General features: G+C 39.3%; 46 protein-coding genes (1 of these 46 only partly in view). 24 read left to right on the top strand and 22 right to left on the bottom strand.

Going from position 1 to position 57,671, the window contains the following annotated elements:
• The 11 genes from H6G74_RS11400 to H6G74_RS11350 all read left to right on the top strand — a co-directional run.
• Positions 1–590: the 3' portion of a polysaccharide pyruvyl transferase family protein gene (locus H6G74_RS11400; protein ID WP_190967782.1), read on the top strand. The gene continues 640 nt to the left of window position 1, outside the view; 590 of the gene's 1,230 nt are visible here — the last part of the coding sequence; its start codon lies beyond the left edge, outside the window; it ends in the stop codon at positions 588–590.
• A gap of 23 nt (positions 591–613) precedes the next feature.
• Positions 614–1,747 (top strand): glycosyltransferase family 4 protein, encoded by a 1,134-nt coding sequence (locus H6G74_RS11395; protein ID WP_190967781.1) that lies wholly within the window; start codon positions 614–616, stop codon positions 1,745–1,747.
• A 55-nt stretch (positions 1,748–1,802) separates the two neighbouring features.
• Entirely contained in the window at positions 1,803–2,876 is a 1,074-nt protein-coding gene (locus H6G74_RS11390; protein WP_190967780.1) for a glycosyltransferase family 4 protein, read from the top strand.
• Between the two features lie 52 nt (positions 2,877–2,928).
• Entirely contained in the window at positions 2,929–3,918 is a 990-nt protein-coding gene (locus tag H6G74_RS11385; RefSeq protein ID WP_190967779.1) for a glycosyltransferase family 2 protein, read from the top strand.
• A 24-nt stretch (positions 3,919–3,942) separates the two neighbouring features.
• Positions 3,943–5,082 (top strand): glycosyltransferase, encoded by a 1,140-nt coding sequence (locus tag H6G74_RS11380; RefSeq protein WP_190967778.1) that lies wholly within the window; start codon positions 3,943–3,945, stop codon positions 5,080–5,082.
• Between the two features lie 101 nt (positions 5,083–5,183).
• Positions 5,184–5,993: a hypothetical protein gene (locus H6G74_RS11375; RefSeq protein WP_190967777.1), complete on the top strand. Its 810-nt coding sequence runs from the start codon at positions 5,184–5,186 to the stop codon at positions 5,991–5,993.
• Positions 5,994–6,024: 31 nt separating this feature from the next.
• Entirely contained in the window at positions 6,025–7,290 is a 1,266-nt protein-coding gene (locus tag H6G74_RS11370; protein ID WP_190967776.1) for a glycosyltransferase family 4 protein, read from the top strand.
• A gap of 54 nt (positions 7,291–7,344) precedes the next feature.
• Entirely contained in the window at positions 7,345–8,523 is a 1,179-nt protein-coding gene (locus tag H6G74_RS11365; protein ID WP_190967775.1) for a glycosyltransferase family 4 protein, read from the top strand.
• 141 nt (positions 8,524–8,664) lie between these two features.
• Entirely contained in the window at positions 8,665–9,969 is a 1,305-nt protein-coding gene (locus H6G74_RS11360) for an O-antigen ligase family protein (RefSeq protein WP_190967774.1), read from the top strand.
• Between the two features lie 23 nt (positions 9,970–9,992).
• Complete coding sequence (locus H6G74_RS11355; RefSeq protein ID WP_190967773.1) at positions 9,993–11,246, top strand: glycosyltransferase; 1,254 nt, start codon at positions 9,993–9,995, stop codon at positions 11,244–11,246.
• A gap of 134 nt (positions 11,247–11,380) precedes the next feature.
• A complete protein-coding gene (locus H6G74_RS11350) occupies positions 11,381–12,562 on the top strand; it encodes a glycosyltransferase family 4 protein (RefSeq protein ID WP_190967772.1) in 1,182 nt (393 codons plus the stop codon).
• Between the two features lie 17 nt (positions 12,563–12,579).
• Here the strand turns inward: H6G74_RS11350 and H6G74_RS11345 are convergent, their stop codons facing one another.
• The 4 genes from H6G74_RS11345 to H6G74_RS11330 all read right to left on the bottom strand — a co-directional run bounded on the left by H6G74_RS11345 (position 12,580) and on the right by H6G74_RS11330 (position 17,638).
• The gene (locus tag H6G74_RS11345) at positions 12,580–13,794 is read right to left on the bottom strand and encodes a nucleotidyltransferase domain-containing protein (RefSeq protein ID WP_190967771.1); all 1,215 of its coding nucleotides are present in this window, start codon (positions 13,792–13,794) and stop codon (positions 12,580–12,582) included.
• 201 nt (positions 13,795–13,995) lie between these two features.
• Positions 13,996–15,453, bottom strand: coding sequence for a hypothetical protein (locus H6G74_RS11340; RefSeq protein WP_190967770.1), 1,458 nt, complete (start codon positions 15,451–15,453; stop codon positions 13,996–13,998).
• Between the two features lie 758 nt (positions 15,454–16,211).
• Positions 16,212–17,135: an N-acetylmuramic acid 6-phosphate etherase gene (murQ, locus tag H6G74_RS11335; protein WP_190967806.1), complete on the bottom strand. Its 924-nt coding sequence runs from the start codon at positions 17,133–17,135 to the stop codon at positions 16,212–16,214.
• A gap of 86 nt (positions 17,136–17,221) precedes the next feature.
• Positions 17,222–17,638: a DUF3110 domain-containing protein gene (locus H6G74_RS11330; RefSeq protein WP_190967769.1), complete on the bottom strand. Its 417-nt coding sequence runs from the start codon at positions 17,636–17,638 to the stop codon at positions 17,222–17,224.
• Between the two features lie 108 nt (positions 17,639–17,746).
• On the opposite strand from H6G74_RS11330, the gene H6G74_RS11325 reads away from it, so the two are divergent.
• Positions 17,747–20,386, top strand: a complete 2,640-nt coding sequence (locus tag H6G74_RS11325) for a CHAT domain-containing protein (RefSeq protein WP_190967768.1) — start codon at positions 17,747–17,749, stop codon at positions 20,384–20,386.
• A gap of 141 nt (positions 20,387–20,527) precedes the next feature.
• On the opposite strand, the gene H6G74_RS11320 is transcribed toward H6G74_RS11325, so the two are convergent.
• The 6 genes from H6G74_RS11320 to H6G74_RS11295 all read right to left on the bottom strand — a co-directional run bounded on the left by H6G74_RS11320 (position 20,528) and on the right by H6G74_RS11295 (position 27,618).
• Complete coding sequence (locus H6G74_RS11320; RefSeq protein ID WP_190967767.1) at positions 20,528–21,463, bottom strand: hypothetical protein; 936 nt, start codon at positions 21,461–21,463, stop codon at positions 20,528–20,530.
• Between the two features lie 187 nt (positions 21,464–21,650).
• The gene (locus H6G74_RS11315; protein WP_190967766.1) at positions 21,651–22,193 is read right to left on the bottom strand and encodes an REP-associated tyrosine transposase; all 543 of its coding nucleotides are present in this window, start codon (positions 22,191–22,193) and stop codon (positions 21,651–21,653) included.
• A gap of 146 nt (positions 22,194–22,339) precedes the next feature.
• Positions 22,340–22,546: a phycobilisome linker polypeptide gene (locus tag H6G74_RS11310; RefSeq protein WP_015114200.1), complete on the bottom strand. Its 207-nt coding sequence runs from the start codon at positions 22,544–22,546 to the stop codon at positions 22,340–22,342.
• A 241-nt stretch (positions 22,547–22,787) separates the two neighbouring features.
• Positions 22,788–23,273, bottom strand: coding sequence for an allophycocyanin subunit beta (apcB, locus tag H6G74_RS11305; protein ID WP_062295329.1), 486 nt, complete (start codon positions 23,271–23,273; stop codon positions 22,788–22,790).
• Between the two features lie 65 nt (positions 23,274–23,338).
• Positions 23,339–23,824 (bottom strand): allophycocyanin subunit alpha, encoded by a 486-nt coding sequence (gene apcA / locus H6G74_RS11300; RefSeq protein ID WP_062295328.1) that lies wholly within the window; start codon positions 23,822–23,824, stop codon positions 23,339–23,341.
• 383 nt (positions 23,825–24,207) lie between these two features.
• Positions 24,208–27,618, bottom strand: coding sequence for a phycobilisome rod-core linker polypeptide (locus H6G74_RS11295; RefSeq protein ID WP_190967765.1), 3,411 nt, complete (start codon positions 27,616–27,618; stop codon positions 24,208–24,210).
• Between the two features lie 522 nt (positions 27,619–28,140).
• On the opposite strand from H6G74_RS11295, the gene H6G74_RS11290 reads away from it, so the two are divergent.
• Positions 28,141–28,671 (top strand): hypothetical protein, encoded by a 531-nt coding sequence (locus H6G74_RS11290; protein ID WP_190967764.1) that lies wholly within the window; start codon positions 28,141–28,143, stop codon positions 28,669–28,671.
• A 524-nt stretch (positions 28,672–29,195) separates the two neighbouring features.
• Here the strand turns inward: H6G74_RS11290 and H6G74_RS11285 are convergent.
• Positions 29,196–30,914, bottom strand: coding sequence for an ankyrin repeat domain-containing protein (locus H6G74_RS11285; protein WP_190967763.1), 1,719 nt, complete (start codon positions 30,912–30,914; stop codon positions 29,196–29,198).
• A gap of 193 nt (positions 30,915–31,107) precedes the next feature.
• Here H6G74_RS11285 and H6G74_RS11280 point away from each other — a divergent pair, with 193 nt between their 5' ends.
• Both H6G74_RS11280 and H6G74_RS11275 read left to right on the top strand, forming a co-directional pair.
• The gene (locus H6G74_RS11280) at positions 31,108–31,446 is read left to right on the top strand and encodes a hypothetical protein (RefSeq protein WP_190967762.1); all 339 of its coding nucleotides are present in this window, start codon (positions 31,108–31,110) and stop codon (positions 31,444–31,446) included.
• 678 nt (positions 31,447–32,124) lie between these two features.
• The gene (locus H6G74_RS11275; protein ID WP_190967761.1) at positions 32,125–33,312 is read left to right on the top strand and encodes an AbrB family transcriptional regulator; all 1,188 of its coding nucleotides are present in this window, start codon (positions 32,125–32,127) and stop codon (positions 33,310–33,312) included.
• A 605-nt stretch (positions 33,313–33,917) separates the two neighbouring features.
• On the opposite strand, the gene H6G74_RS11270 is transcribed toward H6G74_RS11275, so the two are convergent.
• On the bottom strand, positions 33,918–35,567 hold the full coding sequence (locus H6G74_RS11270) for an alpha/beta hydrolase (protein WP_190967760.1): 1,650 nt from the start codon (positions 35,565–35,567) through the stop codon (positions 33,918–33,920).
• Positions 35,568–35,843: 276 nt separating this feature from the next.
• On the opposite strand from H6G74_RS11270, the gene H6G74_RS11265 reads away from it, so the two are divergent.
• The gene (locus tag H6G74_RS11265; protein WP_190967759.1) at positions 35,844–36,278 is read left to right on the top strand and encodes a hypothetical protein; all 435 of its coding nucleotides are present in this window, start codon (positions 35,844–35,846) and stop codon (positions 36,276–36,278) included.
• Between the two features lie 260 nt (positions 36,279–36,538).
• On the opposite strand, the gene H6G74_RS11260 is transcribed toward H6G74_RS11265, so the two are convergent.
• A complete protein-coding gene (locus H6G74_RS11260) occupies positions 36,539–37,567 on the bottom strand; it encodes a M20/M25/M40 family metallo-hydrolase (protein ID WP_190967758.1) in 1,029 nt (342 codons plus the stop codon).
• A gap of 119 nt (positions 37,568–37,686) precedes the next feature.
• Here H6G74_RS11260 and H6G74_RS11255 point away from each other — a divergent pair, with 119 nt between their 5' ends.
• From H6G74_RS11255 to H6G74_RS11245, 3 genes are all read left to right on the top strand, one after another.
• Entirely contained in the window at positions 37,687–38,904 is a 1,218-nt protein-coding gene (locus tag H6G74_RS11255) for an urease accessory protein UreH domain-containing protein (RefSeq protein WP_190967757.1), read from the top strand.
• Between the two features lie 125 nt (positions 38,905–39,029).
• Positions 39,030–39,635: a hypothetical protein gene (locus tag H6G74_RS11250; protein WP_190967756.1), complete on the top strand. Its 606-nt coding sequence runs from the start codon at positions 39,030–39,032 to the stop codon at positions 39,633–39,635.
• A 139-nt stretch (positions 39,636–39,774) separates the two neighbouring features.
• The gene (locus tag H6G74_RS11245; protein WP_190967755.1) at positions 39,775–39,987 is read left to right on the top strand and encodes a DUF6887 family protein; all 213 of its coding nucleotides are present in this window, start codon (positions 39,775–39,777) and stop codon (positions 39,985–39,987) included.
• Between the two features lie 97 nt (positions 39,988–40,084).
• On the opposite strand, the gene galE is transcribed toward H6G74_RS11245, so the two are convergent.
• Positions 40,085–41,083 carry a UDP-glucose 4-epimerase GalE gene (gene galE / locus H6G74_RS11240; RefSeq protein ID WP_190967754.1) on the bottom strand — a complete coding sequence of 333 codons (999 nt, stop codon included), beginning with the start codon at positions 41,081–41,083 and terminating at the stop codon, positions 40,085–40,087.
• Between the two features lie 276 nt (positions 41,084–41,359).
• Between galE and H6G74_RS11235 the strand changes: the two genes are divergently transcribed.
• Positions 41,360–42,037, top strand: coding sequence for a hypothetical protein (locus H6G74_RS11235; protein WP_190967753.1), 678 nt, complete (start codon positions 41,360–41,362; stop codon positions 42,035–42,037).
• Positions 42,038–42,404: 367 nt separating this feature from the next.
• Entirely contained in the window at positions 42,405–44,156 is a 1,752-nt protein-coding gene (locus tag H6G74_RS11230) for an ABC transporter ATP-binding protein (protein ID WP_190967752.1), read from the top strand.
• A gap of 45 nt (positions 44,157–44,201) precedes the next feature.
• Here the strand turns inward: H6G74_RS11230 and H6G74_RS11225 are convergent, their stop codons facing one another.
• From H6G74_RS11225 to H6G74_RS11200, 6 genes are all read right to left on the bottom strand, one after another.
• Positions 44,202–44,534: a type II toxin-antitoxin system RelE/ParE family toxin gene (locus H6G74_RS11225; protein ID WP_190967751.1), complete on the bottom strand. Its 333-nt coding sequence runs from the start codon at positions 44,532–44,534 to the stop codon at positions 44,202–44,204.
• The gene (locus tag H6G74_RS11220) at positions 44,531–44,791 is read right to left on the bottom strand and encodes a ribbon-helix-helix domain-containing protein (RefSeq protein ID WP_190967750.1); all 261 of its coding nucleotides are present in this window, start codon (positions 44,789–44,791) and stop codon (positions 44,531–44,533) included. Before H6G74_RS11220 ends, H6G74_RS11225 begins: the two co-directional genes overlap by 4 nt.
• A gap of 127 nt (positions 44,792–44,918) precedes the next feature.
• A complete protein-coding gene (locus H6G74_RS11215) occupies positions 44,919–48,686 on the bottom strand; it encodes an nSTAND1 domain-containing NTPase (RefSeq protein ID WP_190967749.1) in 3,768 nt (1,255 codons plus the stop codon).
• A 95-nt stretch (positions 48,687–48,781) separates the two neighbouring features.
• Entirely contained in the window at positions 48,782–49,954 is a 1,173-nt protein-coding gene (locus H6G74_RS11210) for a DUF1822 family protein (RefSeq protein WP_190967748.1), read from the bottom strand.
• A 7-nt stretch (positions 49,955–49,961) separates the two neighbouring features.
• Positions 49,962–50,123, bottom strand: a complete 162-nt coding sequence (locus H6G74_RS11205) for a hypothetical protein (RefSeq protein WP_190967747.1) — start codon at positions 50,121–50,123, stop codon at positions 49,962–49,964.
• A gap of 85 nt (positions 50,124–50,208) precedes the next feature.
• Entirely contained in the window at positions 50,209–51,396 is a 1,188-nt protein-coding gene (locus H6G74_RS11200; protein ID WP_190967746.1) for a sigma-70 family RNA polymerase sigma factor, read from the bottom strand.
• A 138-nt stretch (positions 51,397–51,534) separates the two neighbouring features.
• Here H6G74_RS11200 and H6G74_RS11195 point away from each other — a divergent pair, with 138 nt between their 5' ends.
• Positions 51,535–52,923, top strand: coding sequence for a hypothetical protein (locus H6G74_RS11195; RefSeq protein ID WP_190967745.1), 1,389 nt, complete (start codon positions 51,535–51,537; stop codon positions 52,921–52,923).
• A gap of 247 nt (positions 52,924–53,170) precedes the next feature.
• On the opposite strand, the gene H6G74_RS11190 is transcribed toward H6G74_RS11195, so the two are convergent.
• Positions 53,171–55,114 carry a M48 family metallopeptidase gene (locus H6G74_RS11190; protein WP_190967744.1) on the bottom strand — a complete coding sequence of 648 codons (1,944 nt, stop codon included), beginning with the start codon at positions 55,112–55,114 and terminating at the stop codon, positions 53,171–53,173.
• A 422-nt stretch (positions 55,115–55,536) separates the two neighbouring features.
• Between H6G74_RS11190 and H6G74_RS11185 the strand changes: the two genes are divergently transcribed.
• A complete protein-coding gene (locus tag H6G74_RS11185) occupies positions 55,537–56,169 on the top strand; it encodes a HupE/UreJ family protein (RefSeq protein ID WP_190967743.1) in 633 nt (210 codons plus the stop codon).
• 5 nt (positions 56,170–56,174) lie between these two features.
• On the opposite strand, the gene H6G74_RS11180 is transcribed toward H6G74_RS11185, so the two are convergent.
• The gene (locus H6G74_RS11180; protein WP_190967742.1) at positions 56,175–56,849 is read right to left on the bottom strand and encodes a sugar transferase; all 675 of its coding nucleotides are present in this window, start codon (positions 56,847–56,849) and stop codon (positions 56,175–56,177) included.
• Positions 56,850–57,301: 452 nt separating this feature from the next.
• On the opposite strand from H6G74_RS11180, the gene H6G74_RS11175 reads away from it, so the two are divergent.
• Complete coding sequence (locus tag H6G74_RS11175) at positions 57,302–57,622, top strand: hypothetical protein (protein ID WP_190967741.1); 321 nt, start codon at positions 57,302–57,304, stop codon at positions 57,620–57,622.
• Positions 57,623–57,671: the final 49 nt, after the last annotated feature.

The following is a 57,671-nucleotide window of genomic DNA, read 5'->3' as shown; positions in this document are numbered from 1 at the left end:
AAGACCTTCCTGTTGTAGCTTTAGGAATTAGTCAAGGTATTTGCCGCTATACTCGCACAGATTATGATAAACATATCAAAGTCTGGTGTGAAACAATTGATTTGATTCTAAATGAATTTGGGGCGCAAGTACTCATTATTCCTCATGTACATGATCATCGAGCAGGAAATGATGATCGTATCCTAGCAGCTCACTTACTCAGGTTATTTAATTTTGATCCTCGTGTACATTTAGCAGGTGCAGATCATACAGCTTCCGAATTCAAAGGTTTAATTGCTGCCTGCGATTTAGTCATTGCTGAAAGAATGCACGCAGCGATCGCAGGACTTTCTAGTGGTGTTTGTACTCTTCCTATTGGTTACTCAGTCAAAGCAGAAGGAATTATGACCGATTTGTTGGGTTCGGAATTAGTTCATGAAGGACTGCTGATTTCTGTAGAGCAGTTTTTAGATAGTGAGATTGCACACAAATCAATTCGTTTTGCTTGGCAAAATCGTCACGAAGTTGCCGATAAACTCAAGCAAGTATTGCCAGAAGTGAAGCAAAAAACAGCGAATAACTTTGATTTGCTTTTATCAGTTGTGGGTTAGTGCTGTTTGTTTGAGAAAAAACCATGAAAATTGGGTATCTACACATCGGTTCTGAGCAACATGGAATTCATCGCTACAGCAAGTTTATTGCTTCAGAAGCCAGACAGCGCGGTTTCACCGTCATTGAAGCTAATGTAGTTTTAACAGAGAGTCTACATCACAATCGAGAAATCTTAGTAGAAGCTGCGAACAAGCTTTCCAGTGCGGATATTGTGCATGTACAACACAATACATTTCTTTGGGGTGAGCGATCGCAATTAAAAAATTTTCGTGTTTTTGTGCAGAACTGTTCGTCTCCTTTAGTAGTTACACTTCATGATATCTATCTGCCCAAAATCCCACTACACTGGAAGACTCTTTTGTCTTACATAAAGTCACAATACAATAGCAATTCAAGATTTATCCGTTGGATGTTTGCTAAAGTACAAAAAGTTTTAGTTTGTACTGAGCAAGAAAGGCAGAGACTTCATACTGTTGTTGGTATAAATACACTCAACGCCAGTAAAATAACACTTATACGGCATTTTGTTGAAGAAAGATTAATCACTGCTAACTCAGCGATCGCACGCAAAAAACTAAATCTCGAAGGTTTTCAAACAATTACATTATTAGGTTGGATTTTTCCACGAAAGGGTCATCGCTTAGTTGTTGAAGCAATACCTTATTTATCAACGAATATAAAAGTAATCTTTGCTGGTCAGCCCAGTGAAAGATGTGACTGGTTTCTAGAAGAATTACTCACATTAGCACAAACACTAGGAGTAAAAGATCGTCTGATAGTCACAGGCTACTTATCAGAAGAAGAACTAGAGCAATATTTAGTTGCAACAGATTTAGCTATTTGCCCTTTCCAAAAATCTTCTGCTTCTGGTTCTCTATCAACTTGGCTTTCTATTGCTCATCCAAAGATTTTATCTTTTGACCTGCCCTTAATAGATGAATACAACAATATAGAACCAGGCGCTATCAAAACTTTTTCACCTTATACTGCCAATGCTTTTGCACAAGCAGTTCAGCACATTTTATCCAACTCAGATGAGCAAGAAAATCTAGCTGTTAAAAACCTACGTCAACATCTTTGTATGTCCACCATTTTGGTACAACATTTAGACATTTACTCCCAAATTACTGAGAAAAAACAAAAATCAGAATTATAGAAAATTATCTCATCTCATTATTGAAATACTTGTATTAATAAAATCATATCTAAATATGAAAACTATATTTTTACCTCGAACCAATGATGATAATCCATACCAAAAAGAGCTAATTAATCACCTCAATAAATTAGATATTCAAGCAGATTTTCCTCATCCTTCCTCTTCAACAACTTTCTTTTTACCAGCAATATTGTTTCCCCAGAAAGCAGATATAGTACATTTACATTGGCTCCATCCATTTTTTGCAGGTTCCAATGTTTTAGAAAAATTTCTTAAGTTATCATTTTTTATTTTAGAATTGATTATCTTAAAACTGCTAAGAATAAAAATTATTTGGACTGTACACAATTTGAAAAACCATGAAAATCAAAGCTTACTTTTAGATAATTTATGTAGTTGTTTAGTGTCTAAATTCGCTGATGCGATTATTGCTCATTGTGAATCAGCTAAAGAAGAAGTTATTAAAAGTTTTTCCCTTAAAGATAATCAAGCTAAAGTATTCGTAGTCCCACATGGTAACTATATCAATTGTTACGATAACAATTTTGAAAAAACTCTAGCCCGCAAAAGCTTGAATTTAGATGATTCTGCTTTGGTTTTCCTGTTCCTGGGGATGATTAGACCCTACAAAGGAGTCTTGGAACTAATAGATACATTTAAACATCTGCATAATGATGCCAGTCAACTAGTGATTGCAGGTAAAATATACCAAAATAGTCCAGAAATGACAGATATGCTTTTACAGAAGATTGATGACGATCCAAAAATCAAATTTATACCAGGATTCATCCCTTCTGAGAAACTTCAAATTTATCTAAATGCTTGTGATGTAGTTGTGTTTCCCTATCGAGATATTCTAACGTCAGGTGCCGTAATGTTAGCTATGTCTTTTGGTAGAGCCTGTATTGCGCCCCGTAAAGGATGTATTGCAGAAGTGTTAGATAATTCTGGAGCATTTTTATATGACATTGATGATGAATATGGTTTGATTCAAGCTATGCAGTTGGCCTTAAAGCAACAAAATCAATTATCAAATATGGGTCAATACAATCGCAAAATAGCAGAAAAATATGACTGGCTAAATATAGCAAAAATAACAGAGAATGTATATCAATCTTGTTTGTGAAAAATCTAATGAAAATGCAAAGCTAATTAAATAATTCTAGGATTTAAAAATTATGAATTCATCTCTCCAAGAACAACCAATTGTTAGTGTGATAGTTCCAACATTTAACAGAGCTAATTTCTTACCGCGAGCAATTACCAGCATTCTTCAACAGACTTTATCGAATTTTGAATTGATTATTGTTGATGACGGCTCCACAGATAATACTGCTGAAGTAGTTAAAGAATTTACAGATCCACGAATTAAATTTTTACCTTTAGGTAAGAATTATGGTGGTAGCTATGCACGTAATCAAGGCATTAAAGCAGCAAGTACAGAATTAATCGCATTTTTAGATAGTGATGATGAATGGTTACCTGAGAAGTTAGAGTTACAAGTAAAATGTTTACAAGAGAGTGATGATCCTCTGGCAACTGTTGTTTATTGCTTAGGTTATGAGTGTGTAGAGGGACAACAGAAAATACCCAGTTTACATCTTTATGAAGGAGATGTTTTTGATAATTTATTGAGAGGTTGGCTACCTCCTACCACCTCACTATTTATGGTTAAACGTTCTGCCTTACTAGAAGTTAATGGCTTTGATGAAAGTTTACCGAGTTTTCAAGACTACGATTTGTGGTTGAGTCTAGCCGCAGCCAATAACCATTTTTTAGCAGTAGATAAACCACTAATTATTAGATATTTTCATCCCCAGCAGATTGGAGGTAATTTGCAAGCTAAATTAGAGGGATTAAGGATTTTCAAAAATAAGTGGGGGACAATTATAAAACAACGGACAGGAGCTATTAATTATCATCGTGTTATAGGAGTAAGAACATCCATAGTCCAGTTACTTCGAGTAAATCAAGAACTTGATAAAGGAAATAAAATTACTGCTCTTTTTCATATCCTTACCTTACTAAAATTTCTTCCTTGGTCTGGAGAACTCTTCACCAAGGGAATTGTCAAAGTGATTTTTGGAGCTAAAGTGTACAAATTATTATTTGAATTGAAATATGCTTTATTTTATAGAAATCAAAACAATCGTTCTACAGCAACATAATTCTAGAATCAGTACAAAAACAATATGTCTAAGCCAAATGTAGTTATTTTCTGTGGACGTATTCTCCCTAATTCAGAAACATTTATCCGCGCTCAAGGAGAAGGACTAAAAAATTTTGAACCTTATTATGTAGGTTCTCGTTTTGTCAAAGGATTATCTCTACCTTCAGAGCGTACTTTAGTAGTTAATGAAGGTGGAAGTTTTGGAGCTTTCCAAGAGTTATTGTTTAAAGTCACAGGAATAGCACCAAAAATCAGGAAAAAAATAAAACAGTTAAATCCTGTTTTACTTCATGCTCATTTTGGTGTTTGTGGAGCTTTAGCTCTTCCTTTAGTACAGTCTTTAAATCTACCTATGATTGTTACCTTTCATGGACTCGATGCTACCATGAAGGACGAATATGCTAGAAGAAACTCTATCAGTACTCGCGTTTATCTTAAACGTCGAGAATTACTCAAAAAACAAGCTCAGTTATTTATTACTGTATCGAACTTTTTGAAAGCAGAACTTGTTCAGCAAGGTTTTCCTTCAGAAAAAATATTAGTGCATTACATAGGTGTAGATACAAAACTTTTTCAACCTCAGCCAACAACTAATCGTGAGTCGATAGTTCTTTTTGTTGGTCGGCTAGTTGAGAAGAAAGGCTGTGAGTATTTGATAAAAGCTATGGAGAGAATACAGGCAAAAAAACCTGAAATAGCTTTGGTAGTAATTGGTGATGGCCCTCTCCGTAATTCTTTAGAAAATTTAGCTAAGTCCTTACTCAAAAACTATCGTTTTCTAGGATCACAACCACCAGAGGCTGTTAAGCATTGGATGCAAATAGCCAAAATCTTTTGTGTTCCTAGCATTAGAGCAGAGTCTGGTGATTGCGAAAGTTTTGGTATAGTGTTTGCTGAGGCTCAAGCAATGGGTTTACCAGTAGTTAGCTTTGCTAGTGGTGGAATTCCTGAAGTAGTAGCACATCAAGAGACTGGTTTTCTAGCACCTGAACGAGATGTTCAAAGTCTTGCTGAATATGTTGTACAGCTATTTAACGATAGTGTTCTGTGGCAAAGCTTTAGTCAAAATGGACGACAACGAGTAGAAAATATGTTTAATCTTCATAAACAAACGCAGATTTTAGAAGAACAATACCAAACAGTCCTCAATAATCAGATGTAGATAACATAGATTTTGAGCAACATGGTAATCATTTAAGTCTTTTTCGCTAGATAATTTTAATTTAAAGTATTTAACAAACATAGAAAAAAGTAAGATTATTTATGGACAATACTTCACAATTAACTATTTTAGTAAATAGTACAGACAGTTTTGAAGATTGCTGGCAACCATTCTTTACTCTTTTTGCCAAGTATTGGTCTGATTGCCCTCATCCTATAGTACTCAATACTGAAACTAAAGTATTTAGTTATCCTGGGTTAAATATACAATGTTCTCAAGTTGGTGTAAATGATGATAGTGGCACAAGACCAAGTTGGAGCGATTGCTTAATTCGTTGTCTTGATAAGATTAATTCTCAGTACATTCTTTATGTACAAGATGATTATTTTTTGAATGATTATGTCAATACAACTATCCTCTATGATTTTCTCGAAATTATGGAATGTGAAGGATATTCTCACATTCGCTTAAGAGAAACTCTAGGACTTGGCCCATACAACCCATCATCAAAATATCCGTTATTATGGGAAATTCCTCAAAGAGCCAACTATCGTATTGGTTTACAAGCAGGGTTGTGGGTCAAGGATAGACTCAAATTTTATCTTGAGCCGAATGAAACAGGATGGGAGTTTGAACGCTGGGGTAGCATCAGAGCCAGGAAAATTAAAGATTCATTTTTCTGTCAAAATCTTGACTATTTTAATGGGCAAGAAAAATATATTTTTCCTTATTATCCCACTGGAATTGTTCAAGGTAAATGGTTAGAGGCGGCTGTGGTTGACTTGTTCAAACAAAATCACATAGAAGTGGATTATTCCATTCGAGGTTTTTATCAATTAAATCAAAAACAAAAGCTGATCCAGCTATTGAAAAACCAGTCACGAAAATTATTAATGCGATACATACCATAAGCCTGCATAAATATTTTAAGAAATGAAAAATATGAAAATTTTAGTTTCTGCCTATGCTTGTAGACCAAAGATGGGGTCTGAACCAGGAGTTGGTTGGAATATGGTTCAAGAACTAGCTCACAAATGTGAGGCTGTATGGGTAATTACACGTCAAGATAATCAACCCAGCATTGAAGCTGAACTATCAAGAATGCCAGTTCCAGGGTTAAAGTTTGTGTATCATGACTTACCTGCTTGGGCTAGATGGTGGAACCGAGGACAAACAGCCCTGTATTTTCACTACTATTTTTGGCAAATAGGTGCATATTTCCAAGCCAGAAAACTACATCAGCAAATTAATTTTAATTTGGTACATCATGTTACCTACGGTCGATATTGTTTTCCTAGCTTTTTATCATTACTGCCTATACCGTTTGTTTGGGGGCCATTGGGAGGCGGTGAAGTAGCACCCAAGAAATTCTGGCGTGATTTTCATTGGAGTGGCAAAGCTTACGAAAGTTTGCGGGAAGTCAGCCGTTGGATAGGTGAACGCGACCCTTTTGTGAAAATGACTGCTAAAAGAAGTGCTGTAGCAATAGTTTGCACATCAGAAACAGCCGATTGTGTAAGTGCATTAGGTGTAAAACGTATTGAGAAGATATTGGGACAAACAGGTGTTAATCAGCAAGATATAGCTCAATTCGAGCAATATAATGTTTCGCAATTCCAAGCTCCTATAAGATTTATCAGTATGGGACGTTTACTGCATTGGAAAGGATTTCATCTTGGTTTACGTGCCTTTGCAACAGCTAACTTAGAAAATGGGGAATACTGGATTATTGGCGAAGGCCCGGAACGTCAAAGATTAGAAGCTTTAGCTAAACAACTAGGAATTGCTGAAAAGGTCAAATTTTTAGGAAGTCGGCCTCGTGAAGAAGCACTACGTATATTGGGAGAATCTTGTGCTTTAATTCATCCTAGTTTGCATGATTTTTCACCTACGGTTTGCATAGAAGCAATGGCAGCCAGTAGACCTGTAATATGTTTGAATTTAGGAGGGCCAGCTTTTCAGATTACGGAGCAAACTGGTTTTAAAATTTCTGGTAATAATCCTGATGATGCGGTTAAAGGTATGGCAGAGGCAATAATTTGTCTAGCTAAAGATCCAGAACTCAGAGCCAAGATGGGACAAGCCGGTCAAAAGCGGGTGAGTGAGTTATACAACTGGGAAATTAAAGCAAATTCTTTAGTGGCACTTTATGAAGATATTTTGACTTGCCAACAGTCTCTATTATCACAAAGTGTAATTCAGACCTAAGAAAATAACGCTCAGGTTATTTAATTAATCATTATCCCATTCAAAATTTCCTCAATGCACATTCTAAGCATTCATAACAATTATCAAATTCGTGGCGGCGAAGATGAATCTCGTGAGGCTGAAGAAAAACTCTTACGGGAAATGGGTCATGAAGTTGATGTTTATCAAGAACATAATGACCGAGTGGGATCTATTGGTGCGGTACCGATGGCGTTGCGCTCTATTTGGTCTCAAGAATCTTACAACATAGTCAAACAAAAACTTCAGCATTCAAAATGTGACATTGTTCATATTCAAAATTTTTTCCCCTTAATTTCTCCTTCTGTTCACTATGCGGCTAAGTCAGAAGGAGTACCTGTTGTGCAAACTTTGCGTAATTATCGCCTATTGTGTCCCAATGGCTTATTTTTTCGGGATGGCATCGTCTGCGAAGATTGTATGGGGAAGTTTATTCCCTATCCTGGCGTTTGGTATGGTTGCTATCGGGACAACCGCCCAGCAACGATCGCAGTAGCAACTATGTTAACAGCTCATCGCGCTATGAATACTTGGCTGGAAATGGTAGATGTGTACATTGCTTTAACTGAGTTTGCTCGACAAAAATTTATTACCGGAGGTTTCCCGTCCGAAAAAATTGTCGTTAAGCCTAACTTTGTGCATCCTGATCCTGGTGTGGGAGATGGTTCTGGTGGTTATGCGCTTTTTGTGGGCAGATTATCTTCCGAAAAAGGATTAGATACTTTACTAGCGGCTTGGAACTATTTAGAAGGGAAAGTTCCTTTAAAGATTATAGGGGAAGGGCCTCTGGCAGAGAAAGTGGTGGAATTAGTCAAAAGATTACCCAACGTAGAATGGCTCGGACGTAGACCAATGTCTGAAGTACATAAATTGATGGGAGAAGCTATGTTTTTAGTGTTTCCTTCCAAGTGGTATGAAACTTTTGGTCGAGTCGCGGTTGAGGCTTTTGCGAAAGGTACGCCAGTAATTGCTGCTAATATTGGAGCGATCGCAGAATTGGTAGACTCTGGCCGTACTGGATTGCTGTTCTCACCAGGAAACCCCGAAGATTTAGCAACTAAGGTGCAGTGGGCAGTTACAAATCAAGAAAAACTAGCTCAAATGCGTCAAGAAGCTAGACATGAATTTGAATCTAAATATACAGCGCAACAGAACTATAACCGAATGATGGCAATTTATGAATTAGCTACTCATCGTAGCTTATTAAAAATTTGATTAATTCATTTATAAAAAAGTTACCCTTATTTTCATTCTATATAAAAATATCTACATTGCTTTTAACAATAAATTTTCCTTCAAATTTATATTTGAATACTTTTAATTTCTAAGACAAACTAATAATATATCAATTAGCTTATGCTCGATAAAACAAGTGTTTATCTTAAAAATGAGACAGAAAAATCTTCCATAGCCGATAAATTCCTCAACTGGTATAGTTGGGTGCTGTTGGGATATGCTCTGTGTGGGCGAGGATTTTCTTACTTCGGTGTACCTCCTGCTTATATCGGGGAAGTTACGCTTATTTTTGGATTGTTTGCTTTAAGCATCAACAAATCAATTCCAAAACTGCTCAAACTTCCCCAAGCTTGGTTTTTAATCATATTTATGGTGTGGTGTTGCCTTAATACCATTCCGTACTTTTCCATATATGGCTTAGATGCAGTACGTGATGCAGCATTATGGTACTACATATTTTTTGCCCTGATAGTTGCCACTTTACTAATTAGTAAGCCTCAGAGATTTTTGTTTATGCTTACTCAGTATGAGCGATTTTGTAGAATTTTTATTATTCTTGTACCATTTCTCTGGTTGATATCTAAAACAATACCATTACCTAGTTTACCTGGTGCTGGGGCTAGAATTATATCCCTTAAACCAGCAGATACAATGACTCATTTATCGGGGATTACTGCTTTTTTTGTTGGATCTAGTTTACTAGATTTTCAACCATTATTATTTACTTTAATGTTTTTTGTCAACTTAGGTGTAGTAGCTCTAAATTCTAATCGTTCAGGAACACTAGCTTTTTTGAATGCTTTTTTTGTGCTTGGAATCGCTAATTATAAAAGTAGTAAAATTTGGCGCATAGTGACTATTATAATTTTGATTATTTTACTAGCTTTCATTGTCAATCCAGGTATTTTTGAACCATTACTTGATAAAGTATTAAGCATTTTCGTTGATAATAATGAAAGACAAGGTTCAAAAGAGTATCGATTAGAATGGTGGACTTATCTCATCAAAAGTACTTTGTCAGATTATTTTTGGACTGGTCGAGGATTTGGTTTTAACTTGGGAGCTGGTACGGGTTTTGATCCTTTAGGTAATGGTGCTGTACGTAGTCCACATAATGGTCATATTACAGTGCTTTCTCGTACTGGCGTTCCTGGTTTTGTTCTTTGGCTAATAATTCAATTAGGTTGGGCTGCAAGTATATTATCAAAATATTTACAGTGCAGAAAAAAAGGACAGACAAAATGGTCTGGTATCTTTTTAACTTTACTTACTTATTGGGTAGCCAGTATGACTGTTACATCATTTGAAGTAATCATTGAAGGCCCCACAGGTGGTATTTGGTTATGGACAATGTATGGTATCGGTTTAGCTGGAATACAAATTTACAAACGTTATCCCCAAATTTTTGATGCAGAATCTGAATAAATATTCTATACAAACTAATAATTATGAAAATTCTGATTTCTGCATACGCTTGTGAACCAGGCCAAGGTTCTGAACCAGGTGTAGGTTGGAATTTTGCTCAACAAATGAGCAAATATCATCAAGTTTGGGTTTTAACTTCTAACTGTCACCGCTTTGCTATTGAAGCAGAATTAGCACGCAAGCCACCATCTAATCTCCAATTTATTTATTTAGATCCTTTTGGTTTGAAGATAGATTGGAGCCAGAAAGGAAAATTAACCCAAAAGTGGGTCTATCTTCACTACTATTTATGGCAAATTACAGCTTACTTGGTTAGCAGAAAGCTCCATCAGAAAATCTGCTTTGATATTGTGCATCATGTCACTTACGTCAAATATAATAGTCCGTCTTTTCTTTGTTTGTTACCAATTCCTTTTATCTGGGGGCCTGTGGGTGGAGGAGAATTAACTCCCAAAGATTTTTGGTCAAGTTTAAATTTTCAAAGCAAAATATATGAGTTTTTGAGAAACACAGCTTGCTTAATAGGAGAGTATGATCCTTTTGTCCGCTTAACAGCACGACGAAGTGTTTTAGCTTGGGCTACAACTGAAGATACAGCTAAAAAGTTACGATGTTTAGGGGCAAAAAATGTTCAAGTATATTCTCAGCTTGGTATATCTCAAGAAGAATTAGTTAATTATCCAGAAATATCTTCATTCCATCAATCTATTGTCAAGTTTATCAGCGTGGGTAGATTATTGCATTGGAAAGGATTTCATTTAGGATTATTAGCATTTGCCAAAGCAAATATATCTAATTCTGAGTATTGGGTTGTTGGCGAAGGATCTGAGCGAAAAAACTTGGAAAAGCTCACCCAAGAACTAGGTATTGAAAAACGAGTCAAATTTTGGGGTAGTTTGTCTCGTGAGCAAACCTTAAGTAAAATAAAAGACTCTCATGTACTAGTTCACCCAAGTTTGCATGACTCTGGGGGATTAGTCTGTTTAGAAGCGATGTCGCTAGGTTTACCAGTAATTTGCTTAAATTTAGGAGGGCCAGCCGTTCAGGTCACTGAAGCAACTGGTTTTAAAATTCCAGCAAATACACCAGAACAAGCTGTCAAAGACATTGCTCAAGCAATGATGTGTTTGGTTACAGATGCAAAATTGAGATCAAAGATGGGCGAGGCTGGCCAAAGGAGAGTTAGAGATGTGTTTAGTTGGGAATTTAAAGGATTATTTTTTGCTCAATTTTATAGAGAAATTTGTGTACAGGAAAAATTTGCTAGTTTTTCCTAACGTCTGCTTGTTTTATAGAATACTCATACAAAAATAAAGTTCAAATAGATATTTACTAGTGTATACTTCGTCCCCAAAACTCTGACTCTTTAACTTAATAGTATTAGTTCGTATCCGCCAGTTCATAAAAAAGCATGAAGCTGTTAATCTTACACAATCGCTATCGATTAACCGGTGGTGAAGATAAAGTAGTTCAGATTGAAAAAAGTTTATTAGAGGCTAATGGACATGATGTGATTCTACTGGAAGAAAACAACCTGAATATAGTAAATGTTTGGGATACATTAGCAGCAGCAGGAGGCGCAATATATTCGCTTCCATCTAAACAATTAGTTCAAGCAGAGATAATACGTTTTTCTCCTGATATAGTTCATGTACATAATTTTTTTCCGTTACTATCACCTGCTGTATATGATGCTTGCTATGCTGCTGGAGTACCTGTCATTCAAACACTGCATAATTATCGCCTAGCTTGTCCTAAAGCAATGCCATTTCGAGAGGGAAAAATCTGTGAAGATTGTATTGGTAGATTAATACCTTGGTCTAGTGTGATACATGGCTGTTATCGTAACTCTCATCTTCAAAGTTCTGTGGTTGCAGCAATGACTACATGGCATAGATTAACAGGTACTTGGCATAAAAAAGTAAATGCTTATATTGTTTTGACTCAATTTCAAAAAGAAAAAATGATTCAAGCTGGACTTCCAGCAGAAAAAATTTATATTAAACCAAATTTCGTTTTTCAGTCAAATAGTTTAGAGTCAAATATTCAACGCGATAATTACTTACTATTTGTTGGCAGACTATCAGAAGAAAAAGGAGTTTCTGTTCTGATTGATGCTTATATCAAAAATCATATATCTACACCATTAAAAATTGTCGGTGATGGCCCACTGCGTCAAGTTTTGCAGAAAAAAGTTCAAACAGCAGGCTATGCAAATATAGTTGAATTTTTGGGACATCAAGATAAATTAGTAGTGATGGAATTAATGCAGAAAGCTAAATTTTTAGTTTTTCCTTCAATTTGGTATGAAGGTTTTCCACTAACTATAATTGAAGCGTTTGCAGCTAGTTTACCTGTGATCGCTTCTCAGTTAGGGAGTATGGCTGAAATTGTTCAAGATCATGTGAGCGGATTATACTTTGAAGCTGGGAATTCAGAAGATTTAGCAGCTAAAATAAAATGGGCTATTAACCATTCTGAATTAATGATAAATTATGGCAATAATGCTAGGTTAATTTGTGAATACAAATACTCTTCAGAAGCGAACTATCAGCAATTAATGTCTATTTATCATAACTTTATTAAAATATAAGTGACTTTGAAAATTATTTATTTTTTATTCATATTAAAAATCATCCTGAATGGTCGAATAAAATAGTAAAAAAATGATAAATATTTAGGTAAAGACACAAAACTTTTGTCTGCGATCGTGGGGACAATTAGATGTTCATAGCAATACAATATTTTATCCCAAGGTTGTTCTATCAATTTTAGATGAAAAAGTGCAGATTTTAATTGACTTTGTGTGGCAACATCAGCAACAGGGCGAGTTAGTTGGATAATAATTTCAGAAGTGAGATGCTTGACTGATGTGTTACTTTCTATTTTTTGTAAAATCATTTCTGGGAGTGGAGTATCTAAGATATGATGAGCAAGGGAAAGTCCTAACAGCAGCATTCTTGTCATTTTTAACTCAATACCCAACTGCCAAGTTTTTTCCCAATTCACATCAGTATAAGTACGTAATACTTCAGCTAAGTCACAAATTCTATTTAAGAATAACCAACAGTCCTTACTTCCTTGGGAACAGAGAATAATGATCAGGTTTTCCGCAGAAAAGCTGAGTATTTGTTTACCAGCAAAATTTATTGTTATTGTGTCATTCCATATCCACTCTGAACTGTACGGTAGGGAGAATTTTTTAGATAAAACTCCTTGGTGAACATCTAAGGTAACTTGCTCTTTTTGATTAATTAAATGTAATTCCCAATGAGAACGTAAATAAGCTTCTTCGTCTTGGCTATTGAGAGATTTAAGATAAGCGGCTTCTTGTTCATTACTATCTGCGTATGGCTCAAATCCTTGATTGATTAAAACTTGTTTAGTATTAATAAAATCTTCTCGATGCACAAGCAGATCCAAATCTCCAAAAGATCGGCGCGATATATCACCGTAAGCTATGGTAGCTAAAATTGGCCCTTTAAAGGGAATAACAGGAATGTTATGTTCAGTGAAAATATTTAATATATTGACAAGTTTACTAGCCATTAATAGGCTATGCTGTGTATTAAGATAATAATATTTTTGTAACGTGCTAAAGATTTTATGAGGAATAGCTTGAGAATTAAATTTACTTAGATTAATAAATAATAGTGGTAAAACTTTGTGGTAAGCAGCTATTTCTAGGATATATTCCCAATTAATTGGCTTTTGTAATAAGCTTTCGATTCTAATTAAGTTTTTTTCGTTGATATGAGTAACAGAACAACAAATTAATAGTTCAAGTTCATGAGTCAGATTATTTTCTAATAAAGTCGCGTTCATACTATCTCAGCATTAATATGCTATGCTGCCACGAATGTGAATATGTATATTAATTATATTTTATTTAGGATTTCTAGAAAAAAAATAGCTAGAATTTACTCTAGCTAAAAATTTGATAATTTAAATGATATTTCACTACTGAAAAGCATATGAGTGATTGAATGACTTAGTTGTTGAGGATAACAAATCCTATTGTGTCATTCACTGACTGCGGAGAGTGATGAGATCCAAACTGTCTACTTTGGGAATAGTCACTGTTCCTTTCCGCATCAAAGCAGAGCCTATATAGACATTATTAACATTGCTGTTGGAACGATATATTTTCATCTTGATGTCGCCAGCTTGGGCCAGTTCTTCGATAAATACTGTGACAGCAAACGTTTCTGCTGCACGACCAGATTGGGCATCGCTGACCAATGTACCTTCGGGATAACCCAAGCCAGCCGGAAGAGCATAGAAAAATTTGTCAGAAGTGTAATTACTGATTCCGATTCCCCAAGAACCATCAGGGTTTTTCGCACTAGCTACTGTAATTCGAGGCTTTTTGCCAGAACTCCAGGTCATATCTTTTTCTAGTGAACTATAGCTTTTTCGGAATACAGCTCCTGTATCAAAGGTACGGGTTAGTTGTTTGAAGTAATGATATTTCTGGAAAAATTGATATTTAAACGGGCTAATAGAGTAAGGAATTAACCTTGTCGAGTTATCTTCGGTGTGGGATGGTGCATGTCCAATAAACCAAATCCAGTGAGTTACCCGATTGTTCATATCATTGAGGAAGCGAGAAGCCGCAGACGCAGCTTTAAGTGCATCTCCGAGTTCTTCTGGGCCATTAGTACCCGCTTCTGTCATCCAATATTCTTTATCTGTTCCTTCAAGTAGAGAGCTTATCCAGGGTGCTGCGGCCATGTTGTAAGAATGGGTGGAAATTGCCGCTAGTGCTTTCCAAGCTTCGGGGTTATTTTTGATAGCTTTGATGATGCGAACAGCTATACTATCAGCATTTGCCAACTCTGGCGTAACTATTTTAACATCTTTCAAATTACGGTTATCTAATTCTTGGCGTAGTGCTGTAATCATCACAGGCCATTGAGAATCTTTGAATTTGATGGGATTATCATTAGGTTCGTTTAATATGCCTGTAGCGTGAATTTTTACTCCATATTCTTGCTTCATTCGATATATGAAGTTGGCTAAAAGCGCAGCATAGTTGAATATTTCAGCGTCTTTTATATATGTACTATCCTCAGACTTCATATAAGGTGGGAGGAAATCAGGTGCTAACAGCAATGTGGTACATCCATTGGCTAAGGCATCAGCAATAAATCCTGATTTAACATAAGGATTTACGAACACAGGCATATTTTCAATACCCGGTTGGGGTGAGTATTTATTAGCTTGGAACCATAGCCTGACAATCTTGAATTTGGCATCATTACACACTAATTTTTGCAGTGTATTTTTTTGTGATTGTGTGAGCTTTCCATATCCATTACTACCATTAACTGTTGAGCTAAATCCTAATCCTTGAAATGTTTGTCTTGCTCCTGATCTAACTGTAATGTTAATGGGAGTAACTGCTAATGCACTAGAAAATGTTTGTCCTAGAAGTGCAGCAGACGCTACGAAGGAACATAACAAAGAATTAACTTTAGTCATGAAAAAAAATCCTGAACTCAATAGGGAAAAGTAAACTCACTCGGTTTCTCGATATCCGAGAAATTGCGTAAATAAAGCAGGAACCGCAATGTGATTCAGGTTAACTTAATATTTGCGTGATTGGTACTAGAAAAAACTCGTAACTATTAGTAGAAATGTAAAAAATTAAGTATTATACATAACTCGTGATCCTACGTAATATTTCAATATAAGCAGGGAATACTCAATTTATATAGATTTCTAAAGCCTAGTATATAAAGCTTTGCGTATCTTATATGTAATTTTTAGGTTATATGTAACCTGTAGCACTAATCATTAATCTGATTATTTTTTTGGTGTTTTTTTATAAAACTAAATTGTATGCTTTTGTAAGCTGTGAGATATTTAAATTACATAATCAATGTTGCTAAAATGCCCAACACACAAGAGTTATTGATATTTCTTATTGGCACGCAAAATGTGGTTGAGCGGAAGATTATTTTTATTTTTGTGGAGAAAATAATCTTAATAACAATTAAGATGAGCAAATGTAATATCAAGTTTTTTACACTTTAACCAACATTGATAAACTTGTAATTGAATCTTTGATTTTTTACTAAGATTTCGTTTTGCCTTTGAAGTTTGCTTTACTGCTGTTAAGCGATCGCCTGACCATTGCAATATTCCGGCTGCAAAACATAAAAAAGGCTGACCACCAAAATCTAGTAGCAGCCAGCCAGATATTTTGCAGAAAAATTGATTCTTAAATTTGGCGATACTCAGGCTTTAGTGTTGTTGTAGCTGGCTACTGCGGCTCGGAGATTACCTTGGTGTTCTGATAGCAGTTGATCGCCTGCTTGTTTTTCTAAACCAGTCCAGTGCATTAATAAAGCCAGTTTCACCCATTTACCACTACGTTCTAGTAGTAGACTGGCAGTTTCTCTACTTAAGCCTGTAAGGTCTTGGAGAATTCGCAAAGCGCGATCGCGGAGTTTTTGATTGGTGACGGCGACATCTACCATCCGATTACCATAAACCTTACCCAGCTTCACCATTACCCCAGTAGACAAGATATTTAAAGTCAGCTTGGTGGCTGTACCGGCTTTTAAGCGAGTTGAACCAGCTAATACTTCTGGCCCTGTTAACAACCGAATATCAATATCAACGTCGATACTAACTTGTTCTTGCGGCACACAGGCAATAAATATAGTGACGGCTCCTCTTTGACGAGCCGCACTCAGCGCCCCATGTACAAAAGGTGTTGTTCCGCCAGCCGTAATCCCCACCACTACATCTAATTGGGTGATCTGTCTTTGAGCGATCGCAGCTTCGCCATCTTGGGCGCGGTCTTCTAAATCCTCAGAACTGCGGACTAATGCGCCAGCACCACCAGCAATGATTCCCTGGACTAATTCTGGAGGTGTACAAAAAGTAGGAGGACATTCAGCTGCATCTAATACGCCTAATCTACCACTGGTGCCAGCACCGATATAAAATAAGCGCCCGCCTTGCTGTAACCGCTCTGCTGTCTTTTCAATGGCTTGAGCTAATTCGATTTTAGCTGCGGCTACTGCGGCTACTGCTTTTTGGTCTTCTATATTAAACAGTTCTACTAATTCTAAAGAGGTTAGTTGATCTAAATTTTGACTGAGAGGATTGATCTGTTCTGTGAGAAGATGTCCGCGTTCCTGCAAATCTGCCATTTTTTTGTTTCCTGCGTTATTTGTCATTTGTCATTGGTCATCAGTCATTTGTCAGTTATGACCAATGACTCATCAGCAATAACTAACTACAATAATCCTTCTAGTTTGCGGCGGATACTGTCGAGTTCCGACTCAGAAAGTTCTGTTTCTGCGGCGGGTGGAACTTGTTCTGTATAATCACTATCATTGGTGGCGGCTTCTGCTTCCCAGTCGGTTTCCTCGACGTTGAGTTCTGGAGGAATGATTAAATCACTATTTTCGGGAACGATTTCCCAGTCATAACCAGCACTTTCGCAAAATTCCTTAATTTCTTCTGAATCAATCGCTTCGATTGTTGGTGTTGGGAAATCCTGAGCTTCTAACATCAGGGCAAAGCGCAGAGCATCGTCTTCTGACTCAAACATGAGAATTTTATTGCGATCGCCAACTCGCACTGTGTGAATCCCTTCGTTGTCTGTGTGAGCATTAAAAATTAAAACAAATATACGCATTGGTGTAATCATCTTTGAAAGCTGAAGTATGAAGTATGAAGTATGAAATAAATTGTTTTTAGTCTTTAACTTTCAACCCCCATCCTCTATACTTTTTTATTTAATCATCTCCTCGTTGCCATGCCCATCAAAACCAAAATTAGGGATTTTTGGCTCAATATTCGCAAAATCAGTAAACTTTTAAGTTTATTGTTGTATTTTGTCATCAGTCTACTGTTGGTGCTGAGTTCGCCTGTGTTGGCAACTTTACCTGATCATATTTACACAGCATCTTCATTGACGAATGCAACCATAACTGATTTAGAACAAGGTAAAAATCTCTATGATACCGGACGTTTTGCAGAAGCGGTAGAAGTATTAACAAAAGCAGTACAAGCATATAAACAGACAGGAGATAAACTTAAACTAGCTATTACCCTCAGTAATTTATCTCTGGCTTACCAACAATTAGGCGAACTTACAGAGGCACAGCAAGCAATTACTGAAAGTTTACAATTGCTGGAAAATAGTCAAAATTCGCCAGTATTCGCCCAATCACTAGAAATTCAAGGTCGTCTGCAACTGTTGAAGGGAAAGCCAGAAGCAGCTTTAATCAGTTGGCAGCAAACTGAGCAAATTTATCAGCAAACACACAATTATAGTGGTGTGGTGCGATCGCAAATTAATCAAGCACAAGCTTGGCGCACACAAGGCTTTTACCGTCGTGCCATTAAAATGATAGAGACAGTCAATCAACAGTTGCAATCACAACCAGATTCCCTGGAAAAAGCTGTGGGATTGCGATCGCTGGGTAATGCCTTGTTAATATCGGGAAGTCTGGAAAAATCCCAAGAAGTTTTAGAACAAAGTTTAGCGGCCGCTCAACGCTTAAAATCTAATGATGATATGGCAGCTAGTTTGTTGAGTTTGGGCAATAACGCACGCAAACAAGAAAAAAACCCAGATGCGATCGCCTACTATCAACAAGCTATCAAACTTTCTACTTCACCTTTAACCAAAGTTTCTGCACAACTGAATTACCTGAGTTTTTTAATTGAAGACCAAAAATTAACCGAGGCAGTAGCAATATTACCTGAGATTCAATCTCAACTTAATCAACTCCCCCCTAGTCGCAAGGCTATTTACTCTCAGATTAATTACGCCCAAAGCTTAATTAAACTAGGAACTGCGAATCGCCAAAAACAATCTAATCTGGACTCTCAACTGCCAGATATGCCAAAAATTGCTCAGATTTTAGCTAATACTGTCAAACAATCTCAGAGTTTAGGCGATCGCCGTGCCGAAGCCAATGCACTTTTGAGTTTAGGTAATTTGTACGAACAAACTCAGCAATGGTCAGAGGCACAAAGTCTAACTCAGCAAGGGTTAATTTTAGCCCAGAGGAGCATTATCCCAGATATTGCCTATCGCTTGCAGTGGCAGTTAGGCAGATTACTTTGGCAACAAAAAAATTTTACAGGTGCGATCGCTGCTTATGATGCCGCAGTTGATACTATCAAATCTATACGAAGTGATTTAGCAACCATCAATCAAGACATACAATTTAATTTTCGAGAGAGCGTTGAACCGCTTTATCGCCAATCAGTCGAGTTACTCTTGCAATTTCAAGCAGGGCAACAAAATGAGAAAATCTTAGATCAGGCACGTCAGCGCATAGAAGCTCTGCAATTGGCAGAAATAGATAACTTCTTCCAAGAAGCTTGTTTAGAAGGTAAAGATATTGTTCTGGATCAAGTTGTAGATATCGAAAATCCCACGACTGCGATTTTTTATCCGATTATCCTCCCGCAACAACTCCAGGTAATTGTCAAACTACCCAACCAAACCCTAAAACTTTACAGTAAAAATATTCTGCAAGCAGACGTAGAAACAATTGTTACCAACCTGCGAAAAGCATTGGTGAATCCAACAGCGACTAATGCTGTTAAAACCCAATCGCAAATGATATATAACTGGCTAGTTAAACCAGTTGAATCGGAATTATCGGCCAAGAAAGTTGATACGCTCGTATTTGTGCTGGATGGTGTCTTGCGTAACATCCCAATGGCATCACTTTACGATGGGGAAAAATTCTTAATTGAGAAATATGCGATCGCTTTAAGTGTTGGTTTACAACTGCAAAATCCTCAGCCCATAGTACAACAACAACTAAAAGCTTTAGCCGCTGGGTTAACGCAACCTCCACCAGACTTTCCCAACTTGGCACCACTACCAGCAATTCACATGGAAGTTAATTCGATTGCTAGTGCGGGAATTGCCACAACCAATCTGATAGATCAGGAATTTACCAGCAAAGCACTAGAAAAAGCAGTCAATTCAGTTCCTTTCAATATCGTACACTTAGCCACCCACGGACAGTTTAGTTCTAGTGCTGATAAAACCTTTATCTTAGCTGCCGATGGGCCAATCCATGTCAAGCAGTTTGACAGCTTACTCCGCAATCGAGATGAAACTCAAACACAAGCAGTCGAACTATTAGTGTTAAGCGCCTGTCAAACTGCAACCGGAGACAAACGCGCCGCTTTAGGACTCGCTGGTACAGCCATCAGAGCCGGTGCGCGTAGCACTCTAGCTTCTCTGTGGCAAATTGATGATGAATCCACAGCTTTGTTTGTTGGTGAATTTTATCAAGAACTTAAAAAAGGAAACATCAGCAAAGCTCAAGCTCTCCGTCTTGCTCAACTCAAAATCTTACAACATCCTAATTACAAAGCTCCTAGTTTTTGGTCTGCTTATGTGTTAATTGGCAATTGGTTGTAAGCTAGAGGCTATTCCTCCGTAGGTTGGGTGGAGGCGCACAAAAGATATTGACAGCAAAACGGTAAATCCAGATTCGCGCCGTAACCCAACACCAGATATCTTAATTTTGTTGGGTTTCGCTTCACTTCACCCAACCTACCATTATTTACTGGTGTTGACTAGGGATTGTTTGGTGTTGGCGTTGAGTAATGCTACCTCGAATGCGTCGCCTGGGGATGTGGGGGTGTTTGCTCCCAAGGTGGTGTTTTTCAGGGTGAATTGGAGGTATTTGGCGTGTTCGGGGATGATGAAGGTTTGGGTGAAGTTGCTGAGTAAGGGGGAGTCTTCGGTGAGGACTGCTTCTTGATTAAGTATGGTGGCTGCTCCGCGTGTTGACCAGCCGTATTCGGGTTTGGTTGTGTCGGTTTCGTTGAAGTTGCCGTTGGTGATGTCGGCTAGGAGTATTGCGGTTAGGGGTGCTGTTAGTTGTGTTGTACTGTTTGATGCTACCGTAGTATTACGGATGGCGTTGAGCATTTGCAGGTTGAGCCATGATGGTAGCTTACGTACACCAGGGGCGAGGGTGTTGTTCATCAGGTCGTAGGGGTGTACTTTGGAGTCAAGGTGGCTACCATCTGGGGTAAGGGTGGCAGTGAAGTTTTCGCCTATGAATGTTTTTGTGCCGTTGATGGTTTGGATGTAGCGGTCGAAGCCTGGGTTGCCTACGATGATACCTGCTAGGTGTCCCATTTCGTGGAGGATGGTGGTTAGGAGGTCGTATTTGCCGAATGCCTCTCCTGTTGTAGCGCGGTAGGCTGTATCGGTTAGGGTGGTGGTGAATTCACTGTTTTCTAAGGGGGTAGGGTCGATGAACCAGCCTACGCCGTTAGCGTCGTTGTCGATGAGGATAGTTCCACCGTTAGGGCGACCAAAGGAGTCATACTTTGTGATTTGGGCTTCGGCTAGTTGTCCTGTGGGGAGGTCAGTGATTTGGAAGGTTAGGTTGAAGGTGGGGTCGAATAGGGTAAACCAGAGATCAAGTACGATCGCCTGATCTTGTAGGTTGGGTGGAACGAAGTGGAACCCAACAAATGCCACGAAGAAAACCGCAAAACTTTCAACTACCAAAATATTTTAATTCAAACGGTAAAATTCACGCTGCAATTATTTTACCTGTCACAATATTTTCTCAAAATATTATAATTTGGTGTTGGGTTACGGCGCAATATAGATTTACAGTGTTCTTTTCAATATCTCTTGTGCGCCTTCACCCAACCTACGAATATTATTCATTTCCTATATCTTGGGGAAATTCTATATCTTCTTCTGCACCCCAATCAATATGATATATTCCTCGCTGTACATACAACATAAAACTGGAATATTGCCAATCTTTAGGTGCTTTGACATAGCCATGTTTAACGGGGTTGTAATGGATGTAATCACAATGGCGAATAAAATCAGCTTCATCTTTAATTTGATGTTCCCAAAATCGGCGTTGCCAAACTGCTAATTCGCCTTTATTTTGACGCGATGCTGATATTTTTCCATGATATTTAACATCGCAACGATGACTAAAATAGTTTTTAATTAATCGCCAACGATTGGAAAAATCACTATCTCCTGGTGGTAAACTCCAAAGACAATGGATATGGTTTGGTAAAATAGCGATCGCATCTACAATCAATGGATGTTGTGCAATCACTTTTTTGAATGCTTGTCGCAATAAAATAATATTCTCTGGTTCGCAGAGAAATTCCCGGCGCTTGTGAGTAACCACAGTGAAGAAAAAAGTACCTCCTTCTACTTTTGCTCTGCGGTATTCCATGAAATAATTTACAGTGAATAAGTTTGATAGCAATGCGATCGCTTGACTTTTAAGACAGTCGCTACCATTTTGGCTGCTATAAAAAAAGAGGTCTTTCTTGACCTCTTGGGAACTCCCTACAATAAAGTTCTATTTGTATAGATGAATTAGGACAGCCCAGCGTTGGTACCTTGCTTGCCAGTTGCCAGTTCCACTTTAACGATTTTGCCACCCATTTTTTGAATCCGTTGCTGTTCGCGGAACCAATTTTCGTAGGGAACCAATTTGGTGAAATAGGTATTTTGTAGTTCGCGTTGAGTACGAATACGGGTTTGGCTTGGAACGCAAGCAGTAATTTTAAACAACCGCGCCATGTGATCAATCTCCTGTGGTGAGTGTGAAAACTTTTTTTATCTCAAAATGAAGCGGGAGTATATTTTTTAGACAAATCTTTAATTAATCTCTCCAAGGCTGGAAATCAAACATAAATACTAGACCACTAACACTCATCATAATCTATGCAATTGCAATAAGCGACAAGACGTTCTAGCACTCACAGTTGATTTCCAGACCTTAAATAAAGCTGCACCTAATGACTTAGATGCCAACTAGCTCTTAGCTCAAGCCAGATGAGATGTAGTCTAAGTAAACGCCCATTTCTTTACCAGCGTCGGGGCCGACTAAGCTAGCGGTTACTTCTTTGATTGCTTGGATAGCTTGTACAGTAGCGCCTACGGGTACACCCAAGGAGTTGTAGGTTTCTTTCAAGCCGTTTAATACGCGCTCATCCAGGATGGAAGGATCGCCAGCTAACATAGCGTAGGTAGCGTAGCGGAGGTAGTAATCCAAGTCACGAATACAAGCAGCGTAACGACGGGTGGTGTACATGTTACCACCGGGACGGGTGATATCAGAGTACAACAGAGATTTAGCAACAGCTTCTTTAACGATCGCAGCTGCGTTGGCGCTGATGGTGGTAGCTGCACGAACGCGCAGTTCACCAGTTGCGAAGTAGCCTTTTAGTTTTTCTAAAGCAGCAGTGTCGAGGTATTTACCTTGAACGTCTGAAGAGTTAATAACAGAGGTAATTGCGTCTTGCATTGTTGTTATTTCCTTATTTCCAACCGTATTGCAACAGTTTGTGTCAGCAGGGAGAAAACCTCAGCCTACTGCATTGCACCAACTAGGTAGTCGAAGTAGGCGCTAGCTTCAGCAGCATCTTCAGCAGACAGCAAGGAAGCAGCAACGTTCTTCATAGCAGCAACACCACCAGCAACTGCATCGATAGGAGTGCCGAGGGATTTGTACATTTCACGAACGCCAACTACACCGATTTCTTCAATAGGTGTAACATCGCCAGAAACTACTCCGTAGGTGATGAGACGGAGGTAGTAGTCTAGGTCGCGTAAGCAGGTAGCTGTCATTTCTTGACCGTAAGCGTTACCACCAGGAGATACAACATCGGGGCGCTTTTGGAACAATTGGTCGCCAGCTTGCTTAACAATGCGCTCACGGTTATCGGTCAAAACTTGAGCGATGCGGAGGCGACGTTCGCCACCAGAAACAAAGCTCTTGATCCGATCTAATTCGCCAGGGCTGAGGTAGCGAGCTTCTGCATCAGCATTCACGATGGACTTCGTGACGATACTCATTAATGGATTCCTCCAGTACTAATGAAACCAGGGTATGAAACTGGTGCGATTTTAATTTCGGTCGAATGTAGCTACGTTCTCTCGTTGTTTTTAGATACAACAGTTGAGTCGCTGCTGTAGCTAATACTTTACGAGTTTGCTGGTGTTAATTTCAACTACACAAGCTGTAAAACTCAGCTACCTTCCGCAAAATATTCTCCGGCATTCTGTTGAGCATTTATGACTGCTCTTAATACTTTGTAATATTCCTTTTCAGATTGACACCTAAACCCGCAATCTGAGAGGAGTGTTACTAAAGGTAAAGTGTCAATAGTCAATAGCCATGAGTAAATAGCCAAGAGTATAAACCTCTTGACTATTTACACTGGAATATTAACTAAGTATTAGCGATCGCTAGGACGACCTGTTAATACAGCAGGAGACAAACTAGACCAAGATTGTTTCACTAGGTCAGCTGCTGCTTGTACACTACCGAGGTAGTTACCAGCAGGTAAAGATGGGAAGCGTGGATATGGAACCACATCTTCACCAAAGTAGCGAGCGTATTCTGGGCTATCAACAATTGCTTCTACAGCCGCTCTCAAACCGCTATCAGCCAATAGTTTGTTGTACTGACGGATTTCGCCTTGAGTAGCTGGCGCACGACCCAACAAGTGACGGAATAAGTATTCAATTACTTTGGTGTTGGGATATGGAGTATAGAAGCGTTTGCGATAGATTTCCGAGCTTGCGAGTTCGCGGACAAACTCACGCACTGAGATTTCTCCATTCCGCAGTCTGCTGTCGAGTTCGCTACGACGGTAATAATCAGGAACCTGACCGCTAAATACATCCAATACCTGACAGTAAGCAGCGTTAATTACTAACTGTCTTTCGGTTTGGCTACTACCATCTGTTAAGCGGAAAATCCGTGCAGGTTTACGGCGGCTAGTACCCACACCCACTTCGACAGACTGACCGCGACCATCGTTGTATGAACGACCCAACTCGATAAACAACGGCTTGGTCTTGTCGATTTGCCGTGCTTGATAAGCTAAATCTGCGATCGCTTTTGCCAAAATTGGTGTATTGGCAGAATCCATCCGCGCTTTGACTGGCTTAAAGCTAGGCACAACCACATCATCGTTTTGCTTGGTGAGTTGGTTGTAAAGCTTCTCTGTGTTGGGGAAGTTAGCCGCAGGTAAAGTCGGGAAGCGACGGTAAGGAACTGTATCTTCTCCAAATACTTGGCGATACTCTGCACTGTTCAACAAAGCAGCAATAAACGCCTTCAGACCTTGGGTAGCCAAAATCTGGTTATACTTGCGGATTTCTGCTTGATCAATGGGTGCGCGTCCTAAGAAGTGCTTGGTTCCCAACTCAATTACCTTGGTGTTGGGATAAGGTGTGTAGAATTCCTTCAGGTAGAGGTTAGAATAACCCAAACCTTCAATAAATTCTTTCACCGAGATTTCACCGTTACTTAGCTTACTTTCCAGTACAGTGAATTCGTTTTTAATAATGTAAGGCGCAACATCACGCTCAAAAATCTGGCGGTAAGCAGCACTAATTACAGTTTGCACTGCAACTTTATCAACTGTATTTGCTACCAGCTTGAAGACTTTTGTTTGTTCACGTTGCTTGCTAACACCTTGATTAATGCGGAACTGAATATCTGGTTCTGTGCGATTTTGGCTCACAGCGCCCAGTTCCACAAAGCGGGGTGTTTCTTGCTTGTCAACTTTGGTAGCGACTACATCCTCGCGGATGGTACCAACACGCAGTTGTCGCAGCGATACACCACCAGGAGTCAGATAGCGTTCGTAAGGAACTGTATCCTCACCAAAGGCTTCGCTGTATTCTGGGGTATCAAGAATAGCATCAACAACGCCATAGAAACCTTTCTTAGAGGCAATGTCGAAGTATTTGTTATTTTCTTGGCGACCGTAGGTCGGACGACCTAACAAGCGACGGTGGATGTATTCGATCGCTTTACAAACATACAACGGTGTCCAGTATAAACCACGGAACAAGTCAGACTTAGCTAAAGCTCTAACAAATTCCCGTACAGAAATATCGCCGTTTTCCAGCTTAATTTCTTGGACTTTCAGTCGTTGACCTTCGTAAACATCACGACCGATAACTTGCAAGTAAATTGCTCTAATTACTGCCTGGGTAGAGCTTTCAGAGAACTTGACACTTGCACCCTTAGCAGCTTTCTTACCGATAGTGCCAGGAAGTTGATCCAACTTGAATACTTTTGGCCCCAGAGTTCCAGGAGCTACACCCCGTGCTTTGGGATTACTCAGTTGGTTATTAATTCCAGGCCCTTGGTGAATCAATATCCGTCTTGTATCTTTACCAAATGGCGCTGGACGGGTGCTGGGGTTGCGAGTTTCTTTCGGGAAAATCGCCCCAAATTGAATTTCTAAGGGGTCGTTACCAGAGCCATAGGGGTGTTGATCTGGTAATGGTTGTTCGTAAGCTGCGAATGTGGTGATGAACTGCGGTACTTTGCGGAAAGGCGCACTGTAGTTAAACAGGTCTTGTTGTGGCCCCCAGTTCCGACATTCTTGGGCTTCTTGACCCAAACCGCGAATGTAAGGTACTGTCTCTTCACCAAAGTAATCAGCGTATTCGTCAGAATCTACCAGCGCATCCACTAATTTAGCCAGACCACCATTAGAAATGATGGAGAAGTATTTTTGTACTTCTTCCCGGCTACTTGGCCCCCGTCCCAAAATGTGACGGAAAGCAAGTTCGATAACGCGGCTATTAATAAAAGGCTGATAAAACTGTTTTTGGTAAAGGGGAGATTTTGCCAAACGGCGGACAAACTCTTTCATGGAGATGTCGCCATTTTTCACTTTGGATTCCAAATCAGAAATCGACAAGCTGTAAGCACGGGTAATGTCGCGCTCAAAGATTTGCCGATATGCTGCTTTGACTACCTCAGTTTTTTCGCTGGCTGACAACCCAGGTTTCATCACAAACTTGGGACGGCGTTCTGCGGCATTAAAATAAATTTGCGGCAGTTGTAAACCTTGTTGGTCGCCAGAGGGACGTTGGCGTAATTTGGTCGAAGGTGTGGGTGCTTTAAATTCTGTCAGCAGCACATCCATGTACTGAGTCACAATTTCTGTAGCCTCAGCATCTTTGCGGAAGTAAGACAGGGATGCTGACTTAATTTCCTGCAAAGCCACGATTGTTGCTTCACCAGAACAAGCATTTTCAATGATTTCCCGCAGACCCCTAGTGTTTACAGCAATAATGTTGGGGTCGCCAGCTACGATCGCATAAGTAGCATAGCGCAAGAACCAGGACAAGTCCCGTAAGCTCTTGGCCATGTTGCTTGGGCCGTAGCGTGAAACGTTAATTGGTCTGAACCCTGGAGGTGTTGGGCCACCAGGAGAAGTATTGAAGATAGAACGCAAGTTTTCTAAGAACCCACCACGACTTTCAACGTAGGTGACTGTTCCCAGTTTCATGCCTTCCCTGACATCACCACCAGCGCCAACAGCAGCGCCAGCCATTGCTAATTCTGGTTCTTGGGGCTTTTCTAAAAAAGCCATTGGTGAACCACCGACAAATATCCGGTTAGCAGCACGAGATACGATAATCTCGGAATTTTCTGTGAGAATCTGGGCAATTTCTAAACGTTTTGCACCAGATGCAAAATAGCTTGCCAGTTCATTTAATTCACCAGTTCCTAAAAAGCGGTCTTGCTGTTCCGCTTGAGAAATGGTTGCTACAGCTAGGGTTTGATATAGTTGCGGACGCGCAACTGAGCTTCCACCACTCGCCTTAACACTCATCGGATTTGTAAAACTCCCATCATAATCGTTTATGTGTTAAGTCTGGGTCGCTTTGAGGCTTGACACATTGATGTGTTTATGCCTTCAGAGTACCGCCTTCAAAACTGCCAGTAAAATTAACCCAGTCAGCTTTTAGATTAGAACGTTTTGCGTTTTTCCTGGTAATTTATTAAGAAGTATGTAGATTCTGTAGTCTTGTTTAAGCAAACCTAAGAATAAATACTTCTTTTGACATTAGACAAAATCTAAGTTTTGTATCTGAAAGTTAAAAACTTTACAAAAATATTTTACTTGAGGCGCAACCCAACTTTTATCTAGCTCCGGCAAAAATATACAAATGTTTGCGTTTCGGTTGCTAGTCCAAAATTCTGAGCATGGCTAGTTTTTTAGTTGAGAACAGCGATCGCTTCATTTTGGCTTTTGTCCACAAAAATTAACACTCTCTCAGTTTCTTCCTGCAAGATGAACCCGAAATGATCATCGGCTATGCTGTATAAATCAGCATTACTACAGGGAAAAACTATGAAAAATAGTAACAAATTTAACTTCATTGCCTTAGCAGCCTTACTATCTTTAGCGGTTGTATTGGTGACGACACCCGCTAATGCACTTCCAGGGCAAAACATTAACACCGTGATTAAATGGGCAAAAACTAAAACCCAATTACCAAGACTGACTTATAGCAGCGAAGCACATGGTTATTCAGGTAATAAAGGTAATTTATATTTCTATGTTGATGTTCCGGCGGAGAATGGCGTAGTCACTAAAGAAGGAATCACCATTAGCGGCGACTCCAGTATCAAATTCACCCGCAAAAATGCCAAGGCGGTGAAATTAATTCAAAGCATTTATAGCGCGAATATTGCTAACGATTTCAGCCAGTCTCGCCGAGTTACTAAAGTTGGTCGAGACCATTATTATAGAGGTCAAAAATATGCTTATATTCTGGCTGAGGTGCAAGGTGGTTCAGCTTTTCAAATTATTAAATTAAATCAATTACAAAACGAGATTGATAGTGCTAAATATTGCCAAACTCATCAGTGTGACTTGTAATTTAGAAGGCAGGAGGCAGGAGGCAGGAGGCAGAAGGCAGGAGGAAAACTGTTAAGCTAGTGTATTAATGCTAAGATGCCCGACTTCTCAAAGAAGTCGGGCATCTTGTCATATTTAGTAGACAACTAAAACTCCTGCTCTTCCTCATAAAACCAAATTTCTGCCAGCAAAGAAAAGCCCATCAGCCAAATGAAGCAGAAAACGAAGAACCACAAAGCTCCCATCATAGTGACTACCTCCACCAAGCTTCTTGATTCAAGACTGTGTTCTTATGTAAGTATGTTGCGCTTATCAACACTGAGGAAATTATTACTGGAAATTTATATCTTGAGTTGGGTTTTTTATAAAACTAAATTTTATTAACTAAAGTATTACAAGAGATTGCTAGTAGTAAGTAGGATGTGTTAGCGACGGCGTAACGCATCTACCGCAAAGTTTTAGATGCGTTATGGCTTACGCCCAACACACCCTACACATACTAAAATTTTTTCAGAAATCAAATCGGATTTCTAGAAATTTAATGCTTAAACAGTCGCGCGGCTCCAATTAAAGTCAATTAAATCTAGGATGTAATCAACAGAGTTATCTATATAATCTTCTATGTTTTCATTATTAATGACACATAATTTACCGCCAGTAATATGTATTTTATCTGGTTCTTGGGAGTAAGCTTTGTGTTCACTGATCCATCCTGGTTTCTCTCCAATGGTTTCTACTTTTTCTATTGCAAAGGTGTGGATATGTAATCTATAAACTGGAGTTTCATGATAAATTCTTGTACCGAGATATCCTAAGTTGCCAATGATATATATGTATTCTCCAACTAATGTGGCTGAATGAAAGTCAGTTGGTGGAAACACATCTTGGGGATAGCCAAAAATCTGAAAATTACCATCACCTTGATAAACTACCACATCGTTATATATACAAAAATCAGGGTCATAGGAGTCTTCATGTTCACCAGCAATTTCGACAATTCTGCCATCTGGTAATTGTGTAATGCTTCTGCCAAATCGGTCATAGCACCATGCTTTATCTTGCCAATTTTCTGTATCTTTAAAAAAGTTTTTAGCTGTATAAGCAGAACAACCTTCACAAATCACCGCTTCCCAAAAGGGAATTATCATCAACTCTGGATTCGTTTTGCCAAAGCGCGGATGTTTGCCAGCAAAATATTGCTCTGGTGTTACTTGTGATAATGAAAATTTGTTGTTGTCAATTCCGGTGAGCGATCGCCGCATATCATCATTAATATCGCTCAAATCTTCACCAGCCGCAACTAACATTCTGACAATTTCCTTCTTTTTCGCTACCTTAATGGCTTTGTCATTGCAATCATTGATTCTGCTGGGGTTTGCACCAGCTTCTAATAAAATTTTGACGCAATCAGTAGCACCATGCTCTGCTGCGACGATTAACGCAGTGTTACTAAATTCATCGGTGGCTTCAATATCAAATCCCTCTGCAATTAGCCACTCTAAGACTTCGACCCTATTGTTTTCTATTGCATACATTAACGGCGTTTTTCCGCAGTTTCCCACATCATTGTGATTTGCTCCCGCCGCTAGGAGTAACTTGGCTTTAGGTAATTCACCCACCTGAATACTCAATAACCAAGGAGTTCTATCCCAACAATCACGCACATTTTGATCTGCGCCTTGTTCTAGCAATAACTTTACTTGCTCTAAGCTGCCAAAAACTATAGCGTGCATTAATTCTGTCCATTCCAGTTGCTCTGGGTTAGCACCTGCGTTCAATAATAATTGGACAGCATCAAATCTCCCAACCTGAGCAGCTACTTTAATTGCAGATTCACCATAGCTACTCATTCCATTGACAGCAGCACCTTTAGAGATGAGTAAATTCAAAGTTGGTATTAAGTTTTCATCTTGCAAAATATCTCGACCATACATAGCATGAATTAAGACATAATAGCCATCTGAAGTTTGATAGTTAATATCAGCTCCAGCATCGAGAATAAATTGGATTTTATCGAGATTTCCTGACTGTACAGCCAACCCAAGTACGGTATTTTGAGATTCTGGTTCAATACCATTGACATTCGCGCCATGTTCTAAGAGGAAGCGAATCATCTCAACGCCTGCATTGGGGCTACTAACTGCACACATTAATGGTGTTTGCTGGGAATACTCGTCTAAGTATTCAATATCAACACCATTGGCTATTTCATCTGCGACTCCTGCAATATTGCCCTGCTGGACATCAATATGAATTTTTTCCATACATTTTCTGAGTTAAGTTCTGATATAAATTACTACAAGCAGAAGCGATCGCGCTTCCCATCTTATCCCCACAGATATCGTCAAGTTGCTCTAAACGCCTGAATTGTGCTGTAAGCGTTAAACTAGAACTATTGGAATCAAAATCTCTGGCAGTAAGTTCTACAAGTAGTCAATTTTGATCACTCCAGGGAAAATGTCTCAAGAAGATGAAGAGTTACTGCATATTCAGCAGATATCTAACCTTAAACCACGACACTTTGCTGATTTAGTCAGGGCTGCACAGTTAATTTTTGATCCAACAGCGGGAATTGTCGGAAGTCATGTGGTAGTAGACTGGCAAGAATTTGGTATTCCTGATGAGGTAGAGTTAAATCTCAAATTACTTGGTCAGCAATATCAATATGATTGTCCTAATATTCCTAGTGCAATTATTTGGAGTCAATTAACGCCTGCTACACGTAATTGGTTTCTGGAAAATAAAGATGAATTGTGGAAATTTGAAGAAGCTTTTCCACCCTTAGATGAAGACTAGTAGAGAAAGGCAATTACTCACAACTATCAGACATGGTAGAAAACAGATGTTTTCTACCATTTATTGTCCTAAATAACGCCGTGTGTAACTGTCTCTTAAACCTAACCCCCAACCCCTTCCCTACGAGGGAAGGGGAGCAAGACTCAAAGCCTCTCTCCGCGTCGGGGAGCCAGCGCCGTGGGCTGGTTTCCCGACTTGAGGCGACTGGCATGAGAGGTTTGGAGAGGGGTTTCAAAAATTAAGTTGTACAGGGTGCATCCCAGTTTTTATTACTCAGCAAAATAATAATTCTGTCATTGCGTACTCCTTCGGAGAAGCAAGCTACGCGTAGCGTCTCGCTCCAGAGGCACGACGTAGGCGTAAGACTTCCCGCAGGGTAGCAATCGCATGGACTCGTTGTTAGTGAGGGATTTTGCGATTGCTTCACTCCACTTCGTTGCGTACCCTACGGGAAGGCTAACGCCTACGCAATGACGTATTAAAAAAAGTGGGATGCTCCCAGTTGTACATCACTTTAAATACCAAATATTGCTGTGGTGATGAGGATGAAAGCTATGTTTAAATTTTATTAAGATTATTGTTATACCATTGCCATTGTACATAGAACTTAAAAACAGTAATTGGCGATCGCATTAATTCCAGAACCTAGTCAAATTTAATTTTAAAAAACTTGTATCAATGAATCAAAGTCTTAGTGTTACTCCCACTCAGGAGGAAATTTTTCATCAAAATGTCTCTGGTACTCAACCACAGCTAATTGTCCCTCAAATTATGGTTCTGGCTTTAGAAATACTACTAGCATTACCACTGAGTATCGGCTTGGTAAAGCTTCATGTTGGCGGTATTGCTTGGATATTTGGTGGTATCGCTGCTGGTACAATCATCCTCCAAGGATGTCGAATTTTCTACCAATACATACCCAAACCTAACAGAACTGCGAGAAAAGTTGGGATGGGACTTGTAGGACTGACTGTGGGTTTATCTAATGGTAATAGTGACCTGATCAATTTAGCTGCTGGGATTCCGATATTTGTTGCTCTGACCTTTTTTTTATTAGTATGTGGTAGCTGTATTGGCTATATTTATTCCCGACTCAGCAAAACCAACTTATTAACAGCAATGTTGGCGACAGTTCCCGGTGGCGTGGGTGTAATGTCATCAATTGCGGCTGATTACAATAAAAACGTGACTTTGGTTGCTTTAGTGCAAGCAATTCGGGTGACTTGTGTAGTGTTGGTAATTCCTTTTATTGCCAGAACCACAGTTGGTAATTACTGGAATTCTGCAACACTTCCTGTCAAACAAGCTTTACTCAGTCTGGAACCTACACAAATCGGACTGTTGCTGGTAGCATTGCTGATTACTGGAGTGATAGTTTACGGCGCTATTGTTTGGAAAATTCCGGCTGGAGATTTTTTTGGAGCGTTACTACTGGGTATATTTTTTAATTATTTTTTGAATTGCTTACCTTTTGTGAGTGGAGCTAACTTGAGTCCACAGCCTTTGGTTAATATAGTTGGTCAAATGTTATTAGGAATTACCATCGGTGAATATTGGGGAGAAAAACCCACCTTTGGTAAACGAATCATCGGTTGTGCGTTGATTTCTGTAGCGTTGACGCTTATTGCTGGTGCGATCGCTGCTATGCTGGCTATGCACTTTACTTCTTGGGATTGGTTAACTTGTCTTTTGGTGACAGCCCCCGGTGGTGCTGCTGAAATGATCTTAGTTTCCCTTGCGTTAGATCATAATGTGGAAATTGTCACCACAGGCCATTTAGTTCGACTCATCGCCATTAACAGTTCCTTACCACTTTGGTTATTTTTATTTCGCCGTCTGGAAAGGCAACTAGAGGTTAGGGGCTAGAGTCTAGGGGTTAAAGAAACAGTTATTTACCTCAATAGCTGGATTAAAATTAAAATGTAATAAATAATACTGCATTCCAAGATGAGTGTGACAGATGAATCGCTTAAAAGCCTACCAATAAACTCTTTCTAAACCAAAATACAAAATCAAATATGGTATAAAATGCTCTTTTCTAGCCCCTAATCTCTAGCCTCTAGTCCCTTCTTTAAAAAGAAAAAACCTCGGTGTTGTTCAAACCGAGGTGATTAGGAGAAGTCCAAATGTCGATGGGAGATACCGATACCGAAGTCCGTTGTTCATAGCTAACTGCAAAAGATATCAAATTCTGACAATATTTTTATTTGTTAGCGGATTTGATTGTATTTGATTACCAATTTCTAAACTTATGTTAATAAGTGTAACTAAATTGTTACGATAAGTCAACATAAATTGACAAATAACGGCTAATATCAGTGATAAGAAAAAATTATGTTTTAATAAACAGAAGCGATCGCTAGTACAACAAAGCAAAAGTAAAAAGAAATAATACTTATTAAGTCAGCTTTTTACCTATTTTTAATGGTCTGCTGATTTACGCCGCAGTGTACTAGTGAGAAAGTGGAGAGTTATTTATATATATATTCCTCCACTACTTTGAGCGCATCAGGAGGAATTTCTGTGACCAAGAGAAAGGGAAATGCTGGCGTAGAAGCGGAAATCGCATAATTTGGTGTCAAAAACACGCTATATTGTTCAGCTTCTGGGGTGAGTTGTGCAGCCATAGCCAGGACTATCACCTTCACAAATTTACGAACATCGGCGGCTTGTTCTCCGACAACTTCGCCGCCAGTAAAAGGTGTGTTGGGTTGACCAGCTTGATCTAAAGTAGTGCTGGGGTCTTTAACGCTGAGGTGTGTACCGCCCAAGATCCCAACCAGCCATTTAGGTGCAGAAATTTTGTGAAACCCGACAACTTGTTCAGTCAAAGCCGGAGTACTTTTATCGGCGGAACTGGCTAATATCAGCGTCGGGACTTGTATCTTAGTTAAACCAGAGTCGCCAAACATTAGAGAACTGGTAGGATTAAGAGCGATCGCTTGCTTAATTCGAGTATCCCGCAGTTGATAGCTGTTGTTTGGTAGTTCTTGAGCAACACACTGTGCAGCTTCACCCAAACTCAACACAGCCAAATTTTGTTTGCAACGTTGTTTGAGCTTATCTAGTTGTAACTCACCACCAGCTAACGCCAAAGCTGTACCGCCACCAAAAGAATAACCAATCACCATCGCATTGTTAGTTGCGAGTTTACCTGCTAACGGGTCGTTAGGAGTTTGGTTAACTTTAGCGAGTTCATCCAAAACAAAACTAATATCTTTGGGACGTTCTAAAAATTCTTGCGGTTTGAGGAGTTTACCTTTACCTTGTAAACCAGCATCAACATTTGTTTGATTACTACCAGGATGTTCGACAGCCACAAATACATAACCGTGGGATGCTAAATGTTCGGCAAGATAACGTAAGTCAGTCCGCACAGAACCCAAACCGTGAGAATAAACTATGACTGGTTTATTTGCAGTTGCAGCATTTGACCAATAAATATCTACAGGAATATTACGCTGACGTTGTTTGTCAAGCCAATTGACTTTCAAGACTTGGACTTCCGCCGTTCCAGGTTGACTGGGGTCAAATGGTAAAGAAACTTGTAGCGATTTTTGATTAAGTTGGGGTGCGATCGCTAACATAAATTGTTGAGTCCGCCAAAATGCGGTATTAAAATTACCAGACAATTTGAAAATTGCGGGTAAATTAATTTCCAGATTTTGACTCGGATAAGCAGCAATAAAACTCAGTAACGACAAACCTTGAGGCGCAGTTGCACCGATAACCGCTCCGGCTCTCAGAGCTTGCACACCAGCTTTATCCTTACGCACAACCGCAGTCGAGAAATCATTAAGAATTGTTGCCCCAATCTGAGTATTGAGTAACCGATTCACAGTCACAACATTCAACGGTAGCGGCATTTTCAGCGTCTCTAACAAAAAGCGCCGCTCTTGGGAAGATAATTTTCGACCATACAATTCAAAACCATTCGGGAAATCTCCCAATTCTGCTGCTTTTTGCAACTCAGCCAAAGAAACAGACTCCGCCAATAAACCATAACGCAACACAACAGTATCAGCCGCTTGTACCGCAGTATTTATACTTATAAAACTTGTGTAAGTTAAGGCACAAAAGCAACTTACTAATAAATTTAAAGCTTTCTTACTTATTCCCATAAAAATTATCGTCAATGAATCCTGACGGGAATATAACGGATATTTTGGCATTTGACGACTCTTAAAATAAGGTCAAGAAAATACCGGATACACATAGACATCATGTAGTGCAAGATATGTGTATACTCCACGAATATGCAAAGTATCTACGGAAAAAGCTCATCTCTTTTTGTTGCGGATGTTAATAGAGAGCAGAATTTATCCCGCAAACATACTTTACTTGAGCCTTGAGTCAGCAGCCCGAATGGCAGCTAAAAACTTTAGATTTCATCCTGTATGCGTCGCCCAATTATCTATATATTAATTTTGCTAGTTTCAATCTTGATTGTGACTTTGTTTTGGCCTGTACATAACTCGCAATGTAATTCAGAAGCTTTTTTAAAATCAAACAAACAAAAACTTCAGATAACAGCCTCCCAAGTTGTTGTGCAACCCTGGCGCGGCGAACATCATGTATATGGTATTTTCATGGTTCCCGATGAATACAAACAAGCACCATTTTTTGTGTTATCAGTCCAAGGTGTTGGTAATTATTGTTCTAAACCATTTGGTTATAGCCAAAACTATGATGATGTCTTTGCTCAACCAGGAACTCATTTAATTAGGTATTATCTGAGGACGCGCCTTGCGTTGCGGCTGATTGTTCAAGGTTTATATTTGCAACTTAATGATCAACAAAACTGGGTATTAATCTACCCACAAGTTAAGTAGAAAGGCAGGAAGCAGGATAAGAGAGGGTTTTAGTTACAAAAAAATCGTAGCAACTTTTGGGTGAAGCGGAGCGTAACCCAACAAAATCCTGAAAATGTTGGGTTTCACTGCGTCATATAGGACTCATATTTGATTTATGAAAAAAACCAGTACACCCAGGTCAGGCTTTTTTCCTACTCCCTACTCCCCATTCCCTACTCCCAGCCTATACAACTAGATTCAGAAAACAAATCGGATTCCTATATCAATTCCTGTTAGTCTTAAGGAGCAATTGGAGTGGCTAAACTTTCATGTTTGGCTAACAAAGCAGAGGTAGTATTCACAACAATTTGCGCCGCACCTGCAAAAAACGATCGCTCAATTGTACTAGGCTGGTCACTAGGTTGATGATAATGGGGACTACGCAGATTAGCTGTATCTGTCACTAAAACTGCCCCTACTCCTTGATACCAAAACGGTGCATGGTCACTCCGCAGAGTATCAGGTGTGAGTAATCCTTTCAATGGAATAGGTACTGTGAGAACTGCTGGTAAATTAGCTAGTTGTGGGTTTTGAAAAGCACTTAGTAAAGGTAAATGTTCCGTATCACCCACCACTGCTAAAAAGTCTCCTTTATCACTGGGTGGCGTTACAGGTAAACCTGGTGGATATTGTTGACAGCCGGGAGTGTAGCAAGCATAACCAACCATATCCATAACAATCACACCACTGAAATTTTTTAACCGTTTGGCTTGAGCTGCAAAAGCTTTACTACCCAACAGTCCGGCTTCTTCTTTATCAAAAAAAATTAATTGTAAAGTGCGTGGTGTTTGTTGGGAACCAAGTAATCTGGCAATTTCTAAGACTACCGCCACCCCAGTACCGTTATCATCAGCACCAGGAGAAGCAGCGACTGTATCATAATGTGCGCCGACGAGAATTGTACCTGCGGTTTTGTCAGTTCCTAAACGTTCTGCAAAGATATTCACACCATCAGTAAATTTCTCTAGCTGTGGTTTCCAGCCGGATTTTTTTAATTCACTTGTGATATATGTACGAGTACGCGATCGCTCTGCTGTTGTATAGCGTTGAAAATTTAACTTTTCAATGTGGGCAAGCAAATTCTCAAGCGAAACTTGTGGTGTATTGTCTTGTATTGGCGGCTTGGGTTGAGCTTGTTTTGCTGGTAATTGCTTAACAATTTCTGGTGCAGCAGCTTGGGGAAAAAAACTATTGAACGCAATACTTCTACTACCAACTATGACAACTACCGCCAGCGCCAACAGCACCAGCCAAATCCGTGTTTGCATACATTGAACCTTGCTTTCCAGACCTAGAGTAGCGCAAACTCAAGTTTGACGACTTGTCTGTTGACAGAGGCAAAAATTTGACATATTGTTCCTTGTTTGGGCAGTGCTGAAGGCTGGATATGTTAGATTTATCGCTCATCGCCATCCTGGGATTTCTCGGCAGTTTTGGGCATTGCTTCGGGATGTGTGGCCCTTTGACGGTGGCGTTTTCGTTGTCTGGTAAGCAAAATGGGCAGAAATCAACATCAGAACATTCATCTACTTGGCAACAGCAATTAATATTTCACTTTTTACTAAACCTCGGCAGAATGTTCAGCTACGCCCTGGTAGGTGCGGGAATTGGGGCTGTCGGTTCGGTATTGTTTGAAAGTGGACAACTAGCGGGAATTGGTAGTGAATTTCGCCGTTGGATGGCGATGATTACCGGAATTATGCTGATTTGGTTTGGCTTAGGACAAATTAAACCCAATTGGTTGCCTCATATTCCGGTATTACATCCTTTATTAAAAAGTAATTTACACGATCGCCTGAGTGCAGGCATGGTTAAACTTTCCTATCAAACCAAATGGTGGACACCCATATTTTTGGGAATGACTTGGGGTTTAATGCCTTGTGGTTTCTTGTATGCAGCCCAAATCAAAGCCGCAGAAACCAGCAACCTCTGGATGGGTGCAGCCACAATGTTAGCCTTTGGTTTAGGAACTTTACCCACGATGTTGGGGGTTGGTGTTTCTACTTCGTTAATTAGTAAAGATCAGCGCAGTCAATTATTTCGCTTAGGCGGTTGGGTAACACTGGCCATTGGCGCAATTACCTTATTGCGGACTGGTGACACAATGGTAGACTACACCGGACACGCCGCCTTATTTTGCTTGATGTTAGCTTTAATTGCCCGCCCAATTAGTCATTTATGGGCTGCGCCTATGCGCTATCGGCGGGCTTTGGGTGTGGGTGCTTTTGTGCTGTCTCTAGTCCACACCACCCACATGATTGAACATTCTCTGCAATGGAATTTTGCCGCTTTTTGGTTTTTTCCTAGAGAATTTCGCTGGGGGATGGCTGCGGGTGCTGTAGCATTGATCTTAATGACTCCTGCTGCTTTAACTAGTTGGGAATCGTTGCAGAAATCTTGGGGTAAACTTTGGCGACAAATTCATCTTTTAACTGTGCCGGCTTTAATCTTGAGTACCTTTCATGCAGTGGTGATCGGTTCCCATTACCTGGGTTCTCTAAAATCAAATGGGGGTAATAAGTTGGCAACAGTGCTACTAGTTACAGCTACCCTTGGAGTATTGCTGTTGCGTTGGGTAAAAGCAGGTGAGCAGGTTAAGAAGTAAAAAGTAAAAAATAAAAAGATAATCTCCATAAATTTAGAGGCTTACGAGCATTTTTATTTTTCTTTATTTTGCCTTTTAACTTTTAACTTTTGCCTTATTTGGTGAGCATGAATTATTTTCCAAGCATGAAAAAATTACAATCCGCATTATTGCTGTTTTGTTTAGCGATCGCAATTACTAACATTCACCCAGTCTTCGCCCATAAAATCCAAGTAGCCACCGATGTCGGTGCAACTCTCCATCTCGAACCCAATGATAATCCCCGCGCTGGCGAGCCTACCCAAACTTGGTTTGCCCTCACACGTAAAGGTGGACAAACCATCCCCCTTGCTCAGTGTACTTGTCAGTTGGCAGTTTACGCCGAACCCCACACCCCCAGCGAACCTGCACTACTCGAACCATCCCTCAAACCCGTATCCGCCGAACGCTTCCAAGGTATTCCCGGAGCCGAAATCACCTTTCCCAAACCCGGACTTTATCAATTACAACTCAGTGGTAAACCCGCAAAAGGCACTAATTTCAAACCCTTTACCCTCAAGTTTGAAGTCACCGTCGCGGCTGGTACTCAAAGTAACACACAAAATGTTCAAAAAGTCAATATTAATAATGCCAACAGCGATGCTGTAGCTCAGGAATCTACAAAAACTGTACCACCTTGGGCGATCGCAATTCCCGGTTTTGTACTAGTCGGGATTTTCCTAGTTTTCTGGCAACAGACAAGAAGAAGTTAATTAGTAAAATAGTTTAAGTATGCCTTCCTCTGAGCAGCACCTAGCACCGACGAATGGAATTCGCGGCTATAAAAACGAAGTCCGCCTTCGCGGACTAATTGAAAATCAATATTTACCTTAACGGAAAATAGAGATATTTATGAGTAAATATGATTTTATGTCAATGACTCGTAGTGAACTACGTAGATATATCCTTGAACATCGAGAAGATGAAGCAGCTTTTCAGATTTATTTAGATAGGTTTAGCTCTAATAGCAGTGAAATTTTTCCCGCTCCGCAAACAATAGAAGATTTAGACAACTTTCCCCAATTACACCAACATCACCTAGAAAAACGACAGAATCAAGCCTAAATCTTTTGACTGAAATTTTATTTTTCTCAGAAATAAAAGAGAAAGTATGAAGAGTGAACAGAAAAATTTCATACTTCACACTTCATACTTCACACTTCTATTTGTGTCGCTTTTGATGCCATTGCCAAGCATGACTCACAATATCTTGGATCGCTGGATATTGCGATCGCCAGCCGAGGATTTTTCTGGCTTTTTCACTACTACCAATTAAAACAGGTGGATCACCAGGACGGCGATCGCATTCTTGGACGGGAATTGATAAGCCTGTTACTGACTCAGCCGCCGCAATCACTTCACGCACGGAAAAACCGTTACCATTACCCAAGTTAAATACTTCGCTATCGCCACCCTGTAATAAATATTCCAGTCCTAAAACATGGGCATCAGCTAAATCGTTCACATGAATATAATCACGAATACAAGTACCATCAGGTGTGGGGTAATCTGTGCCGAAAATCGAGATAGACTCCCGCTTACCCAAAGCTGTCAGTAATATCAAAGGGATTAAGTGAGTTTCTGGGTTGTGGTCTTCACCTAGTAAACCATCAGGATTCGCACCAGCCGCATTAAAGTAGCGGAACCGGACTGATTTTAAATTATAAGCAACATCAAAATCAGATAAAATCCGCTCTACCATCAGTTTAGTAGCCCCATAAGGATTGATTGGGTCTTGGGGATGGTCTTCGGGAATTGGGACGACTTCTGGGACTCCGTAGGTGGCGCAGGTAGAAGAAAATACGAACTTGTGAATGGATGCAGCCAGCATTGCTTCTAATAAAGTCAGCGTACCGACCACATTGTTACGGTAATATTTTGCGGGGTCAGTCACGGACTCGCCTACGTAAGCATAAGCAGAAAAGTGCATCACAGCCGCAAAATTACGGGTTTTAAATAATTCATCCAATAAAGAGCGATCGTTGGTATCCCCAACTACCAGTTCTACCTGTAAAACTTGTTCTACCAACTCTCGATGACCGTAGACCAGGTTATCAAGTATTACCACGTCATAACCTGCTTGCTTGAGAGCCAGTACAGTATGAGAACCGATGTATCCTGCGCCCCCGGTGACTAAAATGCTGGTTTTTTGCAGCGACATAGTTTTTCCCCTCTGAGTTAAAAATTCCTCAATTAATTATGGGTGTAGGGATGTAAGGGTGTAAGGGTGACAGAAAAAATTTTTTCTCACCTGGAAAATTATAAATAATAGACGCAGTGTCAAAAAATTGCTCTAAAATCACTACGACGGTAGTCTTTAGGTGTGAGGCTGGTAATATTTGCAGTCAAGTAAAAGTGCGATTACAATTTGACGGTCAAATACACAATCTTGCTCCAAACCTAGGCTGATCGCACTAGAAAATTTGAGAGTTACTCTATGTTCATATTGTTGAGCCGCGTACTACTGTGGCTGCTTGTAGGCACTATCGTATATTCTTTGTTCCAGAGGTTCTATCCTCAAGGAACTTTCGCCGGAAGGGTGGTCTTGGTGATTATTTTGGTTGTCATAGCGTTGTCGTTCATTAATCCCAATGAACCAGCTGTGGCTTCTTTGTGGAGGGTGATCTCCTTTCCACTCAAACCCTTGGGTGCATCAGTGTTAATGATGATTTTTGCCGCCCAAAAAATTAAGGATGGTGGGATAGCAAAACCAGGGGGAACATTACTAGCTGCATCGCTGATTATTTTGCTGTTGTCTAGTACACCAGCGATCGCTTATTTTTTGGTGAGATCACCAATTGCGGCAACAGCTATTAATTCCACTTTAACAAATCAGGCACTAGTCAGAAATTATCTGCCAGCCGGGGCGACTGGTTCGGAAGTACTGGTTGCATTAAATCCTGGTGCAACAACTAGTGATGTAAATGCGATCGCATTTAACGCTGCGGATATCAAAATCCCGCCTTACCTGTTACAAAATCCCCAGCAAATTCGAGAACGGGGTTTGCGACTAGAGGATTTTGTCCCCAGTGCGGAAACACTCCAACTTACTACCCAAGTTTGGGAAAGTTACCTTAACCAAGTTTACTTTTTCTTACGTGGTCGCCAGTCCTAGGGTTAAAAAAGTAAAATTAACAAGGCCGCAATGCTATCCCCTAGTGGCTGGCCTTATTTAAAAAACCTGAATTCAGCATTGAACCTAAGTGGCAATCAGAAATAGTATCGCTACTCCCACGCCTAACTACTACCGCTACGCGGAAGTCAAAAGTCAAAAAGCTTATATCACAAGCTTTTCACCAACTTGAAATGATATCTTTATTTCCGTAGCGTTGTACTACTATCTTTGACTGCAATTTAGGATGAGAATTCAGCAGATAATTTTCTCTACTGAATTCTGATGACACACTCCTGAATTCTTTGTAGATAAAATATAAACCTACGATCCGTTTGTTTTAGGATGATGGAGTTACAAAGTTGCTGTAATGGCAAAATCTCGACGACTAGCTAAACTCGGTGCTTACCTGCGTCCTCATTGGGTAGAGGCAACATTAGGCATTTTTGCTTTGTTGTCTGTCAATGGCTTGGGCGTTTATATTCCTTGGTTGATTCGCGGTTGCGTTGATAGACTATCAACCCAATTTAGTTGGAACCAACTCATACATTATGTAGTAATCATTGTTTTGTTGAGTTCAGCAATGTGGTTAATCCGCATGGCTTCTCGAATTTGGCTATTTGGTGTAGGACGACAGGTAGAATTTGACCTAAAACAACGGATTTTTGAACATTTACTCAAGTTAGAACCAGCTTATTTTGCTACCAATACCGCCGGAGATTTAATTAATCGTGCTACCAGCGATGTGGAAAATATCCGGCGTTTATTGGGTTTTGCTGTACTGAGTTTAGCCAATACTTTTTTTGCTTATGCTTTGACACTGCCAGTCATGTTGGCGATTAGTGCCGATATGACGCTATATTCTTTGGCAGTGTATCCGATGATGTTTTTGTTGGTGCATTTGTTTAGCGATCGCCTCCGCAAACAACAAGCCGAAGTCCAAGAAAAACTCTCTGATATTAGTGAACTAATTCAAGAAGATATTAGCGGCATTGCCTTAATTAAAATTTACGCTCAAGAAGAAAACGAGCGCCAAGCCTTTGCTAAAAAGAATCAACAGCTATTAAGAGCTAACTTACAATTAGCCAAAAGCCGTAATGTGTTGTTTCCTTTAATTGGCGGTTTAGCTAATCTCAGTTCTTTAATTATTATTTGGTTAGGAACCACCAGAATTTCTGGCGGAACTTTAGCAGTAGGCGACTTTTTAGCACTGCTAATTTATGTAGAACGGTTGGTATTTCCCACAGCTTTATTAGGTTTTACCATTACCACCTATCAACGGGGTGAAGTTAGTATTGATCGCTTAGAATCGATTCTCAGCGTCACTCCCAAAATTCAAGACACGGCTGATGTGGTCAATTTAACCGTGGCAGAAGTCAAGGGAGAAATCAGCGCCAAAAACTTCAGCTTTACTTACCCAGAAGCAACGACACCAGCTTTAGATCAAGTCAATTTTACAATTGCGCCTGGAGAAACTGTAGCGATTGTTGGCGCAATTGGTTCAGGGAAATCTACTTTGGCCAATGCTTTACCCCGGTTGTTAGATATTGCTCCCGGACAATTATTTTTAGATGGGGTGGATATTACCAAAATTGCCTTAGCAGATTTGCGGAGTGCGATCGCTTATGTTCCCCAAGATAGTTTTTTATTCAGTACTACCATCAAAAATAATATCCGTTACGCTGACCCAAGGCGGGAACAACAAGACGTTGAATCTGTCGCTGTCATGTCTCAGATTCATCCCGAAATTATTAATTTCCCCCAACAATATGAAACTCTGGTAGGTGAACGCGGTATTACCTTATCTGGTGGACAAAGACAACGCACAGCCTTAGCTAGAGCCATGTTAGTTGATGCACCAGTGTTAATTTTGGACGATGCTTTATCTAGCGTTGATAATCAAACTGCTGCCAAAATTCTCAAAAATCTTTCTAGTGGAACTAGCCGCAAAACAGTAATTTTTATCACCCACCAACTATCAGCAGCAGCAGCAGCCGACCGAATTTTAGTCATGGATAAAGGTAGAATTGTCCAAGCCGGCAATCATGTAGACTTAGTGCAGCAAGAAGGCTTGTATAGAATTTTGTGGAGTCAACATCAAGTCGAGGAATTGTTGCGTTAATCCAAATAATGAGAATGCAGGTGTCAAGATGAAGCTGATTTTGGGTTAAGGTTCTTCGTCTAATTCGCTAAGTACATCTGCTATATCTCTTGCTCCATGAAGTACTCGAAGAATTTCAATAGTAGTATCTTCAATCCGATAGAAAATCAAATAATCCTGAAAATCTTTGATGCGCCATTGTCGAATTTCACCTAAACTCGATACAACTAATTGCGTTACTTTTCCCATACCAGGAGTCTTTTGCAACTGAGCAAACGTCATTTCGGCAGCATTTAAGAATTTAACTGCTACATCCCTATTTCCATTAACCAATATATAATTTGCCAGAAGTCGCAAATCTTGTGTTGCTCGGTCTTTAATAATTAACCGATAGTTCATGTGTCGCCTGAGTTACCTATACTATTCTGTTCTAAAACAGTAGAACGCAAATTTTGCCAATATTCTGGTGTTATTTCCTGTCCTGGGGAATCAATCCCTGCTTGCAAAAGAGCTTCTAACTTAGCTTGAGCTTTATTTTTTTGGTCTTGCTTGACCAAATCTAGAAAATATTCACCAATACTACTGTAAGCACCTGCCATCACTTGTGCCTCTAGATAAACGCGCATTTCATCAGGTATATCAATATTAATATTCATTGGCGTTGAAGTATGAATACCCTAATTATTTTAACTGACTATCTTGATGAGAGAGATAAATTTGCTCAGTTGATTGCAATTATTTCTGCATTTTTCTTTAAGAAAGGAGAAGTATAGGTAAGGATATTTAAAAAGCACGAATGCCAAGCATAGTAAGATTTTTACCTCCTGCCTTCTGCCTCTGGTTGGTGAGCGCAGTCAAACCACTACCTCCTACTATCACTTGACACTCCTCCCAGCGCCTTTTTAAAAGATAAGCACTGGGCGGAAATGATAACTTAATTGTGAGGTTTTGTCCTTGTAATTCTCTACAAGTAGATTCATCTGTCCAATTACACCGATTTTCTGTATATTTCCGCCACAATGTTTCAATATCTTTTAGAGTTTCACAAGGTAGAAGTTTTTCTTCTCCTTCGGTGAGATAACCATCATTATTGGCATCAGCTTTCGCACCTTGTTCACGCATCAAAATTGCATAAGATGTTTTGAGTGCGCCTGTATATTGATTTTCTAACTTGGCAAAATCAGTATCCACTAAATCACCAAATCTACCTTGTTGGAGTTCAGCTTCTAAAGTAGACAGTCTAGTTTTTTTAATGATTTCTGCTAAGGATTTTTCAGCTTTTTGGGAGGCTTGTTGCAGTGTAGTTTTGTGCTTGAAAATATCAGCAAATTTTTGTGGTTCTTGACTAATTTTGTCTTGTAAATTCAAAGTAATCCGCCAAATCTGCCGATAATCATCCAATGCTTGGTTGATATCCCCAGCTTGTTGATGTTTATGAGCATTATTCAATAATGCAGGTAGACTATTTAATGTTGTTTTGGCAATGTCAGGCGTAATAATATTAAATGAACTGTAGCGGATGATTTGAGCTAACTGATTTTGCTGTTGTTGTTGCCAAGCAAATATACTAAAAGCAGCAATTAATAATAAAGTAATGGTACTGGTACTACCTAGTAAAAAACGATTTTTTAGCCGCGCTTGTTTACTAGCTTGGATATATTCTTTTTCTTGGGGTGTGAGGTAATCTTTGTATTTTTGATAATATGCTTCTGCTTCTGTGAGTTGAGTTTTTTGCAAAAGAAAATCGGGGTGCTTTCGCTTTTGTTCCCATTCTTTGCGTTTCTTTTCTAAACGCTCTTGTTGATATAAGCGATCGCGGTTTTCATCCAACCACCAACGTAAACTCGACCAATGACGAATTAAGATTTCGTGAGCTACTTCTATAGTCACTTCACTTTTCAGGATTTCTAATTCCTGAGAAATGGAATCAGCAGTGCGACTCTGCCCAATATTTGCCTCGTTTTCTGGTAAATTAACAACAATTAATTTGGCATCAATAAACTTTTGCAGAGTTTTTTCAACTAAATATTGTGGATATTTACCTTGCAATAACTGGGATTTATGGACTTGTTTTTTAGTATCTTCTGTACCTTGTCCCAGACGAGTTAAAGACAGAAAAATCCATTGGGCTATTTTCTGTTCTTTTGGGGATAAACTATCATAAATGGCTTGAGCTTTGAGTTCTAAAGCTACTTTTATACCACCAATTTTATCACGGTAAGCTGAAACTGTTAATTCACCTGTATTTTGGTCGCGGTGTTCCCACAACTGTTCTAAAACAAATTGCAGTAAAGGTAAATCTCCCACCGATTGTTGTAAATCGCTTAACAGCAATTCCACTAAACCAGACTGCACTTTTAATTCTACCTGTTCTGCTGGTTTTTCGATAATCTGGCGATAATTTTCTGCACTCAATCGTGGTGGAACTAAAACATGAGATGCTTGTAATTTTTGTGATAGTTTGGGTAGTTCGAGACAGGGTGAAATAAAGTCAGCGCGGAGAGTAATGATTAATTTAAATCTGTCAGATGCGTAGTCTAAAGCTTCTAAAAGAATATCTAAAAAAACTTGGCGATCGCCTGTCGTCGCCAGCGTAAAAATTTCTTCAAATTGGTCAATAATCAAAACTACCATTGGCTCGTTTCTGGTGCGTAACCAATGAACAAAACCCTCACCACCTAAATGTAATAACCCTTCAGCTTGTAAGGGATTTTCTTCACTATCTGCCATAATTTTGGCTAATTCTTGCAGGGGTTTTTCTCCAGGACGCAAATATTTAATTAGCCAAGTTTCACTTCCCGGAAGTTGTTTACCTAACCTTAACTGTGCCATTAATCCTGCTTGGACTACGGAAGATTTACCACTTCCAGAAGCACCAACTACTGCCAAAAAAGATTTATGATTAACTTCATTAATTATTCTTTGGGTGAGAACTTCTTGACCGAAGAAATATTTTGCATCTTTTTCACTAAAAGCTCTTAATCCCATATAAGGACAAATCCCTAAATCAACTCGTTGGGATTTTTGTTGTGAAGTTGCAGGTAAAATTTCAATTACTCCTTGCATTCCCCCTAGCCAATAATTACGCCAAATTTGACTTTCTGCAAGTTCGCCCTGTACACCCATAATCCAGCCAGCAACAGATAAACCTGTTTGTAAGTTGGATGTTTGCAAAGTTGTCAGTAAAGCTGTAGCAAATTCTTCGGCATTTTCAATAGTAGCTGCACCAATAATTAAACACTGACTAATTTCTGATTCTTGTTGTAAATCTTCTAGCCAATTCTGGAGAGATGCAGTATTTTGTGCGTCTACAAGACAATCTAAAACTACAATTTGTTGGGCAATATTTGACTGACGCAGACTTTGGCGTAACCAATCACGACTAAGTTTAATTTCATCACTAATGACTAAAAAAGCTTCACCTGTGGTTGTCTCTTCAATTCTTCCCCGCAGATAAAGTAATGATGTTGCATCTTCTAAACTGGCTGACGATGCTTGATTGAGTAAGCAATTTTGAATCGCTTGGCGGACATCTGGCAAATCTCGTGCTTGGGGATGCCAATATCTCAAATCAAAACCACCCGCACCAGCCAACATTTTACTAATTTCAGGAGTTATTTCCCCATCTGATAGCCCATTTACTATTAAAGCTTGCCTGTGCGATCGCAATTCGATTTCTGTGGCTTTATACCCAAGAACTAATTCCCCCACTGCTTCTACAATCAATTTAGGAGTTTGCTGTGGTTGTTCTTTTTTTAACCCATCAGTATCACCACGGCTACGTTTTTGTTGATTAATTAACCGCAGTCCTTGGTTAAGCTTATCAATATACTGGAGTGTCTGATGATAAATATATTTGTAGAGCGATTTAACTTCAATTTCTCCCCGCGCATCAGCCGCTTCACCTAATAACCCACGAATTAAAAAATAGATAAATACCCCATGACCTAAATCGGGAAACTCCCATGATAACTGTTCTTTATCGCAAGAAAGTAAGGCATAAAATCCTTGACTATATCCTGTTTGTTTTTTCTGAACAGCAACTTTTTGCAGTTGTTCTAACATCTGAGGTGTGGGTGAATTTCTCAGAGTAAAACTGCCACTATGACAAGCATCTAAAATTACTATTTGTTGAGCAGCTTGACAATTACCCAACACTGTCAACAGTTCTTGCATCGTCAAACTAGTGTTGAGTAAATCATCTGTTTGAGTATGAGTTAAACACAACACAGCCTGCTGGCTTTCTGGCTCCAGAATTCCATGTCCACAAAAATAGAATAAAACTGTATCTTGGGGGTTAGCAGATTTAACTATATGCTGAAAACTAGCGCGAATTTCTGCTAATGAAGGTGCTGGCAATGCTTGGGAATGATGCTCAATTATTTCTGTGTGGATAAATTTGTGATTTGCTTGTTTTACAGCCTGAGCAAATCCTTGACAATCTGCAACAGCATAACGCAATGCACGCAGATTTTTATCTTGATATTCATTAATTCCAATGACTAAACACCAAAGTTTTTTGACATCTGTTTTGATAATGGCACGGGGCATACTTTGATAGTATAAATAGTATGATATTATTTACTAATTTTTAAACGCAAAGGTACGCTGAGTAAGCGCGGAGTTACGCTGAGAATGATAAAGTGTTAAAATCTCAATATTTCTCGCTCATAGTTTTCTGGCGTTGGTTCAATCTCCCATACTAAAGCTTCCCCCGCTTCTAGTTGTAATTCAATTGCTAATTTTTCTGTCGCTGTATCCGCAACACATTCATTATCGGGAAATGGTTGTAAATCTTCAGTTAATAACCGCAATTTAAACCCGCTAGGAATTAAACCTTGTAATGATAAACTATGCAATTCTATAACCCAAATTCCTGATGTAATCTCGCCAGTAGACTGCACTTGCAACTCGTAATTTTGACCAGTAATTATCAAATGACGAGTCAAAATCACTGGCTCATTTGTTTGGGCTATGCCTCTACTACCAAAACTAGTTTCTAAATCTAAATAATTCCAACTCAGTTGTTGGGCTACATCAGAAATTCCTGTTTGTACCCATTGAATAATTGACCATTGCTCGGAAATTCCGGTACGTAGTTCATATAATCTTTGTCTCCAACCGCCGTGTTCTAGCAATGCTCCCCATAAGCTAAAGGGAACTGCAAGTCTAGGAAATGTTACAGCCGGATTGCCTAATCTTTCTAGTAAACTATTTGCTTGGGTTAATGATAAATTAGCGAGAGGTTCCACTTTAGTTTTTGTTGGCGCATCAGGACAAAGTTGACGAGTTACCCACAATATATCTAAGTCGTGGATGAGGTCTTCATAATCTAAAGCATAAGTGCGATCGCCTGCACTATAATTACTTGGTTGTTTAAGTTGCAAATGGGTTGTATATCCCCAAACTTTTACCCAACCATCTTCAGTATTAACTTGCACAGCTAAATAATAATCACCAGCCCAACTGGGAATATCCACCCATTCTTGGGGAACGCGAATTTCATTGATATCAATTGCTAAACTCGGAATTAATATTAGCCGAGTTTGATTAATAGTAATCGCTGTCCCATTTACTACTTCCCAAAAGCTATGCAAAACAGCAAAATTTGGTGCAGGCTTGGCGATAATTCCCCATATTTCTTCTAACCAAGGTAGAACAGTTAACAAGCAAAGTCGATTTAAATAAGCTTGTAGGCGAGTACTGGGTGTGGAAAAATTCTGACTTTGCTGCCAAACTGTATCCTGTGTAGTTTCTGATATCTCCACGCATGATTCGATGGCAATAGTTGATATCGCTAGAGAATTAAGATAGTTCATGATTTAATTATCTATTCAACTGTGTCAATTGATATTCTTTACCTCTGCTAATTTCATCTAATCCCTCATGAATAGCGGCGAGGAATTTAATCTCTTGAATTATGTGGTGAATTGAAACATCTGGTGGCAAACGTTTGATTAATTCAATTACTTTTTGTTGGTCGCTCATAAAACAATATCTTGTGAAATTTATATTACGAACCGCAGAGACGCAGAGAGCGCAGAGTAGGAGATTCCTGATAATGATGAATCTGCTACACTTCATTGTGATTTTTGTAGTATTTTTCTAGCCATTCATCAATCAATCCATTCATGTTATTGATTACGTTTGGACTCAAAGAAATATTCTGGGTGGTTTGTGACCATTGCGCTAATGTGATGAGTGATTCAGATTTGAATTTTTGGAGTCGGCGCACCACAGTTGGCTGAGATATCCCTAGCTTGAGAGATATTTCTTTTTGGGTGAGTCCTTCACCGTAGTACATTTTCAGTAGCTCTTGCCTTTGTGCGTCAAGATTGGTGATGCTATTACTTAATAGGGAATTTATCTCTGCCCAGAGAGATTTACGGATTTCTGCTTCTTCCTCATCTAGTAGTTTTGTTAAGGGAGTAGCATCGCCACTAGGTAAGATATCTTGCAATGTATTATCTTCGTTAAATACCGACGCATCTAAAGAAGCAGTGGGTGGAGCCGTGTAAGCCCGAATAGCTTTGATACAAGCTTCTAGCCATTTTTGGATAGTTTTCGCATCTGATGGTGGTAGTTGCTGAATTCGTTCTTGATTGTAAAGTTGGGCGATCGCTTCCCATACAATCAAATCAGGGGCGGTAAGCTGGCGGTTTCCCTTGGGTTTTGTGGGCGCATAAATTACCTTGAAGCATTCCCAAGCAAAAATATAAGGTGCAATTTCTGTAGCGGATAACCCACGCTGTGCTAAGGCTTTATGAAGCAGTTTTTGACTACTGTGTAGTAATAATGACCAATCGCTTCTAATACTTGCTTCTTCTAGCCCTTCTTTGAGTAGTCCATCTTTGATGAGATTACAAAACACCCGATACGCAAAAGCTTCTAAATTAGACTGTCGCTGGGGGTCAAATCCTGTGAACACCTTATCAATATATGCGATCGCTATTTGAAAATAGTCCGCTAAAGTATATTGTGGCAACGTAAATCGCGGTTTGACTTTTGTAGCCGCTTTGTAACCAACTTCTTGTAAGTAAGCATACAAATGACCCCTCGCCAGACTTTTTGGCTGATTTTGCCAAACCTCGTGCCAATATAATGCCCAATCAGATGTAGAACGTTCTGCGGCAGAATACTGACTGAGGTAATTACTCATATTGCGATAGAGCTTGCTATCCGTGACCCATTTTGTTGAACCGCCTGATGAAAATTGCAGAAAGCTCGAAAAAATCTCAACAATTTCTTGACGAGGGTGCATGAATTGACGTGTTTAACTCTATTTTCATAATTTACAAATTATCTTTACATAATATTCAAGAATGATGGGGAAATACCTACGAATATTTTCAGAATTTCCACAGTATATGACCATAGTTAAACTTTTCTGGAGTTAGCGATGAATAACCGCAAGTTAAAACCACGACACAAAAGATTGATATATGCGATCGCAACTTTCGTGATTCCTCTGTATACTGTGGCAACAACAACAAATAGTTATGCCAATGTCCCAGAAAAAGCAGAAATATACCAAATTTTAGGTAATCATGAACTATCAATTCGCCGTGGTTCTAACTATGGCCCTGCTGTTGCTGGTAGTTTTCTACAAAAAGTACATGATACTTTATTCCTTCCAGGTAATGGTAAATCCTTCGCCCAATTACGCTTTCAAAATGCGTCGGGAAAGGATATGGGACTACAACTCCAAGCCAGTACAAAAAATAAACAATTAACACTTTATTACTTACCTTGTACAGCTAAACAGGGAGATTCTTTACTCATAGAATGGGCGAATCAAGGTAGTGGCAACCGTGCTTGTGAATATGGTGTGCGTGTACAGCGCGGTGTCCGTAATCAAACTAAATTTCTAGATAAAAATTCATCTAATTTTGATCCTGCTAAACAGTTATTTATAGCCCAAAATTCTGGTACTAAATTGCAATATTGTAGTGTTGCTGCCGCAGATGGCCGCGGCTGGAGTGGTGTTTCTGCTAGTGACCCTTGTGAAGAACCAATACAACAATGTCAGACAAGTGGTGGTAAAGAATGTGCAGCGATTACTAGAGATGATTGGAGTCTCAGAAATGAAAACTTAATTGCCACCGTCAACTGTGCCAACAATCAATCTTTCAGTGAAAAAAGTAGTGGTTCTGGGATGAAAGATACAGTAGCTAAACTTTGGGAACAATCTCAAAGTCAAAAAGCCAAATTTTGTGCGCTGCATGTAATTAATTCTGAGCAAGATGAAGTAATTATCGCTCCTGTAGTTAAGGATATAAACTTATTCCAAACCCGCAATACACCAAATGGAATTCAAATAGATGTAATAGCAGGAATTGCAAATGTGATATCAGCTAAAAATCCTCAAGGAATTCCAGTCAAAATAGGACAAAGATATAACTATAACGGAGAAAATCAAGAAGATAAAATAGGAACTTTTGATAATCAAATTGAATCAATTGAATTACAAGTTTATCAAGCTGAAGCCAGAGGGTTAAAACTCTGCGACCAAGAACAAGTGAGCGGTGGTCAACAAGGTGATAGTCGAGAAATTCAACTCACCGCTAATGAAGGTCAAATTAATATTAGTTATGAAATGTATAACGTTCCTGATAGATTAAAAGTCAGCTATGAAGGACAAACTCTCATTGATACAGATTTTGTTTCAGGTAGTAATAAAGTATCTGCGAAGTTTAAAGGTAATTCTGGGCGAGTTAAGGTAGAAGTCATCGGTAATAAAGATATATCCACCACTGAGTGGAAATATACACTTTATTGTCCACAATGAAGAAGCAGGGGAGCAGGGAGCAGGGGAGAAAAACCACCCACAAGGGGTGGGGCTTCAACCAAGGGAGACTCATGAGCAAGGGAGCTTTCACCCACAAGGGGTGAGGTTTTTACCTTTCCCCCTGCCCCGTTCCCCCTGCCCCCTGCCTCTTATAAAATAGCCCATCATACTGAAATCTAGGGCTAAATAAACAAAGTCCGCACGACAAACTGAGCGGACTATTTAACATTAACTTAGATAAGATTTTCTAGAATGGAATGCGGAAAATGCGCCCACCACCAGTACTTTCTTTAATCACTAAAGTTAGATTTTGTGAACCTTGACTATTCCAGGCTTGTCCTAATACTTGCACTTCACCTTTAAGCGTTCCCTTGGCTGGAATTTGTGCTTGGGCGGATGAAAATCTAGTTTTCAATTTTTTGCCACTTTCTGTTACTACTTCAGCATATAAAGGCACAAATGCAAAGGGGCGATCGCTGCGATTTTCCACAATAAAATTAATCGTGAAGTTTCGATTACTTTCCACCTTACCGCCATCGATGCGAATCTCTACATTATCTCTGGTTTGTCCAGATGCGATCGCTACTACGCCGCGTGTCGGTTTAGTTCTAGTATTAGAATTTCCTTTAGGGGGTTTTTTAGCTGGCTGAGATTCAGGATTTGTTGTCGCAATACTCGGAGTTACTCCTTGAATTAAATCCTGAATTTCTTTGTGTTTTTTCACTCCTTCAAAAGCATAACGATTATAATTATTGCTTTGAATTAAATTCTCTAAATATGTAACTCGTTCTGCGGGAGCCGGGTGGGTAGATTGCCAAGAAGTTTCTGTTTTTCCGCCAGATTTAGCATTTAAGGTTGCCATCAAATTACGTAAACCATCCGCAGCATAGCCAGCCTTGGTTAACACTCTCGTACCTAAAATATCTGCTTGGCGTTCATTTTCTCGGCTATGTTCTTTACCTACCATTTCCTGCAACATATCCGGCATAGGAATGACATTACTTAAACTACTGACAAACTTACCTTGGGCAACACGTTGAAAACCATGAGACAGAACAGCATGAGCAAGTTCATGACTTAATAACCCTGCCAATTCTGCTTCTGAATTCGCAGCCAGAATTGCTCCTGTATTTACAAAAACTTTTCCCCCTGGTAAGGCAAAAGCATTAATTGAACTGTCTTGAATGACATAGTATTCATAATCAAACTTACGCCCCATCAAAGGCTCTAATCTGCCGCCAATTCCACGTACATAATTGAGAACTTGGGGGTCTTCTAATAACTTACCTTGTTGTTGATATTCTTTAACTAATTTATCAGCAACTTCTTTGCCAAAAGCAGATTCGCCTTGCAAAAGCATAGACACCGTTTCAAAACCAGAAACTCCTGCTTGCCAATCTTTTGTTCTAAATGCTTTTACACCACCTACTAATGCACTAAAAATGCCTTGAAATCGTAAATCATCATTCAGCTTGGCGTGATGACGTTGGAGATTTTTTTCGGCAAATTGTTCAAACTCTGGTGCTTCTGGATAATCAACATAAATTGTGGCAAATTGTCTAGCAGCAATGGAAGCTTCTAAAAACTTTTGTTCTTTTTCTAAAGCTTTAATTTTCGCTTTGAGTAATTCTGGCTCGTCAGAATATAATTCTACTGCTCTTTCGAGAACTTCTAGAGCATTTTTTGGCTGTCCATCTTTAGCACTATTTTTACAAGCTTCTGGTTTATTCTGGCAAGCTTCAGCTAACAGTAAATGACCTTTGATAAATTCTGGATAATTACTTAGTAATAGTTGCAACGGTAAAAAAATCTTGCTGTCTAAATTTTGTTGTAAACCTTCATTGGCATTCCGCCAGTATACCTGAGCATCACCCGGCAGTTTTTCAACTTCATAAATAGCAGTACGTCTTCTATCACTAGTTTCAAACTCAGGTTTTACTTTGCGGTAAAGATTTTCTGCTGCTTGCAGTTGTCCTTTTTGATAGAGTTCATCGGCTTCTGCAAAGGTTTGAAAGCGGCTGATGGCTGAGGAATTTTGCGCCAGCTTGACACTTGTAATTTGCGGTTGGCGATGTGCGCCGATTCCTGACTCAGCATGAACCTTGAAGTTGCTTCCTAGTAAACTGCTAGTGGTCACGCCTAAAATCAAGCTCAATTTTACAGCTTGAGCAACTGAAAATGCTCTAGTCATAGAATTTGCCTTCAATTCATCTGAATAACATTACTGCGTGATTTTACGGTTTATTCATTGACTGACTAGGACTGACGCAGAAAGATTTTGTGTTAAGACTGGGTGTAGGGGAATCAGGGTACAGGGGTGTTTACAATCTGAAAACTTGAGACACAACATTATCAAATCATTGTAATTATTTGGAGCTAACTTTGGGATATTACTGTCATCGATATTAATAATTTTATGAAACAAGTTATTTGAGCTTTAAACACTTGTTAGAAAAAACTTTGGGATATTACTGTAACAAATAGTAATAATTTTATGAAAATGATCAGTGCTGTGAAGCCCCAAAAATTCATCAAAAATTAGATAGCGATCGCGTTAGTTTGTTTTGGGAGTTGGGCAGTATAAAATACCGAAAAACTAATTTGGTATATCTTATGTTCAAAGATAAATTACTTCAACGTTATGTTGGTGCGATCGCGGTTTTAGCTATGATTAGTTTGCTGAGTTCATGGACTGGATTAGCATATCCCCATGACATTTCTAATTCCTGGGACGGCTTTTTGTGGGGAATGGCAGATCCAGTATTAGTCTTGGCTGAGTTCGTGAGTATCTTAGCCATCGGTTTACTCGCCGCCGGAACCCAAAGTTGTAGCTGGATAGCCATTGTGCTGATATCAGCTAATATTTTCGGCACAATCATTACTCTCTGGCAAATAAATTTACCAGTGTCAGAAGTTGCGATCGCAATAGTGAGTGTTGCTTTTGGTATGGTATTGGTGAGAGCCAAACAGCCTAAGTTGTTCACACTACTGCTACTAACAGCGATCGCAGGTTTGTTTCACGGTTATGTTAATAGTGAATCAATTATTGGGGCAGGAACAATGCCCTCAGTAATGTATATTTTTGGTGCAGCTTTGACGCAGTATGCAGTGGTAAAGAGTGTCAGCCAAATTGCTACTCAGGTGAATCAAGCAGATTTATCCAGTATTCTCTCCAGAAAAATTAGTCTGTTAGGCTTTGCTATCTGCGCTCTTGGTTTTGTCTCTTTAACTATGGGTATCAACTAATTGATTTAAAAAGCCCCAACTTTGCCAAAGATGACGTAGAAAGTCTTGGTAATCAACAATAAATCATACAATGGATGCCATTTTTCTTGGTAACGTAAGTCCAAATCAACTATTTTCTCAAAATCTTTGACGTGAGAACGACCATTAACTTGCCATTCACCAGTCAAACCCGGTTTGACATTCAAACGTTGCCAATGGCGTTGATTATACTTAGCTACTTCATCAGCTGTAGGTGGACGGGTTCCCACCAAACTCATCTCACCTACCAGCACATTCCAAAATTGTGGCAACTCATCTAAGCTGGTACGGCGTAAAAAATGCCCGACTTTCGTCACTCGAAAGTCATGCTGATTTTTAAAGATTAATCCCTCAGCTTCATTGGGAACTAGAGATTTGAGTCTTTCAGCATCATCAACCATTGAACGGAATTTACGGAGTTTGAAAGGTCGTCCTTGCAGACCGTAACGTTCCTGAGTAAATAAAATTGGGCCTGGACTATCGAGTTTAATGGCGATCGCTATCGGTATAAACACAATACCCAAAATGATTAAACCCACTAAACTCCCTAAAATATCTAAACAACGTTTGAATTTAGAATCTACGGAAGAATGGGGTGTATCTAATTTCCAAACTCTGCCAGTAGGAACTTGACAAAGACTTTGCAATTGTGTTTGGTACATTGTCTAGCCAATTGTAATTAACCAGGGGAAATTTACTTAAATTTCCCCCAAAATATAAACTTTACCTTTTGCTACCCAGGAGCTTTTTAAGGTATATTTACTTAATCTTCATCAAGAAGACTAAATTGATGAATTTTTGTAAAATTTACATAAAATTTTTCAGATATCTTTTAAAGAGTACTTAAGTATAAATATTATGTATAAAAAATGCTTGAATATCAAAATTAACTACTAATTGATTCATTTAAATTTCTGGCTAAACTGAAGTAGCTAAGAAAAATTACTAAGTAGTAAGGACAATACATCCCTACAAAAGATTTGTTCAGACTAACTTCAGATGGCACTCTTGTATATCTGGGCAGATATCAGAGATTATCCACAAGGGCATAAGTAAAAAAAGACACTAAGGCTAGAGTTCAGGACTAATAATTTTATGATGGGATGGTGGAAATATGATTTCAGGTGGAGTCGAAGTTAAAGTTAGTCGCTTAGAATCGATTGTTGAGCAGATTGGCGAAGCAGTTCTTACTACTACGGAAACAATTGAAAGCCTCGCTGAAAGATTAGATCATCTGAGTTTACAAGTTGAGGCTCAAGGCAGGCAGTTACAACAGCAAGGCAATCAGATTTTTGCTTTGTGTGATACCATGCAAAACCTAGCGCAGTCTCAAGATTATACTGTGCAGAAACTCTCCCAACTCACCCAGACTTTAGATAAGTTAACATCTTTGATGCAAAGGTTAGATAGAGAAGGAGTCAACAGTAAATATTGATAGCAGGAGACAGAATAATTTTGGATTTGGAATTGGTTGATGAAATTCA

It is taken from the genome of Nostoc spongiaeforme FACHB-130 (assembly GCF_014698475.1).
GTDB lineage: Bacteria > Cyanobacteriota > Cyanobacteriia > Cyanobacteriales > Nostocaceae > Nostoc_B > Nostoc_B spongiaeforme.
The sequence above is the reverse complement of the archived record's forward strand: the minus strand, read 5'-3'. Positions and strand labels throughout refer to the sequence as shown.

Excerpts from the sequence above, each read along its gene's own strand:
- murQ (WP_190967806.1), bottom strand. The coding sequence starts at position 17,135 with ATGGCAGATTTGCAGGAACGCGGACATCTTCTCACAGAACAGATCAAT.
- H6G74_RS11265 (WP_190967759.1), top strand. The coding sequence starts at position 35,844 with ATGCGTCGCCCAATTATCTATATATTAATTTTGCTAGTTTCAATCTTG.
- H6G74_RS11330 (WP_190967769.1), bottom strand. The coding sequence starts at position 17,638 with ATGATTACACCAATGCGTATATTTGTTTTAATTTTTAATGCTCACACA.
- H6G74_RS11195 (WP_190967745.1), top strand. The coding sequence starts at position 51,535 with ATGAATAACCGCAAGTTAAAACCACGACACAAAAGATTGATATATGCG.
- H6G74_RS11340 (WP_190967770.1), bottom strand. The coding sequence starts at position 15,453 with ATGACTAAAGTTAATTCTTTGTTATGTTCCTTCGTAGCGTCTGCTGCA.
- H6G74_RS11295 (WP_190967765.1), bottom strand. The coding sequence starts at position 27,618 with ATGAGTGTTAAGGCGAGTGGTGGAAGCTCAGTTGCGCGTCCGCAACTA.
- H6G74_RS11385 (WP_190967779.1), top strand. The coding sequence starts at position 2,929 with ATGAATTCATCTCTCCAAGAACAACCAATTGTTAGTGTGATAGTTCCA.
- H6G74_RS11225 (WP_190967751.1), bottom strand. The coding sequence starts at position 44,534 with ATGAACTATCGGTTAATTATTAAAGACCGAGCAACACAAGATTTGCGA.
- H6G74_RS11345 (WP_190967771.1), bottom strand. The coding sequence starts at position 13,794 with ATGAACGCGACTTTATTAGAAAATAATCTGACTCATGAACTTGAACTA.
- H6G74_RS11275 (WP_190967761.1), top strand. The coding sequence starts at position 32,125 with ATGAATCAAAGTCTTAGTGTTACTCCCACTCAGGAGGAAATTTTTCAT.
- H6G74_RS11230 (WP_190967752.1), top strand. The coding sequence starts at position 42,405 with ATGGCAAAATCTCGACGACTAGCTAAACTCGGTGCTTACCTGCGTCCT.
- H6G74_RS11245 (WP_190967755.1), top strand. The coding sequence starts at position 39,775 with ATGAGTAAATATGATTTTATGTCAATGACTCGTAGTGAACTACGTAGA.
- apcB (WP_062295329.1), bottom strand. The coding sequence starts at position 23,273 with ATGCAAGACGCAATTACCTCTGTTATTAACTCTTCAGACGTTCAAGGT.
- H6G74_RS11380 (WP_190967778.1), top strand. The coding sequence starts at position 3,943 with ATGTCTAAGCCAAATGTAGTTATTTTCTGTGGACGTATTCTCCCTAAT.
- galE (WP_190967754.1), bottom strand. The coding sequence starts at position 41,083 with ATGTCGCTGCAAAAAACCAGCATTTTAGTCACCGGGGGCGCAGGATAC.
- H6G74_RS11185 (WP_190967743.1), top strand. The coding sequence starts at position 55,537 with ATGTTCAAAGATAAATTACTTCAACGTTATGTTGGTGCGATCGCGGTT.
- H6G74_RS11310 (WP_015114200.1), bottom strand. The coding sequence starts at position 22,546 with ATGGCGCGGTTGTTTAAAATTACTGCTTGCGTTCCAAGCCAAACCCGT.
- H6G74_RS11235 (WP_190967753.1), top strand. The coding sequence starts at position 41,360 with ATGTTCATATTGTTGAGCCGCGTACTACTGTGGCTGCTTGTAGGCACT.
- H6G74_RS11285 (WP_190967763.1), bottom strand. The coding sequence starts at position 30,914 with ATGGAAAAAATTCATATTGATGTCCAGCAGGGCAATATTGCAGGAGTC.
- H6G74_RS11180 (WP_190967742.1), bottom strand. The coding sequence starts at position 56,849 with ATGTACCAAACACAATTGCAAAGTCTTTGTCAAGTTCCTACTGGCAGA.
- H6G74_RS11200 (WP_190967746.1), bottom strand. The coding sequence starts at position 51,396 with ATGCACCCTCGTCAAGAAATTGTTGAGATTTTTTCGAGCTTTCTGCAA.
- H6G74_RS11350 (WP_190967772.1), top strand. The coding sequence starts at position 11,381 with ATGAAGCTGTTAATCTTACACAATCGCTATCGATTAACCGGTGGTGAA.
- H6G74_RS11355 (WP_190967773.1), top strand. The coding sequence starts at position 9,993 with ATGAAAATTCTGATTTCTGCATACGCTTGTGAACCAGGCCAAGGTTCT.
- H6G74_RS11390 (WP_190967780.1), top strand. The coding sequence starts at position 1,803 with ATGAAAACTATATTTTTACCTCGAACCAATGATGATAATCCATACCAA.
- H6G74_RS11255 (WP_190967757.1), top strand. The coding sequence starts at position 37,687 with ATGTTAGATTTATCGCTCATCGCCATCCTGGGATTTCTCGGCAGTTTT.
- H6G74_RS11290 (WP_190967764.1), top strand. The coding sequence starts at position 28,141 with ATGAAAAATAGTAACAAATTTAACTTCATTGCCTTAGCAGCCTTACTA.
- H6G74_RS11365 (WP_190967775.1), top strand. The coding sequence starts at position 7,345 with ATGCACATTCTAAGCATTCATAACAATTATCAAATTCGTGGCGGCGAA.
- H6G74_RS11215 (WP_190967749.1), bottom strand. The coding sequence starts at position 48,686 with ATGCCCCGTGCCATTATCAAAACAGATGTCAAAAAACTTTGGTGTTTA.
- H6G74_RS11360 (WP_190967774.1), top strand. The coding sequence starts at position 8,665 with ATGCTCGATAAAACAAGTGTTTATCTTAAAAATGAGACAGAAAAATCT.
- H6G74_RS11375 (WP_190967777.1), top strand. The coding sequence starts at position 5,184 with ATGGACAATACTTCACAATTAACTATTTTAGTAAATAGTACAGACAGT.
- H6G74_RS11190 (WP_190967744.1), bottom strand. The coding sequence starts at position 55,114 with ATGACTAGAGCATTTTCAGTTGCTCAAGCTGTAAAATTGAGCTTGATT.
- H6G74_RS11205 (WP_190967747.1), bottom strand. The coding sequence starts at position 50,123 with ATGAGCGACCAACAAAAAGTAATTGAATTAATCAAACGTTTGCCACCA.
- H6G74_RS11210 (WP_190967748.1), bottom strand. The coding sequence starts at position 49,954 with ATGAACTATCTTAATTCTCTAGCGATATCAACTATTGCCATCGAATCA.
- H6G74_RS11250 (WP_190967756.1), top strand. The coding sequence starts at position 39,030 with ATGAAAAAATTACAATCCGCATTATTGCTGTTTTGTTTAGCGATCGCA.
- H6G74_RS11395 (WP_190967781.1), top strand. The coding sequence starts at position 614 with ATGAAAATTGGGTATCTACACATCGGTTCTGAGCAACATGGAATTCAT.
- H6G74_RS11270 (WP_190967760.1), bottom strand. The coding sequence starts at position 35,567 with ATGGGAATAAGTAAGAAAGCTTTAAATTTATTAGTAAGTTGCTTTTGT.
- H6G74_RS11370 (WP_190967776.1), top strand. The coding sequence starts at position 6,025 with ATGAAAATTTTAGTTTCTGCCTATGCTTGTAGACCAAAGATGGGGTCT.
- H6G74_RS11220 (WP_190967750.1), bottom strand. The coding sequence starts at position 44,791 with ATGAATATTAATATTGATATACCTGATGAAATGCGCGTTTATCTAGAG.
- H6G74_RS11325 (WP_190967768.1), top strand. The coding sequence starts at position 17,747 with ATGCCCATCAAAACCAAAATTAGGGATTTTTGGCTCAATATTCGCAAA.
- H6G74_RS11280 (WP_190967762.1), top strand. The coding sequence starts at position 31,108 with ATGTCTCAAGAAGATGAAGAGTTACTGCATATTCAGCAGATATCTAAC.
- H6G74_RS11175 (WP_190967741.1), top strand. The coding sequence starts at position 57,302 with ATGATTTCAGGTGGAGTCGAAGTTAAAGTTAGTCGCTTAGAATCGATT.
- H6G74_RS11315 (WP_190967766.1), bottom strand. The coding sequence starts at position 22,193 with ATGGAATACCGCAGAGCAAAAGTAGAAGGAGGTACTTTTTTCTTCACT.
- H6G74_RS11260 (WP_190967758.1), bottom strand. The coding sequence starts at position 37,567 with ATGCAAACACGGATTTGGCTGGTGCTGTTGGCGCTGGCGGTAGTTGTC.
- apcA (WP_062295328.1), bottom strand. The coding sequence starts at position 23,824 with ATGAGTATCGTCACGAAGTCCATCGTGAATGCTGATGCAGAAGCTCGC.